Here is a 57,671-nt window from a genome sequence, read left to right on the forward strand (position 1 = left end):
GTCACCAAATGACTTTGAAAAACTATATGAGCAGACACAGACAAACGAACTGCTCTTAGTAAGTTAAGATGAGGATAAATTTCTCATTTTAACTTGCGCTAAATCTTGACATAGGACCATTTCTTTCAAAGCAAATGTCGGAAAGGAATGATCACAATACGCAGGATTCCGTAAAAAATCATTTTCCCTGCCCCCTGCTCTTTCTGTCGATATTCTTCCCCATAGGTGATTGTTCCATCCGGAACCACCTGTCTGCTAGCCAGTTTCAAGCTTTCTGCCTGCTCACGTAGAGATTCGTTTAGTTCCCCACTTTCAATGAACAACATCATTTCCGTATCAAGATAAACACTCCTCATATCTAAATTACAGGAACCAACCATGCTAAGCGTATCCCCAGCCAATATAGTCTTTGTATGTAATGCCTGCGCTCCTAGATATTCATAAACATAACTTCCTGTCTGTCTCACATTTTTCTTCTGATTCAAATAATCCGTACAACCAAAAGGATTCGTGCCGCTCTCAACCGCATTGATAATTATTTCTGTTTTCACACTTCTTGAACATATCTCCGTCAAATCCTGATACATTTTCTGATTACATATAATATAAGGAGTCTGTATCAGAATATTGTCCACTTCATTCATTTCCTTTACCATCCTATCCCAGAGTTGTGGCTGTTTATTCTCCGGCTCCATAGGATTGGTACAAAGTTCAATGCTTTCTGTAGCTATCGTTTCTTTTAACCAATCAGTCTCATAAAAAGCTTCTGGATATTTTTTTCTGACTTCCTGATAATGCCCCCTTAATTTTCCATGAATATCCCCATGTTTCTCATACTTTCTGCAGCATGAAATATTCCATATTTTTTCAAAATATTCCTGCAGCTGGACATAGGACTTTCCTCCACCCGGTACCATTTCATAAACCAGAATATCCCTATCCTCATTATATGAGTCGATATAATTACCAAGAAATAAATCATCTGTGTTTCTTCCGCCAAGGATATATGCAAAATCATCTGCAATCAAATATTTGTCATGCATCCTGTAATTATTTTTCCACGGTTTTATCAGCGTAATAGGATTGTATAGCTTAACCTCCACATTTTCATGCGACGTAAGTTCCCGAAAATTTCTACTTCCTCTCAAATATAATGTTCCATTTATGCCATCAACTAATATCTGAACCTTTACACCTCTATCTGCAGCATTTAATAGTACAGCCATCATATCCTGACCACTGTTATCGTCACGAAAATCAAAAGTTGCAAGCACGATATTTTCTTTTGCCGATTCGATTAAACGGAGCCGCCACACCAACGCATCCACATTATTTTCTATATTTAATATCCTCTCCTGTCCAGCCATATTTAACGCCCTTTCACACTCTCTGTTTTCTTCATCAGCTCGTTTGTGATACAGCGGCGGGATCACCAGACATACTATCAAATAAAAGAACCATATTCTCAAAATACCTTTTATCATCTTTCCGAATTTTTTCATTATTCTACACCATTGTATCCTTCGACATTTTATGCTACGATATAAAAAAACAAAAAGCGAGTTGATATATATGAACCATACAAAATCTGCCATCATAGATGCTTTCTGGCAGTTGTTGGAAGAACGTCCCTACACCAAGATTACTGTAAGGGATATCGTAGAACTCTGCCAAGTCAATCGAAACACCTTTTACTATCATTTTCATGACATTCCTGAGCTTCTGGAAACTACGATAAAATCTGATGTAGATCAAATCATCCAGACTAACGGACATTTTGGTTTACCGACGGATTGCTTGATTCCAATTGTTGAGCGTTGCTTAAAACGTAAAAAAGCCATGCTCCATATATACCGTTCTGTGAAACGAGATATATTCCAAAGCGAATTAGAAAGAATCATACTCTACACAGTAACTCAATATGTACATACTGTTACCAAAGATTTGAATATTCCTTCTGAAGATAAAACTATCCTAATACAGTACTATAAATGTTGCCTTCTTGGATACACATTAGATTGGCTGGACAAAAACATGAACTTTGACCTTTTGAAGTCAGTTACTCGTATTACTGATTTGATTGGAGATTCTTTGAAGCAGGCATTTCTTGAATTGTCCGAATCTTCAAGGACATAATACCCGATTAGATTGAGCACCGCTTTAACTTGACGGTGCTCTTTACATTAGTGGGGCAAATATTCTCAAGATTTCCTGAAATACCCTTATTGGCAACCTTTCTATACACTCTTCTAATGTAATCTGCGTGCACTCATTCAATGTATCAAAATAATCTTTTTTAATTTGTAATACTGCCTTACTGTTATACATCCATACTCCACATTCGAAATGCAGATAGAGGCTTCTAAAATCTAAATTCGTTGTTCCTACAGTCGCTATCTGGTCATCGGAAACAAATATTTTAGAATGCATAAATCCTTTTGAATATTCATATATTTTCACACCACCATATATCAATTCCCTGTAAAATGATCGTGTAGTCAAATGAATCAAGGCCTTGTCATAAATATGAGGAGTGATAATCCGCACATCTACACCGCTTTTAGCCGCTAAGCACAATGCAGATACCATGCTGTCATCGACAATCAAATATGGCGTACAGATATAGACATAATCCTTAGCATTATTTATAATCTGAAGATATACATGTTCTCCCACGTTTTCATTATCCACAGGACTATCCGAATAGGGTTGTACAAATCCATCTGATTCTATTCTTTCATCTACTTCATTTTTGGGGAAAAAGCATTCTATGTCATCTGGTATTCCACAACATAATTCCCACATTTCCAAAAACATTAATGTCAAACTCCATGCAGCTTTCCCTTTGATTTGTATAACTGCATCTTTCCAATACCCATGTTTTTCATAAGTATTGATGTACTCATCAGACAGATTTAAGCCTCCAGTAAAGCAACCTTCCCATCAATTACAGTAATTTTCCTATGATCCCGATTATTCTGAATAGCCGTAAGAACAGGACGAAATGGATTAAACACTTCACATTTAATACCAATATTTTTCAATTGCATCGCATAGTCTTTCGGTAGTGCGAGAAAACATCCAATATCATCATAAATAACTAGCACCTCAACATCTTGAGAAACCTTTTCTTTCAAAATATCCAAAATAGACTGCCACATCAATCCATCTTTAATAATAAAGTATTCTATAAAAATATATTTTTGTGCCTTTTTCAATTCCTCCAGGAAAATAGGAAAAAATTTCTCTCCCGGCGAAAGGTACTCAGTCTGGGTATCATCATAAACAGGAAAACCAGCATACTTTAGATACCGGATCTGTGGTATATGAGCAGGAGCCTCATAATATGCAGATTTTTCTGCACTTCCAGGTAATCCATAAAGGGTTCTGTTCTTTTGTCCGATCTGAAATATTTTCTGTTCAAATTTTCTTGTAGATGCCTGAAAATTATATAAGATATACAACAGACTTCCAAACAACGGAAACAATAAAATCAAAAAATTCCAGATTACTTTATTGGCCCTTTTGTCCTTTTTAGAAATGATATAAAGGACAAGAAACCCACTGATTATATGAACAACGCTTCGTAATACTTGTGCAATAAAGCTTTCATTTTGAAAAATAAAGAACAAAAAGCAAAGTTGTAAAATCAACAAGAATAATACTTGTACTCGTCTCAAGAGCAATGCTCTAAACCATGAACGCTTCATTTGATTCCCCACTTATTCTAAATTCTTATTTTTCTACTTATCCCCATACCGAAAGCCCCTGGTCCTACATGACAGCTGATACTGAAAGTCAGCGGATCGTATTTAACATCTTCCCAAGGAAACATCTCTTGGGCCATTTCCATCCATTCCTGATGTTCTTCTTTTTTTCCGAAGCTCCCTGCGACGCCCACATATATCTCATCACTATTTTTATGAAATTCATCTGCAATTGTTTTCATTTCCATAAGCAGACGCTTTTTACAGCTTTTTGTTCCACGAACTTTTGTATAGGCATCTAAACGTTCCCCGGCAATTACAAGCAGTGGTTTTATACTTAATAATGTGCCCATGGCAGCTCCCGCCGGAGTGACACGTCCACCCATTTTCAAATATTCTAAGGTTTCCACGCCTACATAGATAATGGATTCATAAGCAGTTTGTTCTAAAGCTTCTTTTATTTCTTTTGCAGAACACCCTTTTTCTTTCAACATCAGCGCATCCAACACGGACTGCCTCTGGGTGACAGAAATGCGATGATTATCAACCACCTGTACTTTTTCTTCATAATCCTGTGCCAGTACCTGAGCTGTTTGACAGGAACCACTAAGTCCGCTGGACATTGGAATATATACAAGCTCATCATATTCGGATAAGAGCAGTTTATCCCACATGTCTAAAACTTCTGCTGGTGAAGGCTGAGAACTAAAAACTTCTCTTTTTTCCTCAAGGCATTGATAAAACTCCTCATGAGTTAAATCAATGCCTTCATAGTATGTTTTCCCTTCCAGAATCACCGGCATTGGAATGACATGGACACCTAGAATCTTTCCTTCTTCTTCAAAGATCCCACTGTTGCTGTCTGTTACAATCGCAACGTTCATCTCATAATCCTCCTGTGCCATTTTTATACTATTACAAATATTTCTTTAATTCATTTACTTTATCCAGCCTTTCCCATGGAAGATCCAAATCTTCTCTTCCAAAATGTCCATAAGCAGCTGTCTGTCTGTAAATAGGCCTTCTTAAAGTCAATTCTTTGATAATACCAGCTGGGCGAAAATCAAAGTTCTCTCTTACAATCTCCGTAATTCTCTCATCTGAAAGTTTTCCTGTTCCAAACGTGTCCACCATAATTGAGGTGGGCTGTGCTACACCAATAGCATAGGAAAGCTGCACCTCACATTTTTCAGCCAACCCTGACGCTACAATGTTTTTTGCCGCATAACGAGCCGCATATGATGCAGAGCGATCTACCTTAGTACAGTCCTTTCCCGAAAAAGCTCCACCACCATGCCGCGCATATCCTCCATATGTATCTACAATAATCTTACGGCCTGTCAATCCACTGTCTCCATGCGGTCCACCTATTACAAAACGGCCTGTTGGATTGATATAGAATTTTGTATTCTCGTCCACCATTCCACCTGGTAGGATTTCGTCAAACACATATTTTTTAATATCCAACTGAATCTGTCCCTGTGTTATGTCCGGATCATGCTGTGTAGAAAGCACTACGGCATCCAGCCTGAATGGTTTGTCCTTTTCATCATATTCTACAGTTACCTGGGTTTTTCCATCTGGTCTCAAATATGGAAGTATTCCTTCTTTTCGTACTTTTGTCAGCTGCAATGCCAGCTTATGTGCAAGCTCAATGGGATAGGGCATATACGTCTTAGTCTCATTCGTCGCATATCCAAACATCATCCCCTGATCTCCAGCTCCGATGGCTTCAATCTCTTCATCCGACAAATTATGTTCTTTTGCCTCAAGAGCCTTATCCACACCCATTGCTATATCTGCCGACTGTTCATCAATGGCTGTTAACACACCACAGGTATCTGCATCAAAACCATACTCTGCATTTGTATATCCAATTTCCCTGATTGTATCTCGAACCACCTTCTGGATATCTACATATGCATTGGAAGTAATTTCTCCCATTACCATAACAAGACCTGTAGTCGTTACCGTCTCACACGCCACCCGGCTCATAGGATCCTGCTTCAACAATTCATCCAGCACGGCATCTGAAATAGCATCACACATTTTATCTGGATGCCCTTCTGTGACAGACTCCGATGTAAAAAATCGTTTACTTTTATTCATTTTTCATTTCCTTTCATCTTTTTTCCGATTACCTGAATGAATACTTCGATATTCAAATTCATAGTTGTTTCTTTAATTTGCGATTCCCTTTTTCTCTCTGTTCTCTTTCCAAAGTTCATCTGCAACTGGCTTCCAATACTTCGCATACTGGTCACATTTTGCACAAAGATGTTCTGCTGTTTCCGGAGATTGAAGATCTGTTGAGTGAGCTCCTGATTTTTCAACCATTGCACGAAGCTTGTCAGGATTTTCCAGCATAGGACACGGACGAAGCATATTATCATTAAATGGCTGATTATCATGGTAAGCCATCATCATCGGTGACTGCAGTGCTTCCAGAAGCGTCTTTTCCCGAATATTAGAATCTGAATAATGGATAAATACGCAAGGATCGATATCACCGTTAGCATTAATATGTAAGTAGCGATGACCACCAGCGATACATCCGCCAACATATTCTGCATCATTCTGAAAATCCAGTGCAAATAATGGCTTTGTGGCACGATAACGACGGATTTTCTCATAAACTCCGGTACGCTGCTGCGGTGTAGGCATCAACTCTGGAACAGCATCGTTTCCTACCGGCATATAATGGAAATACCATACAAAATAGGCGCCCATTTCAATCAATGTATCATAGAATTCCTCTGATGTAATTGAATCATAATTGGCACTGGTATAGCAGCAAGAGATTCCATAAATCAGTTTCTTTCTTCTGAGAAGTTCCATGGCTTTACGTACTTTCTGATATACACCAGTTCCACGTCGTCCATCAGTTGCCTCTTCAAATCCTTCCAGAGAAATGGCTGGTACAAAATTACCTACACGGAGCATTTCATCCGCAAATTCTTCGTCAATCAATGTTGAATTTGTAAAGCAAAGGAATACGCAATCCGAATGCTTTTCACAGATCCGAATCAAGTCTTTTTTACGGACCAGCGGCTCCCCACCAGTGTAAATGTACAAATAAACGCCCAATTCTTTTCCCTGGCAGATAATATCATCAATCTCATCATAAGTAAGATTTAATTTGTGTCCATATTCCGCTGCCCAACAACCAGTACAGTGCAGATTACAGGCCGATGTGGGATCCAGAAGGATAGCCCATGGAATATTACAGTTATACTTCTTTCTCAGTTCTTCTTCCTTTTTCCAGCCAACCAGACTGGCATTAATAAACAGATTCACGGCAAGTGTCTTAGTCACATTGGGATCTACCTCTTTAAAAAGACGGCGGATATAGCTATAATAAGGATGTTCCGGATCTGTAATTGCTTCCCGAATAATTTTTCTCTGAGAAATAAATTCACCATCAGCAAATTTGTCCGCCCAGTCCATCATCTTCGGCATATGCTTATCCGGATCCTTGTAAATATAATTGAATGTCTGCTCGATTCCCAGTTTCTTTAAAGTATTTGATGCGTTCATAATAGAATTCCTCCCTATAATTTTATATTTGTTAATAATAAGTTTTACTTAAACATTTTATTCTTCCCAGTCAGTATCTTCCTCGTTCTTTTCCTGTCCTTGGATTTGTTTTGAAATCTTCACCGTCTCCTTGACTGTGAGATGATTCATGAGACCTTCTGCAAAAAAACCGCATCCGATAATGACATGACTGATCTGACTTTCCTGAAACGGCTTTATTATAATTAAGATCCCAAAAGCAGCTACAATGATGGAAAGTGTCAATATCCATTTCCATATTTCAAGTCCAAATACTTTTGCGTCTTTTGCAGTCTGAACTTTTAATACAGCGTCAAGCAAAATCAACAATCCTAGTCCTGGGGAAAGATATGAACGGATACGCAAATTACATCCAAGCACTATCACTCCTAGCACTATCAGGAATATTCCACAGGCCAGATCATATTGGAAAGCCAGATCATACAAATCATCTGAAAGATATCCAATAATCTTAACAATTCCATAGGCAGCTAATATGATGCCCCCTGTGATACATAGCACCAGTGGGGATATAGATGGTATTGTCATACATACGATTCCAGCTATATAGAAAATAATTGAAATCAAAACATACCCATCTCTTGCCATACGAATCTTTTTCAATATTTTCACCTCCATTCTCTTTTTCTTGCCTAAATTCTACATACTATTTCATTCTTCTTCTATGGGCAAACGTCTTCTATATATCCAAAAACTAGGCAATCTTAACATGTTTGTCTGGATTCATTCAAAGTCCAAGATCAATAAAAGCTTCCCATTGCCGACATAAATGTCGACAACGGAAAGCTTTTGCTTATTTGTTTATCATGGAAAAGAATATGATTATTTCAATTTTTTCAAACTCAAATAACATGATATTCTTTCAGCAGTTTTTCCACATCTGTGTTTTTGATAAAGTCTAAAGCCTTTTTAACAGCAATCTTTTCCTTGATTCCCAGCTTCATCTGAGTCAGTGGTTCTCCATCACGCAATTTGACAGTCGCATTCAAAAGATCCCTCACATCATATGTGCTGCACCAAACCTCCGGAACTCCACGGTCTACATTAAGCAAGGTATAAACAGCTTCCATACCGGTACGCATGGAATACTCTGTTGTAAAAATAGTATCCCTTGCGGTCTCGGCAAACTGGCCAATAAATGCAAAGTTTACTGCTCCATCAGGCACAACTTTTGGACGATCCGTATCATTACGAGGCATGAAAAAGGCATCAATATAAGGCATCATAACTGGAACTGTGTTTGCACTGTTCTCAGCCAGTTCTTCGATCTCGTTTTCCGGCACACCAATATGGTACAGCCATTCCATACAGATCTCTTTTCCTGTACAATCTCTCATTGGCTTTTTGACATAGTCACCAGGTCTGTCATTAAAGAGCGCATATACCCAAACGAGACAATGGTCTTTTGGCTGGGAACGGAACTGTGGCTGACGGTTAATCGTCCAACTCAAAAGCCAGCTGGAATCTTTTACAGATACAATACCGCCGGTGACCACTTTACCAGTAAACGGATCTCGTTTACAGATATTTGTGATATATGGAATAATTCTTTGATCAAGTGTCTCCACAGTGGCACTCATCCAGTTGCACAGCTCACTGTCATAACAGAATTTATCCGGATTTCCAAAGTCAGGGCTTTGGGCGGCAATACGTCTCCACATATCCCATCCGCCACCTGGCTTGATTTCCGGATTATATGGAGCCGGCGTATTCTGGGATCCCATTGCAGAGTTTTCCACACATCCACCATTTGTGATGAACACAAGATCATCCTCTGTGAGGTCTACGAAACGTGTTTCACCTTCCGCCTCAATTTCAATACGGGTAGCCTGCTTTCTGTTGGATGTAACATCAAACTCAACATTTACAACCTTTGTATTATAGTGGAATACGACACCGGCATTTTCCAGATATTTTACCATCGGAAGGATCATACTCTCATACTGATTATATTTTGTAAAGCGCAGAGCGGTGAAATCAGGAAGCCCTCCAATATGGTGAATATACCGCTTAATGTAACGCTTCATTTCCAGTGCGCTGTGCCAGTTTTCAAACGCAAACATCGTCCGCCAGTACAGCCAGAAGTTTGAATCAAATACTTCATCGTCAAAATATTCATCAATACGTTTATCATACAATTCTTCATCCGGCGTGAAAAACAGCCTCATGATCTCCATCTGTGCTTTGTCTGAAACTGCAAATTTCTTATCTGTATGTGCATCCTGTCCCCGGTTGACAGTAGCACGGCAAAGGGAGTAATTCGGATCTTCTTTATTGAGCCAATAATACTCATCCAGTACACTGACTCCCTCAGTTTCAATAGATGGGATAGAATGGAACAAATCCCACATAACTTCAAAATGGTTATCCATTTCACGTCCGCCACGCATTACATAACCTACACCCGGATATTCAAACCCATCACAGGCACCACCAGGAATCGGATCTTTTTCAAAAATGTGTATACGTTCACCTTTCATCTGACCATCACGGACAAGGTAACATGCGGCTGAAAGTGCTGCCAGCCCTGTACCAATAATATAAGCTGACTTGTGATCTACTCCTTCTGGTTTCTTCGGATGAGCAAAAGCTTCATAGTTTCCACTTGAATAATACATAATCATACCTCCTGAATTTCAATTCGTTATATATGTTTTTCAATTACATCCTCAATATACATTGTATGATAACTACTCTCAATCAACAGAATAGCCCCATCATCGAATTCTTCGATGACAGGGCTATATTGTTGTTTTTTTCGACAAACTCCATCATTTGTTGATATTATCATATGGCTTATCAATCCGGCATTTTTCAAGCATACGAATGATATCTCCCTCTATTAAATTACTCAGTCTGAAAATCATCTTTTCCGGTGATGGTTTCATGTCCTGCCGTATCCAGTCCAGCATCATACCTACAAAAGCATACTTGTAAAAATCGGCAATAAATTTTTTATCCTCCTCCCTGACACTCATGCCTTGTGCACATTCTTCAACAACGTTAATAATCAATTGATAAACAACCCTGTACAGATATTGAATAATCTGTTCCTGACTCACATGACGGTAAACATTAAGTATAAAAGGCTTGTTTTCTTCTACGGCTTGAAAAATATTCAGAAATCCCTGTTCCCATGTATCATATGTAGTATTTCCATTTGCTGCTATGCGGGAATCCTCCTCACAGGACCATTCAATGAGGTCATAAATATCTTTGAAATGATAATAAAAAGTTGCACGGTTGACACCGCAGTCTTCTGTAATATCACTAATTGTAATTTTGGTAACCGGTTTTTTCAGTAACATCTTTTTAAGAGATGCCTCTAATGCTCTTTTTGTAATATCCGACACTTATCAATCCCTTCCTATTCTGTATATCATTCCATTCGTTTGAAAAATATTATACCAAACTCGCATATTTTCCACAATGAACAAAAAATAAATCAAATTACAAATGACAAATCAGCCAATGCCTGATATCGTCATAAACGTCTTCTTTGTCTGTCTCATTGATCAATTCATGTCTGTCATTTTTATAAAGTTTTATCGAAATATCCTTAATTCCTGCTTTTTTGTAGATTTCATAAACATTTTTAACTGCTTTTCCATAATTACCAACAGGGTCTTCTTCTCCTGCAATCAAAAATACAGAAAGGTTCTTCGGTATTTTTGCAATATTATTTGAATTCTGTATGAATGACAGCACGTCCAATAAAGTACGGTATCCATTTACCGTGAAGGAATATGTACAATACTTATCTGTGTTATATTTATCAACAATAGTTTCATCCTTTGTAAGCCAATCATTTGATGTCCTGACGTTTGGAATATGATTATTAAATTTGCTGAAAAACATATTTTTCAGCATCTTGGATCTATAGCGGTCTCCCTTAAAGAATTTAGTCAGCGATACCATTATTTTACCAGCTTTCAGTACACTTCCAGACTGGTTGCCTGTTCCGGAAATAATCACTCCATCCAACTCATTTCCATATGTCATTATATAGCGCCTTGCCATAAATGACCCCATACTGTGTCCAAACAAGAAGTAAGGAACATTAGGGTAATTTTTCTTTGCAAAACGGGTTACTTCATATAAATCTGCAACGACAGTTTCACTCATGTTGCTTGGACAAAAATACCCCAAATCGTCATCTATTTTTGCCGTTTCTCCATGACCAAGATGGTCATTCCCAATTACAAGAATACCATATTGGTTTAAGTACCTTGCAAATTCATCATAGCGTTTTATGTATTCAATCATTCCATGAGAAATCTGAACAATTCCAATTACTGTAATATTGGGTTCCCAAATAACAACATGCAACTGATTCTTTCCATCTGAGGATGGTATATATAATTCCTTCATTATACTGCCTCCTTGTTTCTTATCTCTAGAAATATACTTTTAAATTTCCTATGCATTATTTCAAGTATCCTCTATTTCAGCATATCAGATATCCTCCCAACGACAATAGGCAAACACCTTTGCTATGTTAAAAAAATGGACATTCATACAAGGTATGTCTAATAGTTTTAAATCATTGTTTCATGAAACTTTGCCATAACAAATAAACTACAATAATTTCCTTAAAATAAGGAGAAACATTCATCATTTGAACATTTCTCCCCCTGCAGTATTTTTCTTCTGCAATATAACTTATAGAACTCTTCTTGCTCTTCAGTACTTATGCAAGCTCAACCCCTTTCGCTTTGCTATCTTTTCCCTGCTGTTTTGCAATAATCTCCTTGTTCATTTTTAATCGCTCATGAATAGATTTCCTTTCCTTTTTCCCCATTGTTTTTTCGTTCTCTAAAAGGGAGCCCTGTTTTAAGGCACCCTTATCGGATACTGCTCTTTCAGGCAACTTCTTTTCTCCATCCGCCGATAATTGAACTGCTCCTTCTACTCGTTCAGGTGCTTTTTCTTCCAAACTGCAAAAACTCTGCAAATACGGCAGTATATGCTCCTGCATATCCGTAAGATCCGCCATATATGCCTGAAAGGATTTATCTCCCTTACCCTTTTGGTAATTCAGCCAGCTCTCATCATGCAGCTTCATTTCATTCTGATTCTTCAACTGGCTCAAAATACCGCCGTTTCCATCTCCGATATTGATTTTCCCTTTTAGTTCCTGCATCTGGTCACGATCCGGATAGTAAATCGTAAAATACATCTGTACAGTTTTCTCCGGCATTCCAGTCTTTGGATCTGCTTGTGAAGCCAGTTCTGTATCCATTTTGGTTGTTATTTCATCCAGTCTTCCCAGTTTCTGATAACCGGAAATGTCCATTTCCTTATCTTCACAGAAATTGATGCGGACAACCGGTACTGTTGTCTCCGGTATCTCAGGCTGATAGGCTTTCAGTTTCTCCAGAAGTTCTTCTGCCCGTGGAGACTCTTCGCATTTCTCATCAATAATATCTTTCAAAAGCGGAATGTACCTATGGGCATATCCGCATCTTAATTCCAATGTAACAGTTTCCACCATATCTTCCTCCGGGCTGAAGTTGTCATGATAATCATAATGGTCAAAGTCTTCCGCTAATTGATCCAGTGCTGCCGCCAGTTCATCTGCAGTCATTTTGTCCGGATAATAATGGACATTCAATTCTTTCGGAGGATAATATCGAAAATCAGGAAACGCTTCTACAATCTTTTCCAGTGCTTCATGTACCATTGGAAGGGCTGCCAGGAATGCAACATCATCCAGGCTGTCTCCCCGGATCGATTTCCTGCTGACCAGAGATACCTCTGCCTCATCATAAAAAGTATCATTCGGGTCACGGTAAATAATGCCCATGCCGTTTCCATAGTAGCTTAACGTTGGGTCATCAATGATTTCCCGGTATTTTGCAAGGATCTCATCCAGATTGGTACTCTTATAAATGTTGCCAAGGCTATGGTATTCATCACATTCTGCAGCATAGTATTCCAGATATGGCTCTTTCTTCGGAGGCATATTGTTCAGGACATTATCGATCATATTGTAGTTTGCCTCCTCCAGCTCTTCTACTTTCGCCAATGGCTTGTACTCCCCTCTGGCTTTCATCTGCTCCGTTTTTTCATCCAGATACCGTTCGGATTTTTCAAGAAAATCTTCTAACGTACCAGTCTTATCCGGTCTGATCGGGTTCATATCTACCCTCATATTTCCGACCTTATACCCTGCTTCATTCAATGCAGAAAACAAATCATCCTCACGTACAGTTCCCTCATAAGCAATTACCACATCCACATCAGAATCTTCTTTATATAGCCCATCCCTTGTACGGCTTCCGTACACACGCACAGCCTGTATCCTGGCATCCAGATCGTTTTCAATAATCTCTGACTGTGCAATCGCCCATACTGTCTCTTCGATTTCTGACCGGCTCATTCCATTTAATCCAGCTTCCGCTTCGGTATGATTCGAAATAACCGGCACACGTTTTCTCTGGCTTCTTGCTTCCTGAAGAATCTCTGCCCCTACTTCTTCCGCTTTTTCCCGCAATTCATCATAATCTACAGGTATCCGTTCTAACTGTTCCAGTCCTTCGTCCTCTAAAATATCCTGAATAGCCTGTCCCATAGAAATATCCGGATCATCCAAAATGCCTCCGTCCATGAGTTTATACTCCTTATCGTAAAAGGAATAATCATATCCTTCCGTTGCCACCTGAATAGCAAAATATTGATCCCCGATCCGGTAAGCCAATTCTTCCTGGTTCAGTTCCGGCTCTAATTGCAGGAAATCCGGCAATTCACGGAAACTGATACTGTCTACAAAATAAACTTTTACATTCCCATTCTCATTGAAGACTACAATATCACTGACCGATAAGGAATGCCCGGTATAATCTGCCGGATGGGCAATATTGAACTTTTCATACAGAGAATCCAGTGTATCGCCATATCGCATTTCATCGGAATAGATTAGCTCATAGTCCTCTTTTTTCACTTGATACCCATGCCTTTCAATAAAATTCATATCCATAAATTCATATTCTCTGCCGGGACTGCCGTCTATGATCTGGTATATTCCATATCTGTTTTCTGTCCCCAGAAGAAGTTTCGCCTCTTTCAATGACTTTATCTGTGGATACTCCTGCATCCGTTTTTCCAACGTCCTGATCCGTTCCACATCCTCTCTCTCCATCTGGTAATGCTCCGGTCCTCTCTCAATCTCCATCCGTTCCCGCACTGCAATCGGTCTTGGATAAGTGGTAACCAGAAATACTGTCTCCCCAGCATCAAACATCCTTAATGCTTCATCTCTATCAAGATCTGTCATTGGAGGCTGATACAATCCAGCTTCCTCAAAATCTATTTCGTCCTCTTGTTCCTGCATACGCTGCCACGCATCTTTTTCAATTCCATAGAGACCTTCATGTTCCAGTATCATCTCCCTGCTGGCATAGTCCCCATGAGTGCCTTCTGACTGCAGGCAGTACACCTTTTCCCCAACACGATGAAGCTCCAGTGCCATCTCCTGACGAAGAGGGAACATATCATCTGCGGTATAGCCATATCCCTTTAGTTCCGCCATACCAACGGAACGATCCGGGAATTCGTCAATTTCCTCTCTTGCATCCCTCAGAATTTCATCCACCTTCTCTTCATCCGAGGAACGGACAGCATCTGCAAGGTCTCTGATCATTTTCCTGATATCATAATCATCCCCGGTCATAGCCGCATATTCCAGAACCTGTTCTTTTTGTTCCTCTGTAAATAAAATGTTTTCCCTCTGTTCTGCCCGTTCCATCTGTCTTTTGGCATAATCCCGGACTTCTTTTTCTGCCAATGTCACATTCCTGTTCATTGCCATATTCATTCTCCTCCTACCGTCCAATTCTTCTGGCAAGGACAATCAGCCTGCCGTTGGTGCTGGAATATTCACAGGTAGATAAAGAAAGCAGCTCATCATCCTCCCTGACGGTAACCCCCGTCGGATAAAGCTGATAAGCTGCCATTTTCTGCAAATAATCCATCTGCTGTTTTCGTGTTTCTTTGTGTAAAAAATCATAATAACCACCGCTTTGTGCCACATTCGTCACATACACGGCAGCCACTTCATACTGGTATTTCTGGTTTTCCAGATATAGCGTGATTTCCTTATGCTCACGGTAAAACTCTTCTTTTTTATACTCATTTAATTGTTTGAACATACTGCCATCTTTCATTTGGTGACCATAAATAATCAAATGTTCCTGCCTGGCATCAACATCATTCCGGCAGTCCAGCATCAGTGTTCCACAGATGGCATAATTTTTTTGAAAATCGTGGTGGAGATAAAACTCATTATCTTTACCCTGCACGACCGGATAACTGATATCTGTATCAGCAATCTTCAGCCAACCGATGCAATCTGCATTTTCATCCAGCAATGCCTGATAATCAAAGTCATCTATTTCTGTCGTTGGATTATCCTCATTTGATTCTAATTCGTCATCCTCAGTATCATTTTCCGGAAACGCTATCTCTTCCACCTGCCGGTAATTCTGTCTGTTGTCATAAGAATCCTGCCAGTAATCCAAGAGGAATTTCCCGCTTATCAACGAAATTACCAGAAACACAATCAACATTACTTTTTCTATTTTCCTCACATAGCACCTCCTTCCAGGCATGAAAAAACCGGCAGGTATTTCACTGCCGGCAAACGCCATAACTTAATATAAAGTTCCTACATATTTTCCGTCTTCCAGATGCATATAGCACTCATTCATCTGTGCAGATTCCATCATCTGCAGAACATATTCCATCCCAGTCGCAAGTTCCTTTTCTTTAAACTCATTCATCGGAATCCAGTAAATTTTTCCTTCTTCAGAGCTATGTAATATTCCTGAATACCGATCTGCCTTATACAAGAATATCACATGATGCGTACCCGATTTATTCCAATGATATACGCCACAGAACAGGGGGTTTTCAATCGTAAGTCCCGTCTCTTCGTATACTTCACGGATAACAGCATCTGTAAAGATTTCTCCTTTTTCGACATGTCCGCCGGGGAACGTCGTTCCGGTATAACTGTCATTTACTTTGTCCAGTGCAAGTACATTTCCTTTTCCATCTTGCACCATACATAGATTCATGAAGCAAACTGTTTCCGTTTTCTTTTCCTCATGCTGGTTAAGGGATCTTCTCACACGTTTGTTAATATCAGCCCTCTTTCTCTTATAATGTTTTACAACTTCGTCATAAGGAATCCATATGTCTGCGTCGGTGATCCGATCATATACTTTTGAGATAACATCCCCGATTTGCTTATCCCCTGGAAATGTATAGTTTTTCTCATAATATGCTTTTGTCTCCAGATACATCCATTCAGCTATTTTTTCCTTTTGTTTCAATTTCAGATGAGAATACTTCTTATCCGTCTGAAGAAGCTTGCCATCAATCATTTTATGGTTCTTCCGGAACAACGGAACCATCTCCCTTCTATTCTTCCGTTTCTAACTCCAACCTCTGCAAAATATCTCTTATAATACCGGCATCTTCAATCAGGTTAATGCCAAAGCACTTCTTTCCGGCATCTTTTAGCGACGCTCCTATATGATAAGCCGTTTTTCTGTCAAGGATTAAAAAGCGGTCATGAAATACGTTCGTGTACTTCACATTCAATGTTGGATACTGCATATTAAAATTATCAACATCTGTTTTTGAAAGTTTTGTCCTTTTTAACGTATATACTGTAACGTTTACATTATCTATTTTCTTTGAAAGCAGGTTCAGCGTTCCTACATCGACATAGCTGTCAATTAGAGTAATTTCTTTTTCTGCTTTTTGAATCAGGCTTACAATCAAGCTGAAAGCATCATATATTTGCCCATCAAAAAATACCTTTTGATTTGACTCCTCATGATCAGCTATGTACTCAAATATCTGCTCAAGCTTTTCATCAGTTTTTTTCTGGTATTCCAACTGTTTTAATTCAACAGTACTGATACGCTCAAAAAGCAGAGCATTATTGGCAATAAAACGCCTCATCTCTACAAAAGCATTCATGATATTAATACTGACCTGAATGGCTACGTCACTTCTGAGTACTGCAGAAAGCATAGCAATTCCCTGCTCTGTAAAGGCATATGGCAGATATCTTCTTCCGCCTTTTTTCTCATTGTCCCCGTTACTTTTCATTGAGGTCGCAATTTGCGACCTCAAACTCTCTGTTTCTTTTTCTGTCAGTTGAAACCGGAATTCTTCTGGAAACCGGGCGATATTTCTTTTTACAGCCTCATTCAACCGCTTGGTCTCCACATGATAAAGCATTGCAAGATCACTATCTATCATAACCTGTTTGTCACGGATGACATAAATTAGTTTTTCAATAGCAGGCTGTACAACTTCTACCATCTGTGCTTCCGCAGTTTCCTGGTCTATCACTTCATTTGTCATTTGATCAGCCATATAAGCTCCTTACTCAACTTGAAATGCAAGTTTGGCACTTCAAGCTGATACATTCATTTTTTTATTTTTCAAAACCTGCCTTTATTTTACATTATTTTCATTTTCTTGCATACCATTATTTAGCCAATACAAATCTCGCTTGATATCCCGATTCTGTCTTCAGCATTTTCCAGTTGAGTACTCTTTTTATATGCACTGATTTTTTCATGAATAGAACGTTTTTCTTTTCCAGGATCGTCCTGCTCTTCTTCCCCTTCCATCACAGTTTCCTTTTCATCCATGTTCAGCAATGCATTCAGTTCCGACAGACGCTCCAGTTTCTGGTTCAGTTCTTCCTCTTTTGGGAATGTTTTTTTCACCTCTTCCATCGCATTTTTCAGCTGTCCCTGTACCGTCTCAAGCTTTTGCTCTGCTTCCGCCAGTTTTTGCGGGATTGCCTCCAATGCGTTATTGATCCTGATGATATTACCGTTTTCATCGGAACCAAGGCTGACACGATATACATTTTCATTTTTCAGTGAAAGGATAAATTCCTTATTCCAGGAATCGAACTTTAAGCGGATGGAAAATCCCTGATACTGTCCGACATTAACCATGGCATCCGCCTGTTTCATGGACTGGCAGACAGCAAGAAGGGCTGCACCCGCTTCTTTTTTCTCATAAAAGACAGTGCCACCGACTTCCATCACAAATTTCTCCGAATCCGTGATCTTATTTGCCTGATACTGTTCCAGATCCGCTTTGTACCCCTCAATGCTTTCCTTAAGTACTGCTATCTGCTGTGGGAAATTCTTTGCAATATCATCTTCCAGCCGATAATGGTTGCTCACAAAATTTGCTTTCAGCAGCTTCAGCTTCGATACTTCCACATCCAGTGCCATTTTTTCCTTGATTGCTGGATTTCCCGTTGCCAGTGCTTTTACTTCCGCATAAGACAACGCCGTATCGTCCACATCCTCACAGCTTCGTACTGGGGATTTGCTGGTCATGATCTGGGAAATGAATTTCTGCTTGCTTTCGATCAGCTGCCACATGTAACTGTCGAAGGTTCCTTCCGTTACATACCGATAGATATGCACTTTCTTATTCATATTTCCCTGACGGATGATACGCCCTTCCCTTTGTTCCAGGTCAGAAGGCTTCCAACCCACATCCAGATGATGCAGGGCAATCAGACGGTCCTGCACGTTGGTTCCGGCACCCATTTTAGCGGTGGAACCCAGTAAAAAACGAACCTGTCCGGATTTCACTTTATTGAATAAATCCGTTTTCTTCACTTCCGTGTTTGCATCATGAATAAAAGCAATCTCTGCTTCCGGCACTCCTTTTGCTATGAGTTTCTTTTTCAAATCGTCATAAACATTAAAGGTTCCATCCCCTTTTGGTGTGCTGAGGTCACAAAAAATAAGCTGGGCAGACCGTTTTGATGCGGTCTCTTTCCAGATAGCAAAACTCTTTTCCACACAGGCACAGATTTTGCTGTTCTCATCATCCGGAAGCAATAGATTCACAAGACGCTGATCCAGTGCCAGCTTTCTCCCATCATTGGTCACTTTCAGCATATTGTCAACAGAAGAATCCACACCGCCATCCCGGATTACTTCCGCACGTTCTCCAAGGCTTTCCACGATCTCTTTCTGATGCTCGGATGGTTTTAGTACCACCGTTTCATATTCTGCTTCCGGCACCGGAAGTTCCAGCTGGTCTGCCGTCTTAATATCGGCAATCTCCTTAAACATACTCATAAGTTCCGGAATATTGTAAAATCTGGCAAATCTGGATTTTGCCCGGTATCCGGTACCTTCCGGAGCCAGTTCGATACTGGTTACAACCTCGCCAAAAGTGGAAGCCCAGGAATCAAAATGCCCCAGCCCCATCCGGTTCAGTTTGCCATACTGCAGGTAACGCTGCATGGTATAAAGCTCATAAGGTAGGAAACGCCACGCCATACTTCCTTTCGTCCGTGGTCTTGGCGTAACCCCCTCCAGAACCGTGCTTACACCTCTCGATGTACACGGCTCGCCATCTTTCATAGTTTAAGTGATTTTGTCTTTGCTTCTTCGTAGCATTTCGGGCAGAGAGCCAATGACTTCCGCCTTTTCAGTAACATCAGTTCATCAAATTCATTATCAGCGTTCAAATCTTTTAAGCGCTTTACATGGTGCATATACACTTTCACGGGGTTTGCTCCGCACATCTCGCATTGTCCGCTTTTTAAACGTCCTGCAAGACTATTCGGTTTTATCTGCCCTCTGTATTTCGGCATAATGTCTACAAATTCAGGTGCGATATTGTTATTACGCCTAAATCCTTCATTGTAAAACTCACACCGCTTTGTTCCACTCTTGGTTTTGTAATCTGCGCCAAAGTCGCCCTTTACGCTACGGTATTTCTTATACATCTTCATAACAGAAGAATTATATTTTGCCGCCAACGTCTTTAAACAGCTTCCACGCATGATAGAATGAAATTTCCCCAGATTGCATACATTGATTGCTAACCTGTAATAATTGTACAATCCTCTGATTTCAGAATTATATTTACTGATGATTGCCACATCGTCTAATGGCATAAGCGCCCCTCTGTGGAGTGGCTTCCAAATCTCTTTGCCGTTTTCGTCTTTTTTGATTTTAAACGCACCGTATTCGTGCAGTTTCGCAATCCATTTTTCTTTCGGCATATATAACTGCACTTTTCCATACCACACCCGTTGCAGACCTTTTTTCGTCCGCTTTGTGTCCTGACTTCTTGATATTCTTATGTCGTATCCAAGATACCGCACCTTTTCAGAGGAATGGGTAACGTGAGTTTTCTCCTCCGACATTGTGAGATTTAGCTTGTCTTTTAGAAATATCTTTACCTGTTCCTTGATATTTTCAGCATCCTGCTTTGAACCTGTTATTGAAATCAGGAAATCGTCAGCGTAACGGTTGTATTGAAGTCTTTTGTAATTCTCATCCATCTCGTCTAAATGTGGTGTGGACAACATCACTTTCCTTGCTTCTTTAAATGCTGCTAGGTTTGCTTCTGTGCGCTCTATTTCCAGATTTTTCTGCGCTTTCCGATAAGCCCAGCGTACCTTATCATGGTCTTTGTGGACTTTACGGCTTCTTGTATCGCCTTTGTCAAAACTCTTTTTCATCCTTGCCATGAACTCATCAAGTTCATTCAGATAGATGTTGGCAAGTATCGGACTGACACCGGAGCCTTGTGGACTGCCGGAGTACGTTTCATGGTATGTCCACTGTTCCATATATCCTGCCCTTAGAAACTTCCACATCAGCGATATGAACGCTTCATCTTTTATGCGCTTTCTCAAAAGCTGTATTGTGATATGGTGGTCGAAGCTGTCAAAACAAGCCTTAATGTCTCCTTCGATTATCCACTTTGCACCAGTGAACAGCGTTACGATTTCTTTTAACGCTGTGTGGCAACTTCTTTTCGGTCTGAAACCATGTGAATTATCAGAGAATGTCGGCTCATAGATTGCTTCAAGTATCATACGGACAACTTCCTGTAACAGTTTATCGTCCGTTGACGGAATCCCCAATGGGCGCTTTTTACTGCTGTTTTTCTTCGCAATATAAACACGCCTTGCAGGGTTCGGCTGGTATGAGTGGTCTCTCAGCTTCTGAATGAGCTTTTCAATGCGCTCCATGCTCATACCGTCAAGAGTGAATCCGTCTGCACCTGCCGTCATGCTCCCCTGAGAGGTCGCAATATTCTGGTATGCAAGCAGATAGAACTCTGGGTTGTACAGGTTACGGTATAATCTCTCGTACCTGTACTCTTTGTTTTTTGCTTTTTCACTTAAACTTTTCAATACATTTTCGGGACTTCTCATAATGCCTCACGCACCTTTCCTTATTATTTGTATTGAAGAAAGACTGTCTCCCTTCGCCATGTGGACGGCTTTCCCGTCCTCGGACTACTACGGAGACTCTGTTGCCATAGTAAATATTCAGAGTCACTTTTCTCATAGCACTCATAGCCGATTTTCGGCATTTTACCTTAGGCAATCCCCGTTTAGAACTGTAATAACATAAGCCTGTTATGATTTCGGATGTGACGTTCGTCGTTTTCCATTATCCTATGGCTGATTTACTCTGGGTATCTTGTGGATACGCATGGCCGACTCATATCCACCAGAGTACATGCGAGTATAACTTCCTTACGCATGGAGCAACATTTTGCCCAATCTCCGACTGTCATTCAGGCAGTTTAGCTTTCATCCTTATTCATAACTTTTCGCCACTACCACGCAAACACTTTGGAAGTTTCCGTGTTTCGTGCCCTCCGACATGCTACACTCCCCATCGGGTTTCCCCTTTTGGATAAGTCGGGTGACGATAGGGTGCGGATTATTCCGCTTTGATACCTTGCCCTATTACTTGCTCAAGGTAAGATTATTACAGCCCCTTACGGGCGCACTGTCATGCTGTTGCTGACCGGTGTACCCGTAGCGAACGTAATACCTTTCCCACCGGTGATTTCATCCAGATACTGGCATTTGTTGAACATATCCGCCGATTTTTGGGCTTCATTCTGGGCAATGCCTGCCACATTCCTCATTTTTGTGTAAAGGAACGCATTTTTGTAATAATGGGCTTCATCCACATACAGACGGTCTACCCCAATTTCCTCAAACGTTACCACATCATCCTTTTTCTCTTTGTTCTCCAGCTTTTCCAGACGTCTCCTGAGACTTTTCTTTGTCTTTTCCAGCTGTTTTACTGTAAAACGGCTTCCATCAACCTCATACTTTGCCGCCTGAATCCCTGCTTCCAGTTCTTCGATCTGCTCTTCGATGACCTTTTTCTGGCGTTCTTCCGATAAGGGAATCCTCTCAAACTGGGAATGTCCGATGATCACAGCATCGTAGTTGCCCATTGCGATTCTGGCACAGAACTTCTTGCGGTTTGCCGGTTCAAAATCTTTCTTCGTTGCCACAAGGATATTGGCTCCTGGATAAAGCTGCAGGAACTCGGCTCCCCACTGCTCCGTCAGGTGGTTTGGAACAACAAAAAGGCTTTTCTGGGCAATGCCAAGACGTTTGCTCTCCATAGCTGCGGCTACCATCTCATAGGTCTTTCCGCTTCCCACTACATGGGCAAGCAGGACATTATCCCCATAAAGCTGATGGGCGACGGCATTTTTCTGGTGCGGGCGAAGCTCTATTTCCGGATTCATTCCCGGAAAGGTCAGATGGCTGCCATCGTATTCCCTGGGACGAATGGAATTGAAGCGGTCATTATAAATCCTGCACAACTTTTCCCTCCGTTCCTGATCCCTGAAGATCCAGTCCTTAAATGCTTCCTTGATTGCATCCTGTTTCTGGGTTGCCAGCATCGTTTCTTTTTTATTCAACACACGGATTTCATTTCCCTCTGCATCAATCTTTGTGTCATAGATCCGTACATCTTTTAAATTCAGGGTTTCTTCCAGAATCTTATAGGCATTGATCCGGCTGGTGCCATACGTTGCTGTAGTCAGCACATTCCGGTCACTGTCCGCATTTTTACCGCTGATATTCCATGCACCGCTGGCTTCCGAATACCGGATATCAATTACCCTTCCAACCAGATAACCCGGGGTATCAAATAGTTCTTCCATAAAATCCCGGTATATTTCCGGGGCGATCCATGTGGCACCGATCCGGACTTCAATCTCTGATGCATCCAGGTCTACCGGCTGCACCTGTTCCAAAGCATGTACATTGCTGGTATATTCCGGCTGGTTTTCCGCAAAGATTCTTGCTGTATTCAGCTTCTCCCGGACATTACCGGATAAATATTCATCCGCAGTCTCCCACTGCCCATTGACCGGATCCCGGAAAATAACACCTGTCAGTTCTTCTGCAACTTTCTCTTCCGGCTTACCTGTCAGCCTTGCCATATAAGGAAGGTCAACCCTTGCTTTTTCATTCAGGGAAATCGTCAGGGCTTCCGCCGCAGTTTCCACACTGGTCACAGCTACTGCTTTCTTAATCGTCCGCTTGGTAAACATATCCGCTTTCCGTTTCAACGTACCATCTTCATTAAGATCCTCCAACGAACAGAGCAGACAATAAGAAGAGTCATCGGAGAATGCCCGTTTGTTTGCATTACTTCCGATGACCCCATATTTTTCCGTATAGGCATCATAGACCTGATTCAGTTTGACCTGAAGCTCCTGTATCGCCTCATCTGTTGCATTTTCCTCCATCTGCAGGGCGATCAAGTCCCGGACTACCTCACGGATCTCAACCATACCTTTCACACGTTCCGCCGTGGCTGCCGGCAGCTTCACCGGATTCATCAGGGAATTTACCCGGTAATAGATCTGGTCATCCACCACAGTAAAACTGTAGTTCCGGACAGCCGGATCCGCAGGTATGCTTTCCACAATCTCATCCAGTTCTGTTTCTGCCGTTACTGCCGGAACCATCGTTCCATGGATTTTCGCTGCGGCATCTTCCAGCTGTTCCGCCAGGTCTGCCCCTTCCAGAGGAAGACAGGCAGTCTCCATGCCATATGGTCCGGATACCTCTGCCATCGTTCCAAGTACCATTTCCGGGTGGGTAATAAAATACTGGTTTATGGTAATCCCATTATCATCCTCACCAAGAGCAACCCATTCCGGCTCTTCCATGGAAATGCTCTCCCTTTTCTGGAAAAACAGGATGTCTGCACTGACTTCGGTTCCCGCATTCGCTTTAAAGGCATTGTTCGGAAGACGAATCGCCCCGAGAAGCTCTGCCCTCTCTGCAAGATACTTCCTTACCTCCGGCGATGCTTTATCCATGGTTCCCTTGGTTGTGATCAGAGCAGCCACGCCACCCGGTCGTAACTGGTCAATGGTCTTTGCAAGGAAATAGTCGTGGATCATAAAATTATACTTGTCATACTGGCGGTCATTCACTTTATAGGAACCAAAAGGGACATTTCCGATTGCCACATCAAAAAAGTCATTGGGATAATCGGTCTTTTCAAATCCTTTGATCTGGATATCAGCGTTCGGATAAAGCAGTTTTGCGATCCTTCCGCTGATGCTGTCCAGTTCTACTCCGTAAAGCTGGGACTGCTGTAACTTATCCGGAAGCATTCCAAAAAAGTTTCCTACACCCATGGACGGTTCCAGGATGTTTCCCTTTTCAAATCCCAGGTTCTGAAGCACCTGGTACATGCTCTCGATGATAACAGGCTGTGTATAATGGGCATTCAACGTGGATTCCCTTGCCGCCGCATATTCTTCCTTGGTAAGCAGATCTTTCAGTTCCTGATACTCGTCACTCCAGGAGGCTTTTCTTTCATCAAAGGCATCCGGCAAGCCTCCCCAGCCTACATAGTTCGATAAGGTTTCCTGCTCCTCTGGTGACGCATGACGGTTCTCGCTTTCACATTTTTTCAGAACCCGGATTGCCATCACATTGGCTCTGAATTTTTCTTTTGCCGTTCCATAGCCCAGCTGGTCATCCGCAATATGAAAATTGACTGCCGGTATCTCCGCAGATAATGCACGTTCCCTTTCCCCATACTCATTCCAGACACGTTCCGATATTTGCCGGAAATAGATGGATTCATTTTCCATGATACTGTAGCTGACTTCCTGGAGTTCTTCCAGGTTCGATGCATTTTCAATATCCTCATGGTACTGAAAATAAAGGGCTTCCCGTTCCAGTACCATCTCCAGCCGCTCCAGTTCCGGTTCGGACATCCGCTCCCAGATATCATCTTTTTCCGTATGGATAGTAAACCCTTCCCCGTCATCGTGGTATTCCACCGTATAATGCAGGATATCCTGCTCCCCACGTATCTCACAGGTAAAGTCATACTCCGTTGTCCTGCTTACAGAGGAATACTGGCGGTTTACTAATACCAGGTTCTGCACATCTTCTGCCCTTAATGGCTGCCCGCTTTCTTCCAACTTATCTTCCACATTTTCTTCCGTATGAACTTCTTCATGAACTTCCTCAATCTCTTCAGGAACCTCCTCCGTTTCCAGTGACTGCTTTACTTCTTCCATATCAGCAAGACGCTGAGCTTCCTGCCGTTCTTCATACTTTTCCAGTTCTTCCGGTGACAGAAAATCATCCATCCGGATCAGCTGCCTTGTCCTGGAAGCTGCCTGTTTCCACTTGATAAGTGTTCTCAGGCTCGGGTTGGAAATCTGCCCTTTGCTCAAACGGATTCCTTTTGCGTCATGCCACTCATCGGAAAGATCGCTTCCCTGGATGCCCGGCGTACATCCTCCGTCTCCGTACTCATGTTTTAAAAAGTCAGCTGCTTCTTTTTCATCGTGATGTTCCATGAAAAATTCATAGATACGGTTCCTTCCGCCTGCTACATTTCCACCTCTTCGTAAAACAGAGTCAATCTCATCCTGCGTAATAAAAGCCATTTCCGGCGGTGTTACGGTTTCTTTCTGCCTACTCCAATCGAGCGTCCTTCCAAGGTCATAGACCCTCTGCTTGTACATCGGATTATTTCGGATCTGGTACCTCATATAGTTTTTCGGATGACGTTCCATATCCTGTTCCAGTTCCACAAGCATCTGGTAATACTCTCTTGTCTGTTCCGGATCATCCAGACCTGCCCGGAACCTTTCGCTCGTTTCTGTATGGTTGTATATCCCCCTAATAGCCCCAGTATCCCTGAAGTGGAGTGCCAGCAGGCTGGAAAGCTCATCACATTCCACTTTGATCGAATTTTGCATAATCACGTTGGAGACATAAGTCCCCGCATCATACATATCCTGAATACGGTTTGCCGCTTCTTCCCAGGTAAGCATACGGTCATAATTGTGTCTTGCGGATTCCCCACGTCGGAATCGCATCCCGTCCCCGTCATACCAGATACTGAATTTTTGGCCGGAAAACTCAAACCCTTTCCCGCCGGTACCATATTCCTGGATCAGAAAACTTCTCAGTTCCTCATGGTCAATTCCCTCCACAAGTTTTGCAGTGATGTGGAATAACGTATTCTTCCGACCGCTTCCGGTACGAAGCACATCATCCACGATTTCATCTGAAACAAAAAAAGCGGCTGGCTGTGTGAGTGCAGCTGCCGCTTTCCTGATCTCTCCAAACTGTTCTTCCTCTGTGGGGAACAGGCTTAATTGTATATAATCTCCTGAACCACCAGTTCCTCTGCCTGTGCCCGGATCCGGTTCATGTGACGGGTCCAAGCCATGCTGTCGGCTGATTTCTCCGGTGCCGGGTCTTTCTCCAGAAGCTGAATGGTCAGGTCTTCCACTTTCTGTCTGGCTTCGCTGTCCACTTCCATCAGATGGCTGTCCAGCCTGTTCTGGAGTGCCAGTATGCTGAACCTGGCTTTCTTGTGGTTCCTCAGATATTCCTTCCGCATCATCCCGTATTTCCCGATGGTCCCCCTGGTCTCCTCCAGTTTGATATCTGGTATCAGATAATCCCCGTTCCTGCTGTAAGTGATCTCTCTCATGCTCTGTTTCCTCCTTGTTTTCTTCTATCTCTGGTTCTGGTGTAATTTCTTTACTTTCGCGAATTAACGTGTTAAATTCATTATAGACCACTTCCGATTCTTTTGCAACCGTTTTCCTGTCATTTTCCAGATCCATAAGGACATAACGTCCAAGCTGCATCAGAATCGGTCGGCAGATCTCATTGACCGCTGTGCCAAGGTGTCCAAGCACACGGAGATCATTAAAATCCGTGATATGCCGCAGGCTGTCCGCAGACAGGTACGCTTCCGTATCCATCCCGCACCGCTTTAAAAGGACATACCATACACTGTCCGTCATAAGGTCCCTAAACTCCACTTCCTGGTTCTGCTCATCCAGTTCTTCCAGAAATGTCCCCTGCACATCCTGTTTCAGTTCATCAAACGCATCCGGAAGCCATTCCCGTACACTTTCCTGTGCTGCCTGATACAGGGTTCCGGCAAGCCCGCCATCTCCTTCGTCCAATCCATACGCTCTCTGCAGATAATCTGCCGCAAAGGAACGGTCATCCTGTGGCAGCACCCACAAAGCCGGGTCTTTCCCCAGATTTCGCACCTTATAAGTATCCGAAATATCAAACACATACCGCAGGCGGTTCTTCGGACCGGATGTATGATCAATCAGGGCAATTCCTTTTGACCCTTTCTTAATCCATCGGTACATCCGCTTATTCCATACCTCCATGGATGCCACTGCCGTTGCTTCCGGTCTCTGGGCAAAGATCAGAAGCTGTTCATCAAAGGTGTATTTATATAACCGGGATGCAGTATCCAGAAAACGCATCCACTCTTCCGGCTTTGCTGCAATGTCCTTTGCGACTTCTTCCGTCAGCTGTTCCATGGCATATAATTTATTTGCCATACCCATTCATCCTCCTCTCATTCTATCGTCGTTTCCCGTTTTTTCTTCACACCGGATGTTTTCTGACCCGATGCGATCTTTTTCCGGTTTTCCTCCAGTGATTCCTTGATTGATTTTTTATGTGGTTTTTCATATCCGTAATTCTCTGCTTCCTTTTCTGCCACTTTCAGATTGATATCATTCAAATCCACAGAGTATTGAATCTGCTCCATAGGAAGGATCTTTTTTTCCCTGAAAGAAAAATAGGACTGGTCATCTCCAAGAATCACATGGTCGATCACAGGAATTCCAGCCAGCATACAAAGCTGCTGCATTCTACCTGTAAGTGCAATATCATCCTTCGACGGTTTCAGGCTACCACTTGGATGGTTGTGGAACAAAAGGATAGAAGCGGCATTCGATAAGAACGCCGCCTTTAATACTTCCCTCGGATGCACCAATGACTGGTTCAGTGTCCCCATACTGATGATGGTCATGTTAATGGGAACATTATCACTCCGAAGATGGACCACTCCTACCACCTCCCGGTCGTAGTCTTTAAAGGTATCTCCCAATACCCGGATCGCATCTTCCGGTGTAGAGATCTCTTCCTCACACAGGATCGGGGCTTCTTTTACAAGCCGAACCGACACCTGGTCAATTCCGTATTTTCTTTTCACGTTCCGATGCACCTCTCTTTATTGGGATTTGAAGAATGAACTCCTGGTCTTTTTGTGACTCCAGGCATTTTCGGAGATATCCGGATAACCTTTTTCTTTCTTCCTCTTTCATTTTGCTGCTCATTCCCCTTCTCCCTCCACAACCTCTTCCATAACATCTGCAATACGTCCAAGTTCCGTTACAAGGGAAGGAAACTCATAACTGTTCCTGGCTTTTCCAATCTGATCCAATAAAAATTCCGGTACATTGTTGATTGCCTCCGCTATCAATGCTTTTACCTTTAAATCCTGAAGAGCCAGAAGTTCTTTGAGTCCAAATTCTTCACCCAAAACTTCCTTATACCTGATTAACTCGCCTTCAAGGCTATCCGGTTCTAACCGTCTTTCAAATTTTTCTCTTTTATCATCACCATATAAGCACCACTCTGACATATACATCCTCCTTCATATAAGGGAACCTCCACAATGGAAGTCCCCTTATAACTCTGCTTATTATTGTTACATTACCATAGCCGTATCTCTCGTTTTACCCTGTGGCTTTCCCAGAACATCCCCGGCTTTCATGTCTTCCTTCGCCTTTTCCAGCTTTCCATGAAGCCCGGTTTTCTCTGCAGGCTTTTCTGACGCAGCCGCTTTTTCTTTTTCCAGACGTGCCTCCCGTTTCTCCGCATTTTCCATCACGGCTGTTCTGCCATCACAGAACTGCACTTTATCCGAAAGAATATCTTCCAGTGCTACTTCTGTTGCATTGACTTCTTTTACCATGGCATTCAGGGCTTTCACATCGAAATCCCCATTATCCGGCAACAGAAGTGTTTCATGGATGGAGGAAGGCAGGATATAAAAATCGCCCTTCATAAACTCCCCGATCTGTTTTCGGATATCCTCATGCAGGATCAGGGATGCAGCATTCATTTTCGTTTCGTTCGTCAGGCAAAACATGGGCATGAAAAATTCCTCTGCCCTCCTGTCTCCGTTCAACAGATTCTGGGGTTTTTCTCCCATAATAGAGGACTCCATCAGATCATTTATTGAGTATAAAGCCGGCCCACGGTTCTTATCTGATGCCATCGCATCCTGCTGGAGAGTCTGGACATCAATCTTCCATGCTTCTAAAAGTGCTTTGGTCACGGAAACCGAAGCAATGCCGTCTTTATTTTCCGACAGATTGACCGTGTAATAAGCAGCGAAATCCCCATGCATAGTCACAGCCTTATCTTCCAGCCATTCTTTGTTTTTATCCGGGTCGCACATCCTGATCTGCAGTTTATCCCTGACATTCCCGTAATCCATCATGCCATTCACATCAACATTCAGATCTGTATCCATCTGTTCAATCCAGAGGTCTGCCACATCCCCTACACAGGCATCCGGATTTTTCCCATTCCGGTATTCCTGGTAAAAGGAATCCAGATATACATTCGGTGTAATATTGCTGTCTTTTGCGGGAATGACCACCGCCGTCAGTGTCAGTCCGTTTTTCTTTACCACTTCCTGCAGATGGATATTGGCATCCGCATATTTTTCCGGTAGATAGTCCTTCACATTGTCTTTTACATATTCAAAAAAATCTTTTCTGTTCATCATACACAATTACCCCCTTCTGATCATGTGCTGGTTCATTCTCTTTTTGTTGACTGCCTGCTCTGCTTTTTTCTGGTATGCCATCATTCTCTTGAATGATCTCTCCTGCATTTCTCTCCCTGCCTGCACTGTGTTCATTGTTTTCTTCATATTCTTTACCTGTCCTTTCCTGATTTTTGCTATGATAAAAGGGAGCCCTGAATTAAGGCTCCCTGCTCATATAAGGTTCCTATTTTCTTTTTCTCTTTCTTCTGGCTGCCAGAAGTCCGGCAATGCCGCTTACAGATACTGCCAGCAGTACCACCGGAAGCCAGAGATTTGTCTCATCCCCGGTCTTCGGGTTACCGGCTGACGGTGTTCCCGGTGTGCCTTCCGTTGTCTGTGGAATTTCCGGCTTGTCATTTGTCAGGTCAAAGGTCACTTCCACAATCGGTGTACTGTCATCTTTGTAGGCAAATACCACCTCATGCTCAGTTTCATCCAGTGTGTATCCATCCATTGTCTTGGTTTCCACCAGATAATATTTCTTCTCACCGGCATATTTACCGTCTTTGTAATCAGCGATCTCATAAAGGCTGCTCTCCGCATGACCTGCAGCATCCGTCTTTAAGGTCTCCAGTACCTTTCCTTTGCTGTCACGGAGTTCAAATTCCACGCCTTTTATCGGCTCTCCGGTTTCCTTATCTGTTTTATTCAGGATCACTTTCCCTTTTGCGGTATCCTCCTTCATAACAACAGTCTGGATCTCGCCGGTATCTTCCACTTCAAAGGAAACATCGGCTGTCAGGATAAATCCTTTCGGCGCCTGTTCCTCTCTGAGTGTGTATCTGCCAATCGGCAGCTTCTCCACATAATGCGGCTCCTCTGTGGAAGTCCAGCTTTCTACTACCTGGTCATTTTCATCCAGGATCGTCAGCTTCGCACCCGGAATCTCCTGGTCTCCGGTGATATCCGTTTTGCTGATCTGTACCTTTGTCACATCGTCCTTCATCTCATGCTTCTGGATCTCTGCAGTATTCTCGATAGTAAATTCGATGCTTTCTGCGGTTACATATCCATCTGCAGGTTTGGTTTCTGTCATGGTGTAGGTCTTGCCGACTACCAGTTCTTTGATTACATGGGCTTCTTCTGCAGATACCCATTCATCCACAACATTTCCGTCCTCATCGGTCACTTTCAGGTGGGCACCCGGGAGTTCATCCCCTGTTGTCAAGTCGGATTTTGTCAGCTCCACGGTTGTTGCCTCATTTTCAAAGGTAAAATCATAGCTTACCTCTGCTTGCTCCGCACCGGCGTATTCAAAGATGAAATCCTTTTCCTCATTGGTGGTCACAAAACCATCCGGGGCATACAGCTCTTTCACATAATAGTTTCCGTCTACCGGCAGGTCTGCCGTAAAGGTGATCTGACCGTTTTCATCGGTAGCCTTAAGCTCAATGAGCGTATCTGCTTCCATCAGGACATCGCCGCCGGCATTTTTGATATCCTCCCTTGTAAACAATCCGAAGATACCGCCTGCCAGTACACGCTCCGCATCTTTTTCCTTTTTCAGTACGGTCACTTTGACTTTCTGTCGGTTATTCTGCCATGCTTCATCATACGTTACCACCGGGGTATCCTGGTCACGGTAACTTAAATCCACAAACTTAGGCTCCCCATCCAGCACATAACCATGGGCAGTTTCTGCCTCTTTCACATAGTATTTTCCAACCGGAAGGTCTCCAAGCTGTGCAATACCATTGGTATCTGTAGTAATGGTTCCCACCAGTTCGTCTGCTTTGAAGTAATCCTCACTGACACCATCAGCCGCTTTGATATCTTCTGCAGCATAAACGTTGAAAGTAACTTCGGTAAGGCTTCCGGTGATATACTCAAACAGATGCTCCACCGTGCCTTTTGCGTTATCCAAAAGCGTTACTTTATCCAGAAATTCACCTTTTTTGTTGATGATCAGAAGCCCGATCGGCACTTCATCCTTCATTTCAACCTTCTGGACATCACCGTTATCCTCAACTGTAAATGTGATATCCGTTGCTTTCAGGTAACCATACGGGGCAAATTCTTCCCGGAGTGTGTAAGTCTCACCTGCCACCAGACGTTTGATCACATGCGGGGCATTCTTAACAGAAGTCCATTCATCCACAACATTCCCATCCTTATCCAGCACTTTCAGGCTTGCGCCATCCAGTTCTGTTCCAGTGGTAATGTCAGATTTTGTGATCTCCACTGTGGTCGGCTGGTTTTTCTTTACGGCATTCAAAACAACTGTTTCCACATCCTGTCCCTGATAGGAAGCATCAAAGTTTAAGACTTCATTGGAGGAAACGTATCCTGCCGGGGCTTTCAGTTCTTTCACATAGTAGCTTCCAAGCGGAAGATCCAATGTACATCCCGCCTGTCCCTTCTCATCCGAAGTCATTTCCTGAAGGAGGGTGTCTGCCTCAACGATTACTTTGCCGTCTGCGGTGATATCTTCTTTGTTGTAGATACCAAATACGGCACCTGCCACAACAGCACCATTTTCCGCATCCTGTTTTTCAACCGTAACCGCTACCTTCTGTCTTTCATCACCCACCGTCACTTCCTGCTCTACCACTGGGGTATCCTGACCTTCATAGACAAAGACAACTTCTGCAGCCTCCGGATTTAACACAAAACCTTCCGGGGCTGTTTTTTCTACCACTCGGTAAGCACCAAGCGGAAGGTTTTCTGCCACTGCCATTCCATCCTCACCGGTTGTGATCGTAGTCACCAGTGTATCTTTTGCATAGACTACAATCCGGTTTCCATCTGCGTCTTTCTGGTAATCCGGGGAGTAAATATCCTCCGCCGCATACACCTCAAAGACGGCATCTTTCAGGAACTGCTCTTCGTAAATGAAATCCTTGTTAAATCCAGCAAGCATCTCACCTTTTTTGTAAACAGTCAGCTTTCCTTTGACCGGATGGTTTTCGTAATCTACTTCAATCACCACATCCCCGCTGACAGAATCCATCTGGTATGCAGTATTGGAATCCACTGCGATCTCCACATAATTCTGGTTTAAGGTATATCCATCCGGGGCTGTCACTTCCTCAATCCGGTAATGTCCGATGCTTAAATTGTTCGGAAGGATCAGGTAACCCTGACTGTCTGTGAAGTATGATTTGTGGGTAACAGTGATCGGGTAAGTCGTAACCTGTTCCACATATTTCTTATGGTCCAGGTCATAAATCTTAAATTCAGTACCTGCCACCAGCACCGGTCTCTTTGTTTCATCGTCTTTCTTCACGATCTTTAACTTTGCTTTAAATTCATCATCCAAAAGGATCCGCCAGATCTGCGGTTCATCCGGATGGTTTTCACTGATGGTAACAGTAAAGTCATCCACCGGCTTATAATTGTGCGGTGTTGTTGTTTCTTTCACAAGGTAAGTACCATACGGAAGCGGGATGCTGCAGGCATATCCTTTGGCATCGGTAAACATCTCTGTTTTTCCATCTGCGGTCAGCACTACCGGCTTGGCAGATGCAAAATCGTAGCTGCCGTCCGGATTGGTCTTTAAGCTGCTCTTTAAATAAGCAGTAAATCCGGCACCTTTTAACAGGTCTGCGTCTGTCTTTCCATTGTTCGCCGCTTTAATTACCTGGAACGGCTGTTTCATGACCTGTTCCGAAGATTCCGTACTGCGCTCCACGGTCTTTACAAGGTCTCCCTCATAACTGCATTCCAGGTCATACTCACCCTCGTCGATCAGATATCCGGTCGGCGGTGTGATCTCTTTCACATAGTATTTTCCAAGGTACAGATCTTCTACAGAAGCATCACCCTTTTTATCAACTGTCATGGTTGCCACCTGGCTTCCTGCTTTATAAAGGATGCCGGTTTTTCCATCCGGATGGATGATGTTTTCCCTTGCATACACTCCGTAAACAGCACCTTCAAAGGCTGCATCCCCCTGTGATTCCCTTCCGGTCTCCTTATCTTTCTTGACCAGATGGATCGTTGCATTAACACGTTCATTCTCAAACGTATGGGTAAATGAGACGGATGCCTGTTTATCGTTGGTGTATTGAAATCTGAAAGAGAATACATCCTCACTGTTTCGGAAGTAGTTTACAGGTGCCTGCAGCTCTTTCACATAATAGCTGTGGTTGATCGGCAGGTCTGTCTGATATACAGCGTTTCCATCATTTCCGGTTGTTGCTTTTTCAATCAGGGTATCTTTTCTTACCACAACATTCCCAGATACGTCAGCGATATCCTCCGCCGCATACAGCCCATAGATTCCTCCGGACAGCGGGTTCTTTGTGGTATCGTCCTGTTTCAGCACAGATACGCTTGCTTTCTGGCGGTCATTGGCAAAGGTCACTTTTCCTACTGCCACTTCCACGTTCTGCCCTGCATAGCTTAAAGTGACGGTTTTGGATTCCCCTTTGCACACATAATCTGCCGGGGCTTTCGTTTCTGTTACAACGTAAGTGCCAAGATGCAGGTTCTTAAGGGTTGCACTGCCATCCTCACCTGTGGTCAGCCCCTCTTTTACCAGGGCACCCTTCTGGAAAATAACTCTTCCATCTGCCGCTTTAATATCCGCTCCGGCATACACGTTATACACAGCGCCTTTCAATCTCTGTTTTGTGTACTGGAACACCACACCGGAATCTGTGACAGAAGCACCGGTCAGCACCTCACCTTCCTTATAAATGGTCAGGTCAGCAAACTGTTCCTTGTCAGTCACGTCCTTCTTTGTGGTTCCGCCGATAATCAGGTTGATCCCATAGGCTTTGGTATCTAGCACATATCCGTTCGGTACGGAAATCTCTTTCAGGTACACGGTATTCTGTGTCTTTTCAATCGTGATACTGGATGCACCATTGGCATCAGTCGCAGGCATCTTTGCGATCAGGTTTTTTCCTGCTTCATCACTGTAAATGCCATAGACCGCACCGGCTACCTTCGCATTGCTTCCGGCATCCTTTTTCACGATCTCAATCTTTGCCATCTTGACCCATTCCACACTGAAATCCACATATTTTTCATCTGTGACACCTTCTCCAAATACCAGTGCCAGGTCCTGAGTGGATGACCCTGTGGTGATCTTATAAGCGGAATAATCCTTGGTAATGCTTCCTTTCATGGTCACTGACCAGGAACCGCTGACATCCTCTGCCTGTGTCAGAGGTGCGGAAAGATAAAACTTTGTACCACCAGATACTTCTACGCTTGCACCTGCCGCACTGGTCTTTCCGGTTGAAACGTTGTGGAATTTCACGCCGGACGGAAGCTTCATCGTGATCGTCTGAAGCACATCTGCCTTAAAAGTGATCTCTTCCGTTCTCTGGGAATTGCCGTCAATATAGGCTTTTACCTTCGCATTGGAAAATGACATTGCCACATCCGGGATCTCCGGCTGGCTCACACAGTAGTTATAGAGTTCCATGGCCAGTGACTTTCCGGTAGAGTTGGTGCCGGAAAAGGCATCACTGCTTCCATTTGCATACGCAGCTGCCAGATGGGTAATGATAAAACGCTTTCCAGTAGAGAAATCCGGATGCTTTTCAGCGAAAAATCCCTCATCCCCGCTGGCTTTTGTACCGTAATAGCAGACTTTTGCTAAAGTCTTTCCGTCACTGAGCTTTGTGATCGTATAAGTTCCATCCCCCGGTCCCGGCTTGGACGGCTGTACGCAATAAGCAGTTGCAGTAACATCACCAAACTTTACAGTATAAGGTGCGGTCAGGTAAGAACCCAGACCATAATCTGCATAATAGTAATATGCCCCTCTGGTAACACTGACGGAAGTCGTGGATCTGGCACTTGCAAACAGTGCCTGTGCCTGAAACTGCACCGTCTCGCCTTCTTCCAGGCTCAGCATATCAATTCCCTGTTCTTCGCCCTGTTCCAGTACATCGGATACGGAAAGCCCAGTCTCCGGGTCAACGGTTTCCTGCTCTTCGCTCTCTTCCAGTGCTGCATCCAGTTCCTCTTCCGGAAGGACCTCGGAGCTTTCTACTGTTTCTGTTTCTGATTCAGCCTCTGTTACTGGTTCTGTAGCAGTTTCCGTTTCCACAGAAGTTTCCGTTTCTGCGGTCTCACTCTCTTCTGCAGATAACGTCTGCGAGTCTGCCTCCCCGTCATCTGCCGCTTCCTCTGTACCGCCGGAACCAGCTTCTTCACCGCCTCCTTCTGAAGCAGCCTGCACTTCTGTTTCCGCCTCTTTTACGATCAGGTTTCTGCTGATCTGGTACTTCGGATGTGCCTCATTGACCGGCTCCACATAGTAGACGGCTTTATAGCTGTCTGCATGATCTAAAGCAAAATTCTTCCCCTCTCCATTCTTAGCTTCCTCAAAAGTGACTTTCACTTTTTTGTCATCTTTGATCTCCAGCCCGGTAAAATCACAGGTGACATCAAATTCACTGCCAACAGTAATTTCATAATCTTTGGCTTTTACCTCCTCATCTTCGTCCAGCAGATCTTTGACCTCCTCATAAAGGGGCGGCTTTTCTTCCGCTTTGGGTTCTGCCGCATAGGCTGTCATGGGCGATAACACTGTGGATAACAGTGTCATCCCTGCCAGAAATCCGGATACGAGTTTCCTTAAATGTCCTGTTCTTCTCATAGATTATGTCCTCTCTTTCATTTTTTATATGAAAACAGACAGCCTTCTGGCTGCCTGGTTCCTAACTACCGCTGGGGAAAATGCAGGTTAAACTGTGCTTTTCCCTCACCATCAGCTACCATTTCTACGGTGGCTTCATAACTTTTCCCGGTTCTTTTCGATACCAGGTCTTTATAATGGACTTTGCCTTTCTTCAGGAATTTTTTTGCCGTTGCTTTGTCCATCTTCTTCCCCTGACTTGCAAGGAAATGGTCATCCTCCCACAAAGAAAAGCGGCATTCCTGCCCGGTACAGTAATAATTCTTCTTACCTTCCCGCACATCACTGCCGCAGACCGGGCATTTCCCGATCACTTCTCCTCTTGCTGTTCCCGGAAAACGGCTGCTTTCCTCCTCTGAAATCGAATGGTAACGGGAAATCAGTTCTCCCAGCATGTCTGTAATCCCATTCAGGAAATGCTCTGCCGTCTCTGTCCCCTGTGCGATATGGTTTAATGCCATCTCCCACTCTGCTGTCATCTTCGGGGACTTAATCTCATCCGGAAGGACTGTGACCAGGACATTCCCCGCATCTGTCGGCACCAGGTTCTTCTTTTCCCGTTTTACAAAGCCGGACTGGATGAGTTTTTCAATGATCCCGGCTCTCGTTGCCGGTGTTCCCATACCTTTCTTTTCCGTATCCTCTGTCAGTTCTTCATTGCCTGCCCTCTCCATCGCCGCCAAAAGAGTGTCTTCAGTATACTGGCGGGGAGGCTGGGTAAAGTTTTCTGAAACAGAAGTGCTGCACGGACCGATATTCCTTCCAAGGTAAAGGTCAAACTCCGCTTCCTGCTCCGGTTCCCTGACACCCAAAAACTGTTTCAGTTTCTTCTCTATCGCCTGGAACCCTTCCTGTTTTGTCTTCCTTGCATTGAAATAAAACGTATGGAAGTTGCAGGTCAGCTGGCACTTATGGGTCTCATAAATATAGGAATCTGCTGTTGCAGTGAGTACTCTGGCACTGATCAGATACAGGATGTTCCTCTCCTTTTCTTTCAGCTTCTGAAGGTCTGCTTTCTCCACTTCCGAAGTGGGGATAATTGCATGATGGTCTGAAACCTTTTTGGAGTTCAGTACTTTGGAGACCTCCGGTTCATACTCCATCCCCTCCGAAAAAGGCATCCTAGATAACAGCACCTGAATGAGCTTTCTGGTACTGTCCCCCATCTCGTCTGTCAGATACTGGCTGTCTGTCCTTGGATACGTCACCAGTTTCTTTTCATACATTTCCTGCACAGCGTCCAGCGTCTGCTGTGCCGTATAACCAAAGATCCGGTTGGCATCCCTCTGGAGCGACGTCAGGTCATACAGTTTCGGAGGTCTGACCGTCTTGGTCTGAATATCTTCTTTCTCCACCTGGCACATGCGTTCCTTACAGTCCAAAGCCACCTTGTCTGCTTCCTCTTTCTTCTGGAAATGACCAGAAACAGCATCAAACTCCCCGAATGTTAAATGGGCTACATAGTATTTTTCTTTTACAAACTCCTTCACCTTCTGGTTCCTGTCCACGATCATGGCAAGGGTCGGGGTCTGCACCCTGCCCACTTTCAGGTTCTGGTTATAAAGGACGGAAAAAAGACGGCTCGCATTGATCCCTACCAGCCAGTCTGCTTTTGCCCTGCATAAGGCCGACTGATAAAGGTCTTCATAACACGAACCGTCTTTCAACGATGCAAACCCTTCTTTAATTGCACGCTCTTCCATTGAGGAGATCCAGAGCCTTTTGACCGGCTTTTTGCATCCTGCCTGCTCATAGACCAGACGGAAGATCAGCTCCCCTTCCCTTCCGGCATCTGTGGCACAGATGACCTCATCCACCTCTTTACTGTTCATCAGTTTCTTTAAAATCTGGAACTGCTTCTTTGTCCCGTCAAGGACTTTCCTTTTCCATTCTTCCGGGATAATCGGAAGGTCTTCATATCTCCATTTTTTGTAATGTTCATCATATTCCGATGCGTCACAAAATGCTACCAGATGCCCAACGCACCACGAAACCAGATACTCCTTTCCCTCCACATATCCGTCCTTTCGTTCTCTGGCTCCGACCACCTTCGCCAGAGCCATCGCAACAGACGGCTTTTCTGCTATTACTAACTTCATCTCACTCTTCCTTTCTGCTCTCCATTTCAATATCGGATTCGACTTCATTCCCCCAGACATCCCATCCGGGCGTCTTCTGCCTGGCAAACAGCTCAATGCGGGGAACATCCCCCATCAGCTGCACGATCCTCTCCCTTGCTTCCTGCGGCTTTTTGCTGTGCTCCTCGATGTGGGATACAATCACCTGATGGACTCCTGCAGACTGCCGTTTCGGTGAACCTCTGGTTGCCAGGATACAGAATTCGGCATTGCTCCTTGTCCAGTACCCCATTCCCCAGAACAGGCTGTCCGCTTTCTTATTCTGCTTGATCCAGACAAAAGCAATGGTCTTATACTGGAATCCCCATGCCTGCAGGACGGAAAGTCCTTCCAGCAGGCACGGGATCGTCACCCACAAAAACAGGGCACAGTCTTTTTCTGCAATCTCCGCCACCGGCAGGGCACGGATCTCATCAATCCCCATTGTGGGATAATGGCTCTCTGCACTCCGCCCCAATCCTTTTTTGGAATACACACGGTACTGCCAAGGCGGGTCTGCGTAAATAACCGGATATTTTTTCATCTGCATCGAAACACCCCATTATGATTCCTCCTCATCTTCCAGGACTTCCTCTGGATCCTCTTCATCCGGAAGTGTCTCTTCTTCCGCATCATCCGTCTCCGCAGGCTCTTCCGCTTCTTCGGTCTCATCGTCCTCGTATTCATCCTCATCATCGTATTCATGCTTCGGCTTATAGACCTTGAAGTAATATCCGGCACCTAATGCACCGGCAGCTACCAGACCGATCAAAAGATAGGAACCCACCGGGGATTTATCCTCCGGCATCTGCACTTCCTCTGTTTCAGGTTCTTCCTCTTCCGGTTCCTGCGTCGGCTCCGGTTCCTCTGTTTCCGGCTCTGCATACACAGTATCCACTTCCGGGAGAGTTACTGTATCAGAAAGGGTAAAGTTCATCAGGTCCTTTTCACTGACTTCCGTCAGAAAATACACATTGTCCTGCGACTTGGAATTATCAATGACCAGATAAAACACCTTGCCGCTTTTGGTAGAAATGGTGTAAAACTCTTTCGCCCCTTCTGTCGCTGTCTGGGTAATGTTTTCTGCATCTTCCCCGGATGCTGCCAGTTCTTCTTCAATCCCCGTCACAGTACGGTCATCCACGGTTCCCCTTGCCTCTGTTGGTTCCGATGCCTGCGCATCCTGCGGGAGCGGGGATGTGGTTGTTTCTTCCGTTGTAGAAGCAGTGCCCGTGGTACTCATATCGCTGTTCGCTGTATTCTGCTGTTGTGCCTGACGTACCGCCCATTCATAATACGGGTTCTGGAGGGTGTACTTATCGGAAGTATTCCCGGCACCATCCGTCACCGTGATCTCAATCTGCTTTGTGGTAAAGTCTTTCTGTGTGAGCTGGATCTTCAGTTTTCCATCCGAAAGGTCCGTATAGGTAGTCCCGTTGACGGTTACCGCAGAAATCCCGGATACGGCATCATTTCCCTGTATGGTCAGCACACCATCCGTGAGGGAAGCAGAAAGCGTTGGCTTTTCCGTATCATAACAGCGGATGGAGCGGTTCTGTTCATACACTGTCCCTTCCGCATCCGTCACCCGCACATAGACTGTCTGGTTTCCATTGATGGTAATGCTTCTGGACTCTGTAACATCCTGCCAGCTCCCATCTTTTCCAGCCTTTGCTTCAATCTTTGCAACTTTGAAGCCTTCCCCCATCTGGCTGGCATCTATAGTAATGGAAACGGATGTATCTCCCTGTTTCCACCCGTCCGGCTTTTCAATGGCGATGGCAGGGTTCGTATTCTCCGCCGCATAAATACTCTGGGCAGAAAAAAACGGGGTTGCCATACAGAAAAATGTGGTAACTGCAAAAATCCCTTTTTTCACGTTACTGCCCCATTTCCTGTGCTTCCCCGGTGCCCTCTGTTCTTTCATTTTCTCTAAATTCATCATCAGCTCTTGTTTCCTCCTTCTGGAATCCTGCCAGTGTCGGCAGTTCCGTTTTCATTCTTTCCCGGAACGCATTCAGTTCCGGTATGGTCATATCCATGCCACGGATGATCCGCACAATCTCCAGGTTCTCCGCTTCTGTCTTTGCCGCTTCCGCAGCCTTAAACCGTTTCAGGTCTGCCTCATACCGTGCCCTGGATGCCTCCATTTTTTCCTTTGCCTTTTCATAATCGGCAACTGCTTTTTCAAGGCTCTTCATACTGCTCCTTTCCGGGCGGCATAATCACCGCCCTTTTTTACCATCTTCCAAATCCATAAAAATGGCTCTGCCAGTAGGATGAATAAATGGATGTGTACTGTACCGGATGCCCGCAGTGGATCATCTGCCCGCCGCCTACATAGATACCGATATGCGTTACCGGCACACCTGCATCATAGGTTCCGGTAAAGAAGATCAAATCTCCCGGCTGGACATCGGACTCTGATACCGGTGTACAGATATCATAAAGCCCCTGGGCGGTCAGCCTTCCGGTATTCCTTACCCCTGAATGGGTCAGGCAATAACTTACAAATCCGGAACAGTCAAACCCGCTCGGAGAATATCCGCCCCATACATATGGGGTTCCCAGATATCTGGCTGCTTCCTGCAGAAGCCTCTGTGCTGCTTCACTGGTGTACTCATTTCCACCAAAGATCGTCCCTTCCCCTGTTTCCAGATAAAAAATCGGGTTCATCCGTTGCCCGTTTTTCAGAAGTTCAACGTGGAGATGGCTTCCTGTGGAATTGCCGGTATTTCCTGCAAAACCTATCACATCCCCTTTGGTAATGGAAGCCCCGGAAGACACGCTTCTGCTTTTCAGATGTGCATACCGCAGTTCATAGCCTTTACTGTCTTTGATCACCACATAATTGCCATAGCTGTCATTATAGGCAGAGGTTGTTACCGTACCGGTCAGCCCTGCCAGTACTTCCGTACCTTCCGGCACTCCGATATCCACTCCATTGTGGAGCTGGTTGGCACCGGTGATTGGATGGATCCGGTATCCGTAATAGCTGCTCACGTTGTAATACCAGTTAAAATCAAATGGTGTCCCGAACATCTGCAGGTTGCCCTTTGTTTCATTGTAGGCTGAAAACAGTTCCCTCTGGAAAATCCCCAGACGGTTCTGGCAGATGCCCATCAGGCTGCTGGAATTTAAGGTCACGTTCAGCACATCCACATCCCTGGTCCTTGTCACTTCCACTTCCCGGCTTCCATTCGCATCCGCAAGGAAGCATTCCCAGGTCTGGTGCCCATGTGCGGATGCCGCCGAGTGGCTGTCATAATACACATCAAACTGGACACCGTAACGGGCAAATGCCCCGGTGTCTTCTACCGTGTATTCCACACCATTCATGACCACTTTTGTCCCCATTGGGACAAACGGGTTGGACGCATCTACCGCAAGGGTATGGTTCGCTGTCGGGTATACCCCGGATGCCGTCGGTCCTCCTGACCAGATGCCGCAGCAAATCGGGCAGTTGCAGTAACCGCTCGTCACAACATTTCCAAGGGATTCCCCTACCCGGACTGTCGTTGTCTCTGTCACCGTCTCATTCACAGCTTCTGTCTCCAACTGATACTGGAGTGCAAACAGCCTGTCCAGTTCCGGCTTAACCTGTTCAAAGGTAAACTCTTCATATTTGGCAGACAGGTAGCTGATCAGAACAAACGGGTCATGCTCGATTGGTCCGATATTGTACCGGTATTCGTCATGCCCCGGCTCTTCCGAATCCATCTGGTTAATCCTCTCCTGGAGATTTGCTTCCAGCTGTGTATAGTAAAGGTCTGCCTGCCGGATTGCCTCATCCGAAGAGATATAACTGGTTCCGGTGTAATTGATCAGGCTCTGCATAAATGCCGAGGAGCAGGACGTCACACTGGTCATGATGAGGAACATCATCCCGATCAGGGCAGCGATGCTGATATAGATCTTCCGGTGTTCCTTGAAAAAGTTGGTGACTTTACCGCCGATCTTCTTGATATAGTCAATCGTGCCGACCGCTGCAGTCCCCATTGCCTGCTCACTCTGTTTTGCCATGGCATATTCCTTTTTGATTCGTTGTTTCTGGATCAGCTTCTTCAAATAAGACCGTTCCTGGTTTACGGAAGACTCTGCCGCAGCCTGTGCTGTTTTCTTTGCCTGATAAGCACTCGACCGGCTTTTTCTCCGGTTCCATCTTCTGGCACTTTGCTGTTCCAGATGGTAAAGCCCCTCTGAACCTTCGGCTAAACTGTTTGCGCCTTCCACCGCCGCATTGCCATCATCATTTTTTCTGACCTGGCGGTGGACAGATACTGCCACAGCGGTGCCTGCCTTTTTGACAAGGGAAGCATCTTTCGGGCTTTCCCCTTCAAATTTCAGCCGGCTTTTCTTTTTCGCCCCTGCACTTTCTGCATTTTCCTGATAGACCTTTTCTTTCATGGAATGCTTCTTTGGTGCGTTTTTCTTTTCTGCCTCCGTGTGGGCAAGCTTCTGGTTCCGTTTCTTCTGGGCATCATGGCGGAAATTTACCCCATCTGCATCCATCCGGTTCAATTTAGCGGAAGAATCGCCATCTTTGACTGCCTCCGCCGTCTCCTCATAAGCAAACTTCAGTCTCTGCTTCTGCCCCGGCTTTTTACTTCCTCCGGTCTGTTTCTTTCTCGCATCTCCCCTTGACTGGGCAAGGTCTGTATGCTTCTCCTGAAGTTTCCCACTGCCGTTTTTCTTCTCTTCCAGTGACAGTTTGGAACTGGCACTGCCCTCTGCCTGTTCCCGGATCATTTTCCGGGATTTTGCTTTATCTACTGTCTGTGCCTTTGCCGGTGCATCCCTGGAATTCTGCACAGAATGCCTGACCGGATCGCTGCTTTCCTCTTTCGCCCCTCTTCGGTTAGAAAGATCCAGCCCTTTTCCGGTATCCTTTTTTGACATCTGCACATCCCGGGTACGGCTGCTGACACGAACAGTGGATTTATCTGCCAGGTTTTCTTCCACCAGACCATCCTTTGTCATCTTCTGGACGGTTTTCTCCCTGGCTTTCATTCTCTGTTCTGCCATCTGTTACCTCCTTCATTTTTTAGCTGCCTGCACGATACAGGTAAGAACCAGACCACATACCATGCCTGCCGTAAATGTCAGAAAATATGCTAATACGTGCATCGTTTGTCCTCCTATGCCTGATCTCCCGTCTCTTCCGGGCGTGTCGTTAATAACTGATACAGCCTGTTCTTCGGGAACCTGTCCACAAACGGGATGATGACATTTCCATAGAACAAAAGCCCCTCACCTTCATTGCTGTTCGTCACATAGGACAGCTGGGTCGGTGAAATGTTCAGCTGCTTTGCCAGGATCTGCCGGTCACCGGATGCCTGGTTGAGCATATAAATGAAATCCGAGTTTTCAAAAATATTCTCAATCTCACGGCTTGCCAGAAGATCCTTGATATTCTGGGTGATACCTGTCGGGATACCTCCCCATTTACGGAACCTCTTCCAGATCTCCACACTGTAGGCTGCCGTCTGCTCTTCCTTCAAAAGTAAATGGAATTCATCAATATAGTACCGGGTCGCTTTATGGGCGGAACGGTTGACCGTCACCCTGTTCCATACCTGGTCCTGGACGATGAGCATCCCGATCTTTTTCAGCTGTTTTCCCAGCTCCTTAATGTCAAAGCAGACGATCCGGTTGTTGATATCCACGTTTGTCCGGTGGTTAAACACATTTAATGAACCGGTAACGTAAATTTCCAGTGAGGTTGCCAGCCGCTGTGCCTCCGGTTCATCCTGCCCCCGGAGCAGGTCATACAGATCCTGAAGAATCGGCATCTTCTCCGGCACCGGGTCGGAAAGATATTCCTGATACACAAGACGCACACACCGGTCAATGATGGTCTTTTCCACCGGTTCCAGACCGTTCTTTCCTCCCACGATCAGCTCACAAAGTGATAAAATAAAATCCGATTTCAGCGATAACGGATTATCCTCCTCGGAATAGTTAAGGTTTAAGTCCATCGGGTTGATATACTGGGTCGACACCGGTGAGATACGGACTACCTGCCCATGCAGTGCCTGCACCAGCGGGTAATACTCTGCTTCCGGGTCGCAGATGATGATGTCATCCTCCGTAATGAGGAAGCAATTGGTAATCTCCCTTTTTGCCGAGAAGGATTTACCGGAACCCGGGGTACCCAAGATCAACCCGTTGGGGTTCTTTAGCCGCTTCCGGTCTACCATGATCATGTTGTTGGACAACGCATTCAGACCATAATAAAGGGCTTCCCCTTCCTGGAACAGTTCCTGTGTCGTAAATGGCACAAAGATCGCTGTTGCCGAGGTGGTAAGCCCACGCTGGATCTCGATTCTGTTTACTCCCAACGGGATACAGGACATCAGCCCCGCTTCCTGCTGGTAATCCAAAGGACGCAGGGAACAGTTATACTTCTGTGCGATGCCCTGCACCTGGAAAATGTTGTTGTCCAGTTTCTGCCTTTTCTTTGCCGTATTCATCACAAGGACAGTGACAAGGAACATCCTCTCATTCCTGGACTGCAGGTCTTCCAGAAGGTTCTTCGCTTCTTCCCCATAGGTCACAAGGTCGGACGGCAGCACATCCATGTCATAACCTGAGCGTACTGCCCGCTTCTGCTCCTCAATCTTCATCTTGTCCAGGTCAGAGATTTTACTCTTGATCATCTTGATGGCAGAGGTCTGGTCAATGGACTGGATATGGATATTCACATTGATGCTCTCATCCACATCCAGAAAATCCGCCAGCATACGATCAGTCAGTTCCGGTGCGAGGATCTGCAGGTAGCTGACGCTTCCCAGTGTCTTTCCCATCATAAATGAAGAATTCTTTGAGAAGTTAAAGGATGTCGGTGCGATAAAATCCTTTGTCTTAAGCCCCGTCTGCGGAAGCATCTTATAATTGAACCGGAACGGCTCGATCCGGTCCTGGTTGAACACATGGTACATGATCTCAAGACGCTCCACCCCGTTCAATGGATGAGCCTGTGCCCCAAGCACTTTGAAGTTGTTGAGGATATCTGCCTCAATCCGTTCAAGCCTCGGTCTTGCCACTTTTAAGCTCTCCGCTTCAATCCCGAACGTGATATATTTCGTTTTCACCAGACCATTGTTTCCTTTGGACAACTGGTTCTTTAACATCGTCCGGTATTCTTCCCGGATCTCGTTGAAATCATCGTTCTGATCCGGGATATCAATGCTCTTTTCAAACTCTGCCACATCCACCTGCTGGTTGATAAAAGACAGCTGCACACTGATGGAAGAGTCAAAGTAATTCAGGAAATCACAGTAATTCTCAAAGATCGTAGTCTTATCCTCATTCAGGGCAAGCTGGTAATTGATATCGTAAAACTGTACGGTTTTGGAAAAAAAGTTCTTCGATACCTGGCAGATACCATCCGCAAACATCCGCTGGTACGGGATGCTCTGCTGGGCAGTATGGGGAATGTTCTTCTGACGTTTCCTTTCTTTCTCCTGTTTCTTCCTAAGCTTTTCCTTTTCCCTTTCCTTTTTGTCGTTTCTTTTTCTTCTTTCCTGACGGTTTTTTCTTGCCGCCGCTTCCAGGCACTGCTGCTGTGCCTGTTTCTTCTTTTTTGCCATCCGGCACGCCCTCCTTCTTTACGAGGGAATCCACCGCCTGATAAAAGTTCTCCGTCTTGTACGGGCGTTTCGCCGGACAGAGGAATTTCTGGCGGATGATATTTCCCATCACTTTTTCAAAAGGGAGACCGTCTTTTTCATACATTGCCATAAAGAAAAATGGCAGCATGACAGTTACCATAAGGATCGCTGACACACTGGAGCCAAGGGGTTTCTTTGCCAGCAGGTATAACGGGACTCCCACTACTGCGGCAAGTGAAAAAAAGATCAGCTGCCGCTTTGTCAGGTTCAATGCTACTTTTGTTTTGACCTTTGTCAGGTCTTTGGGTACTGGTACATACGCCATAGGTAGTACTCCTTTCTTTTTCTGCCCATCAGTGGGCATTGAATATTGATTTACTGAGGCTTCCGGTCTTAAACAGTGAAAATGCCAGTACGACCGTATATGCCGCCACTGAAAACATCGCCCCATGCAGGTTCGTGGATATGGTCATCGCATTGACCAGTACGGAATAAATACCGACACAGACCAGCATGAAGAATCCCTGAAATGCCAGGGCGAACAAGCCTTTCAGATAGTTGTTCCCGATATTGCCCCACTCCTTATTGGTCATGGTAGCAAACGGGATCGGTGCCACGGAAGTATACAGGTAGATCTCAATCATCCTGCCATACATGATCACCGTGATAATCACGGAGAGGATGCTCATGGTAAGGCTGATGAGAAGTGTTTCCATTGCCAGTAAAAACAGTTCCCCGATCTCCATATCTTCCAGAGATTCCGTCAGGGTAGCAATGGCGGCAGAAGCATCCACCGCCGTACTTCCAGAGATCACACCGGCTGCACCATTTACGATGTGCTGCCCCACATCAAATACCGCCATTGTGATATTAAACGTGTTCGTCACAAGGTAAATCGCCACATATGCCTTAAAGATCCAGAGAAAAATGTTGTAGGTTTCAAACTCATGGAAGTTATTCTTCTGTGTGACCATCGTGATCAGCTCATAACAAAGTACAAACGTGATGATCAGACCGGCGATGGGCACGATCACCGTCTGAGACAGGTTCTGGATGAGGTTAAAAACCCCTGCGTTCCATCCCTGCGGGGTCTGCCCGACCTGACTGGCAATCGTTCCCACCTTATCATTGACCTCCACAAACATCCCTTCCAGACCATTCTGGATCATCCCGATGAGGATCTCCTTGATGGCTTCCGTGATTCGTTCGATAATGGTGTTCATCCATTACCCCATTAACCGAACAGTGTTGCCAGCTGGGGAATCAGGGTAGTTCCCAGCAGCATGATTCCTGCTCCTGCCATGAGCTGTTTGATTCCCTGGCTCTTTGCGCCGGATAGCGATAGGTAATCCTTTGAAGTTATCTCCGGATTTTCCCCCGCTCCACACCGTGCATGCGACTTTCACCGCACACGGCGCTCCATCGAATTCAGCCGTCCAGGGTTTTAAACACAACTTACACACTTCGTTACAGCATTAAATTCAAAGAATAATAGGTGGCATTTCTGCCATAGTACGAAGTTTGTTAAGCTTTTCTATTTGTTTATCGTCAAGATTTAAGGATTTCAGGTACTTCTCAATCGTAGGTTCTGAAGAAGCATGGATAAGGATATGAACTGCTTTGCTGACAAGAATAAGATTTGCGTATTCATCCGAACCACCATTTCTTACGGGCACTTTATGGTGGCAGTGAATATCATGAGAATCCATCAGAATTCCCGTCACTGCACATTTACCATACTGTGCCGCATACAAGGAAATACGGTTATCCGCATATTCAATGGTTCTGCCCTTTACAGGATTTCTCATCAGCCATAACATTGTCGCTGTGTCGATTGCAAGATTCTTATGAATCTGTTCCCGACCTTTGACCGTATACTTATTGATGGATTTCCTTTTATGCTGGGCATTTTTCGGCTGGACATATCCCAGTGGAACCACCGGACGTCCATGAAGGAACCTCATCTGTCTGCTTGCTCCATACTTTTCTTTAATAAACCCATTTCTGAGCTGTCCCTTTTTGGATAAGTCACCTTTCAGTCTGTTTCTGAGCTGTTTGTTGATACTGAAGGCAAGTCTGCTGAAATCATGTGATACTTCTGTAGAAATACAATAGTATTCATGAAGTCCGGCAACTACAGCGTTATATTTCTGAAGCTGCATGAACTGAGCATTATCATCTGACGAATGAGCCAGTTTCTTTACTTCTTCCGAGACTTTTCCATGAGCCTTTTTGTATGCTTTATCGCTCATATGAGACCGAACTACATACTTCTTACCCTTTTTACGGACTTTCAGCTTGAACCCGAGAAAATCAGAATACTGTCTTTTGAGATTAACTACTTTGGATTTGTCAGGGCTGATTTCCAGCCCCAGCCTGTCCTTTAGCCATAACTCTGTTGCCTTGTATGCTCTGACAGCATCCTCATGTGATGCGCAGAAAATTTTAAAATCATCTGCGTACCGAACTGCATGCAGCTCTTTTAATCTGCTCCGGCGCAGAGCTCTGTAAGCGTGGCTCTTAATCTCTGTTCCCTGCGCATTGTTCCTCGTTTTGAATTTTGTCCTTGTTGGCATCTGCTCCCACTGGGAAGCAATCCACCAATCCAGCTCATTCAATACGATGTTTGCAAGCAACGGCGATAAAATACCGCCTTGCGGAGTACCCCGTGCGGGATATGTTTTCTCCCCATTTGGCAGAACAACAGGTGCTTTCAGCATCTCTTTTATAATGCATAACAGCTTTTTATCCCGGATTCCCAATGCCCATATCTGACGAATCAGCTTTGTATGGCTGATATTATCAAAGAATCCTTTAATATCGAGGTCAACCACATGGTACAGATGCTGTACCTGTATCAGCCTCATGCATTGCGCAATAGCAGTCTCAGCAGAACGGTTCGGGCGGAACCCGTTGGAGTTCTCACTGAATTTTGCTTCACATATCGGCTCTATGACCTGCAAAATACATTGCTGTACGATCCGATCCACGATAGTTGGAATTCCCAGAGGTCTGGTCTTTCCATTGGGCTTTGGTATCTCCACTCGCCTTACGGGTCGTGGATGATAATTACTGAATTGTTTCCGTATGAGACGGACGTAAGCTTCCTCGCTTAACTTTGCAAGGTCGGCTATCGTCCTTTTATCCACTCCCGAAGTATCACTTCCTGTATTCTTCTTTATCGTTCTGTATGCAAGCTTGATATTTTCTTCACTCTCGATGATTTCCATCAGATGATTGAAGATTTTATCATTCTTACTTTCTGCATACAGCCTGTCAAAAGTGCCTTCCATGTCGTAATACTCTGAGTTGCGGATTTTTCTCTGTTTACTTTTCCTTTCTTGCTGCCCCGAAGTCAACACAGGCATCCTCTCCCTTCGGTTTGGATTTTCTTTGTCATACTCGAAGCTGTGTTTGTTGTGTTTTCATTTTCATTGCTGAATTCGACTTGTGGCTATCCCTCCACCGCTTACTTATTCACGGCTTCACAGGTACTGTGCCACTACTCTCACTGGAATAAAGAATGGTTATTGCCCTCTCGCGAAGGTATTCCCATCCACCACATCACTGGCTTGCAACCGCCTCCGTGTTCCCAGCTTTCCACGTTCCGATATTCCTATCATTGGATATCTTTAGGTTCTTCCTCTGAGCCTGTATCTGGTCATGCATAACCGCACCGCCTGTAACGGTGCATGGACTTTCATAACAACCAATTTTACTCGCCCACAGATACCACCATGAGAGGTGTACTGCCTTTCGACAGCATCAACGTTTAGACTCGTACATTCGGAATTTCGTCAGTATTTTCATACATTCTCACCATGGATATCCGACCCCCGGCATATAGGCAACACCATCCACCTCTGGACAGCTTTCGTGTCTGGTCTGAAGACCAGTCTTACGGTTGCTCTCTGCCGACTTCACCGAGCTCTATAAACTTTTGGAGAGAGCCGTTGCATGCTCCCCGCCATTCGGAGTATTAGGGTGGCGCTTCGGGACGTTACCCCCTCATTTCACCCATCGGAATATCAGTTCTCCAAAGTTTCGGGCTACAATTGCCCTTCGACTTTGTGCGCAAGCTTTTCACTTACGAACGTGTCGCACGGTTATCATTGCCATAACCTTCGAGAAGGTTGATGACTCCCCATACGCCAAGGCCCGCCCCGATTGCTACAACCAGGGTCTTAAGAGTAGTAATTGCACTGGTAAAAAATGCCATATAAATCACCAAAACTAACTTTGCCGGGTGTAACCGGGAATGAAAAACGCCGGTAACAATACCGGCGCACCCTGTTAGTTATTCCTTTCCTCATTATTTTCCTGCTCATTCCCGTCTCCTGAAAGATCCATTTCCATCACTTCCACCTCATCATCTGGTTTCGGTGTATACTTCGGATCCAGTTCCTTTTCCACCTTAAACCGGTTCTTCTCGCTGTAATCTGCAAGGAGCCGGTAATTCGGGTGTTTGGTTATATCGTATTTGTCCGAATAAAACGGACGGACACCACGGATCTGAAGGATACATTTCCCGCCGTCCATGACTGCGATCTCATCCTCCGTCATCAGCTGTTTCCCGGTTTTCTGGTAATTCAGCCCGAATGACTTCTGGTTGCTGCGTGTTTCCGAGGTGTTGTAAAGGTCAATCGTCTCCTTCCCCAGAAGCTCACTCATCTCTTTCAGGGTGGTCTTTTCCTTGCCACCAAGGAACAACATCGTGTCACAATTCCCCAGAATTGTGTCCGCACTATCTTTGTACATTGCCTTCAGCTGGCTCTGTGACTGCAAAATAATAGAAGCAGAGATTTCCCTGCTTCGGATTGTGGCAATCAGCTTATCAAACTGTGGAATCTGCCCGATGTTGGCAAACTCATCGCAGATAACCCGTACATGGACCGGCAGCCTGCCGCCATATTGATCATCTGCCTTATCACAAAGCAAGTTGAAAAGCTGGGACTGCAGCATAGCGATCACAAAGTTAAAGGTGGTATCTGTATCTGACATAATCAGAAACAGTGCCGTTTTCCGGTCTCCCACCTTATCCAGTTCCATCTCATCATAGCTCATGATCTCCCGAAGCTCGGCAATATCAAACGGAGCCAGTCTGGCACCGCAGCTGATTAGGATAGATTTTGCTGTCTTACCAGCCGCCAGCTTGTATTTCTTATACTGGCGTACCGCAAAGTGTTCCGGATTCCTTTTTTCCAGATCCTCAAACAGCATATCCACTGGATTTTTATAATTCTCGTCATCCTCCCTGGTCTCACTTTCATTCAGAAGGTCGATCAGGGTGTTCATATTCTTCTCGTCCTCGTCCCCTTCATACCAGATCAGGGCAATCAGTGCCGTATACAGCAGTTTTTCTGCTTTGACCCAGAAATCCTCGGTTGCCTTTTCCCCTTCCCCTTTGGTGTTGGCGATGATAACCGTCACCAGTTTCAGGATATCCTTTTCGGATTTTAAATAGGCAAACGGATTGTAGTGGAGCGATTTGGAGAAGTTAATGGTATTTAAGACCTTGATCACATAAGGCTCATGCACCACCTTCCCGGATTTATCTTTCACAACATTTCCATGCTTGTCTCTCTTTGGCGGTCCTTTGGCTAACATCTTCCCGCATTCTTCGATCAGTGTTCCCTTCGGATCTGTAATGACCATGGAACAGTTCATCATCATAATAGAGACCTTTACAAAAAACCTTGTTTTACCACTTCCGGAACCGCCGATGACGCAGATATTTTTATTTCTGGCATACTTTGGGTTCTTCGGGCGGCTCTCCATGGTAATGGATTCTGTTGCCGTCAACGGAATGTTCATCCAGAAATCATCTGCCATAAATGGTTTGATGTCTTCTGCTGTTCCCCACCTGGCAGAACCATACTCCACTCCTTTGCGGAGCTTTTTTGCATCTGCCTGTTTCTGCCAGACCAATATCTTCACAACTGCCGCAATCCCTGCCCCCACCAGAATATCCATGTAGTAAAGACTTGGCAGGAACCCGGTCAGGATCCGGTCAGCGTGTTCCATGGCATATAATAGTTTGTTTCCCATATCTGCCCCGGGGCTTGCCCGGTACAAACAGGATGCCCTGTCTGCAAACAAAAAGATGAACAGGTACGGAAGATTGGTCAGAATAAGCTTTTTCATATCCAAAGCGGACAGCGTAACTCTGGCTTTTGCTTTCAGCTTGTTGGTCATACCCCCGGCAGTAAGCTTTCTCACCGGGATACCTCCTGATGCTTATTTCTGGCTTTGCCCTTCGTCTTCCCTGCAACAATACTTCTGTATGCCTCCAGACGTTTGTGGATAGAAGGGCGGTTCGCCTTTTGGATCTCTTTCTGGGAAAATTCACGGAAAGCTGCGGTGATCGCATCCTGGTCACGTCCCTTAAAGAACACCATATAAACCGGCGGATCTTTGGTCTTATCCTTTTTCAAGGCATAATTGATTCCGTATTTTCTGGCATACCGTTCAAAAGACTTGATGTTCTTGGGTGTGATCTCAATACTCGTCATCCCGGCATTTTGCTTTGCCAGCTCTTTCACCGTGATTTTCCCCTGTTTCGGCTGATTTTTCTGTGCTTTCTTCTCAGCACTTTTCTGTTTCTGATGCCGCAGGTATGCAGCAATCACTTTTTTCAGCACATCTGCCGTCATTTTTGTGGTACGCACACAAAAAGTCACCGTTTTCTGTGTTACTTCTTCCTGCATGAATTTCCCTCCTTTCAGCGTATTACGTGCTGTCCCATGTCAAAATCATGATAACCACCACCTTTCCAATTATTTCTCTTCCGGATCTTCAAACAATGCTCGGAAATATTCTTTTCCTTTCGGAGTAATCAGCGTCTGAGAACCCAAGTGTCCATTATTAAAAAAATCCCTGACAATAAACAGGGATTCATTCTTAGGTACCGCATAAGGAAGAAGTGTACCTGACGGACTTCGATATAAAAAGCTGCCTTTTAAAAGAAACTTTAAGAATTTCCGCTCAGGTACTCCAATTTCTTTTGCAGTTGTCCGTATATTTGAGCATTCTCCTTTGACCATAAAGTGATCAAAATAATTTGCCTTCGGTTGAAGGTCATTAATCTGACTCTGCAGTTCTCTATTCCTATTATTCTCATCCAATAACCTTTGCGCAAATTCCAGAAGTATCTCCGGATTATTGCGTACACTTTCCAAAAGATCACTGGACATATATCCGCCTGTCTTTCGTATTGCTGGTAAAATTTCATCAAATACCCAACTTTCAAAACGCTGTGCGGAGGGTAGATGGCTCTTTGTAATCAGTCGATACACATCTCCTTCAGGAATAAATGTCATCGTTTGTACTCCACCTGCCGTAAGGGCGCCCTTTTTCAGGGCTCCCTTGCAATGCATATTTATTGCATTTCTTGGTTTGGAATAACCCAGGGCAAAAGCCACATCTGTACCGCAGAACAAAAGTCTTCCCTGATCTTCAATTACCCGAATTGCACCAAACTCGGTATTATGAAATTCTGTTACTTTACATGTCTCCTGCCCCATCTTCCGATCCCCCAGTCATAAACCTCATAAAATTATCAATGATCTGATCTCTTGTCGCATTTGCTACTTCGACAATCAATGCCATAAGATACTCGGACAGATAATCGCTAAATTCATCATCATCCAGAGCTTCGCCCACCATCCATAAGTGTTCTTCGACGCAGGCAGCCTCTCTTCCAATGACATACGTAATGGATCTTGAAAAATTCGTATCTGAATAAATCAGCCATGCACAAAATATCCGGTTTAAATGAGATTCCATTTCCCATGTGTTGTCCATTTTCTCTTTCATAATTTTTGCTGTCAGTGCCGCAGTTCTTTGTGCATCCCGGAGGACATTCTCCTCCACCAGGTTTCCTTCACTGTCAACAAATCCCATTGCAAATAATTCCATAAAATATTTTCTCATGTTCTAAGTCCCCCTTTCTTTTCTTTAACGAAATGGCATTTCCTGTTCCATTTCTTCCGGTATTTCAAAAGGAATGCTTGCCCTTCTTGCAGGCTCAAATCCATCACTGCCAAAATCTCTCTTTGATTTGGATTCAGCAAATTCCATTGTATCCATAATGATTTCTGTGAAATAAGATACGGTTCCATTTTCCTCATTTTTCACCTGAGAGATGACCAATTCACCGCAAATAGTAACCTTTGTCCCCTTTTCCAGATACTTCTGTACAAATCCTGCATTGCCTCCGTATGCGGTAATCATAACGACAAATGCTTTATTTGTACGGTTTCTTCTTACTACCAACGGAAACCTTGCCACTTCTGTCTCTCCCTTTTGAGTCGTGATTTGCCGGATCTCCGGAGCTTTGGCAAGTCTTCCAATTAATGTAATTGAATTCATAAGCTTTTCCTCCTAACCTTAGCGCATTCTATGCACCAAAAAATGAGGAACGGAGTCGAACCGTTCCCCACTCACGCAGGATTTCTCCTGCAATATAGGAAATATAGTATTCGCATTTTGGCTTGTCTGTACATATACATCTGATCGTCATCATTTCAGATGACCCGGCTGCAAAATAAGCAGTCACAGTCCCCTGTTTCGGCAGAGGTCCTGCACCTTTCTGGTGGTCTCATTATAAGCTTCGCTCTTCCTGTATCCGATACGGAGTCTTCGCCTGCACGAGCCGGTCATAAATAGAACCGGTAAGCCTGTTAATCAAGATGTATCAGCTCCTTTAGTTTTCAAGGTGCAGTCGGAAGAACAATGAACCTCTTTCATGTTTGGATTTTTCTCAAATCGGAGGAATTTCTCTTTGCCTTCCATATACACTGGATTGGGGGTTTTAAATTCGGACATGATTTTCAAAGATTTTTTTGATTTGGCACATTTTCGTGCAAAGAAAAAAGAGAGCCAATGCCCTCTTTTCAAAGAATAGTTTTCTTATTCAAATATGAAAGAACGTAATCCACATTGGAGCAGCTTTGTTCCAGTTATTATCCACATCCCAATGTTGGGAATAAGGATAAATACAGCCGCACATAGTAAATGCATTTTGACTTCCTGCCATGTATATAACTGAAACCCAACGCAACCTAACGCAGTAATTACAGCTACACCTGCAACCAAATAAAATATCCAGGATGCAAGTCCCACTAAAAACATCCCAAGCGTATTGATCACAGAAACCGCCAGCCAAACCGGGAATGCCAAAATTCTTAAGGGTAATTTAATCAAAAAGCGCACCATTTTTTATCCCTTCCTTTCTTGCCATCAGGCACATGTTTTTTGTCTCACTTCATGCCCACTGGGCACAAGGTTATTCTACCTCTTTCTTCGTGCCCACTGGGCACAAAGTCATCAGCCACAGTCTCATGGCAGGATAATTTTATCCTCCATACATATCATGACGTACCTCTGCATCATAAAACTGGTTAATCGTAACGGGAGCATTATATAAAACTGTTAACATATACTGACGGATATTCTTTACTTTGGTGGTATTCTTGCTTAAGCTGAAAAATACATACTGTATATGCTCATACCCCACCTTCAAAAGTCTGTTCTTTACCACCTGAGCAGGCATAGCTTCCCCATTAATTTGCAGATATTTTTTAGTAGTACAAATTGCATCCAGCATCAGTTCCACCAGTTCTTCTACACTTTCTGGCTTATAGCTCTGACAAAGAATGTCGTATTCGATATTTTCACAAATGATTTGACGATATGCATACCTCTCATCCATCTTATCCACATCATTCCTGTCATGATGGATAGAAGGATATGATTCAGTCTTACTTGATTCATTATCGTTATATTCAGTATTATTACAGTTTGCTTTTGAAACTTCTTGAAGTTTATTTTTCAAACTTCCTGAGGTTTGTTTTTCAAACTTCTTGAAGTTTGTTTTTGAAACTTCCTGAAGTTTGTTTTCTAAACTTCTTGAAGTTTGTTTTTCAAACTTCTGCGTATTTACAGCGTTTTCTGGCATATTTTCTTCAAAATTGCAAGGTATCTGTTCCTCATATTCCGGATCATCTGTTTCGATTTCCATTTCTGCAGGCTCGTCTGGATATTCACGGAGGCTGAAATTCTTCACATAAATGACATTTGCTTTACCAAGCCCAAGTCTTTTCTTCTCAATCAGACCAATCCCTGTTTCCTGATCCAGTTCTTTCAGGCAGTTAACCGCTTTATTCCTTCCGCAGTTCAGCATTTCCATAATTTCTTCCACAGAAAAAAAGATATATACTCTGTCTTCCTCATCCAGCCAGCGATTTTTTATTGAAAGCGACATCCGATCTAACATAAGACCATACAGTACCTTTGCCTCACAGGAGAGATTTTTGAAATATTCACTTGTAAACAACAACTTGGGAATCCGATAGAACTGATACATATCGCCTTCCATTCCCTGAAAATAGCTAAATGTTGCTCTAATACTCATGAATCTCCCTCCCTTCTTTTTCCGCTATTTATTCTTATTACTCCATTCCTCCAGCAACTCAATAATTACGGTACGCATCTTTTGCTCATCATAGTCAGGAGTAAAATACTTGTTGATCTCATTTTGCTTTAAAGTAAAGGTTCTTGCCCTTCTTTTTTCTCCCATTATCAAAAGCCGTAGGATATCTTTCGTTAATGTCTTTTCTTCGCTTCTGATTTTTATTTTTTTCGCCTGTTCAAGACTTGGATATTTCCCTGTAGTATTATGAATCTCCTCCAGCCAGATCTGTTCGGATGGCTCCAGATATGAAAGCTCCACTCCAGTCTGGATGCCCATAAGCTCCTTGTCCACTGCATCCAAAATCGGTTTACGCAGATAAGTCAGCCTGACATAACGGTACACCTGCCTTGCACTGTCTTTTCCCGCTTTACCGATGGTTTCAGCTGAAATCCCTCCGCTGACACCCTGATGGTTCATTGCCTGCATTTTCATCTTGTATGCAAACGCCTTTTCACTTGGAAGGATATGTTCTCTTTGCAGATTGCTGTCTACCATTGCCCGAACGGCATCATCATCACTCATTTCCCGAATAATGACCGGAACCTGCGTCAAGCCTGCAAGAACAGCTGCATGTTTTCTTCTGTGACCG

At 44.1% G+C, this 57,671-nt stretch carries 38 protein-coding genes and 4 pseudogenes (1 of these 42 running past the window's edge); 1 reads left to right on the top strand and 41 read right to left on the bottom strand.

Going from position 1 to position 57,671, the window contains the following annotated elements:
* Window positions 1-125 precede the first annotated feature (125 nt).
* Window positions 126-1,502 (bottom strand): phospholipase D family protein, encoded by a 1,377-nt coding sequence (locus B5E53_RS13035; protein ID WP_087315739.1) that lies wholly within the window; start codon window positions 1,500-1,502, stop codon window positions 126-128.
* 70 nt (window positions 1,503-1,572) lie between these two features.
* Here B5E53_RS13035 and B5E53_RS13040 point away from each other — a divergent pair, with 70 nt between their 5' ends.
* Window positions 1,573-2,136, top strand: a complete 564-nt coding sequence (locus tag B5E53_RS13040) for a TetR/AcrR family transcriptional regulator (protein ID WP_162611914.1) — start codon at window positions 1,573-1,575, stop codon at window positions 2,134-2,136.
* 42 nt (window positions 2,137-2,178) lie between these two features.
* Here the strand turns inward: B5E53_RS13040 and B5E53_RS19785 are convergent, their stop codons facing one another.
* The 40 genes and pseudogenes from B5E53_RS19785 to B5E53_RS13235 form a co-directional block, all read right to left on the bottom strand.
* Window positions 2,179-2,817 carry a phospholipase D-like domain-containing protein gene (locus B5E53_RS19785; RefSeq protein WP_242963707.1) on the bottom strand — a complete coding sequence of 213 codons (639 nt, stop codon included), beginning with the start codon at window positions 2,815-2,817 and terminating at the stop codon, window positions 2,179-2,181.
* 98 nt (window positions 2,818-2,915) lie between these two features.
* The gene (locus tag B5E53_RS19790; protein WP_242963714.1) at window positions 2,916-3,710 is read right to left on the bottom strand and encodes a PLDc N-terminal domain-containing protein; all 795 of its coding nucleotides are present in this window, start codon (window positions 3,708-3,710) and stop codon (window positions 2,916-2,918) included.
* Window positions 3,711-3,727: 17 nt separating this feature from the next.
* Complete coding sequence (locus B5E53_RS13050; protein WP_087315743.1) at window positions 3,728-4,591, bottom strand: DegV family protein; 864 nt, start codon at window positions 4,589-4,591, stop codon at window positions 3,728-3,730.
* A gap of 31 nt (window positions 4,592-4,622) precedes the next feature.
* Entirely contained in the window at window positions 4,623-5,816 is a 1,194-nt protein-coding gene (metK, locus tag B5E53_RS13055; protein WP_087315745.1) for a methionine adenosyltransferase, read from the bottom strand.
* A gap of 72 nt (window positions 5,817-5,888) precedes the next feature.
* Complete coding sequence (locus B5E53_RS13060; RefSeq protein ID WP_087315747.1) at window positions 5,889-7,244, bottom strand: radical SAM protein; 1,356 nt, start codon at window positions 7,242-7,244, stop codon at window positions 5,889-5,891.
* Window positions 7,245-7,301: 57 nt separating this feature from the next.
* The gene (locus tag B5E53_RS13065) at window positions 7,302-7,871 is read right to left on the bottom strand and encodes a DUF308 domain-containing protein (protein WP_162611915.1); all 570 of its coding nucleotides are present in this window, start codon (window positions 7,869-7,871) and stop codon (window positions 7,302-7,304) included.
* 254 nt (window positions 7,872-8,125) lie between these two features.
* Window positions 8,126-9,901, bottom strand: coding sequence for an oleate hydratase (locus B5E53_RS13070; protein WP_087315751.1), 1,776 nt, complete (start codon window positions 9,899-9,901; stop codon window positions 8,126-8,128).
* Between the two features lie 153 nt (window positions 9,902-10,054).
* Window positions 10,055-10,636 (bottom strand): TetR/AcrR family transcriptional regulator, encoded by a 582-nt coding sequence (locus tag B5E53_RS13075; RefSeq protein WP_087315753.1) that lies wholly within the window; start codon window positions 10,634-10,636, stop codon window positions 10,055-10,057.
* A 97-nt stretch (window positions 10,637-10,733) separates the two neighbouring features.
* A complete protein-coding gene (locus tag B5E53_RS13080; protein ID WP_087315755.1) occupies window positions 10,734-11,654 on the bottom strand; it encodes an alpha/beta fold hydrolase in 921 nt (306 codons plus the stop codon).
* A gap of 319 nt (window positions 11,655-11,973) precedes the next feature.
* A complete protein-coding gene (locus B5E53_RS13085; RefSeq protein ID WP_087315757.1) occupies window positions 11,974-15,093 on the bottom strand; it encodes a YodL domain-containing protein in 3,120 nt (1,039 codons plus the stop codon).
* 13 nt (window positions 15,094-15,106) lie between these two features.
* Window positions 15,107-15,871: a class B sortase gene (gene srtB / locus B5E53_RS13090; protein WP_087315759.1), complete on the bottom strand. Its 765-nt coding sequence runs from the start codon at window positions 15,869-15,871 to the stop codon at window positions 15,107-15,109.
* 63 nt (window positions 15,872-15,934) lie between these two features.
* A complete protein-coding gene (locus B5E53_RS13095) occupies window positions 15,935-16,669 on the bottom strand; it encodes an NUDIX domain-containing protein (RefSeq protein ID WP_242963716.1) in 735 nt (244 codons plus the stop codon).
* A gap of 37 nt (window positions 16,670-16,706) precedes the next feature.
* Entirely contained in the window at window positions 16,707-17,675 is a 969-nt protein-coding gene (locus B5E53_RS13100; protein ID WP_087315763.1) for an ORF6N domain-containing protein, read from the bottom strand.
* 119 nt (window positions 17,676-17,794) lie between these two features.
* Window positions 17,795-19,600: pseudogene (locus B5E53_RS13105) on the bottom strand (helicase-related protein); the annotation flags it as partial.
* Window positions 19,601-19,704: 104 nt separating this feature from the next.
* The gene (locus B5E53_RS13110) at window positions 19,705-21,519 is read right to left on the bottom strand and encodes a reverse transcriptase/maturase family protein (RefSeq protein ID WP_002576337.1); all 1,815 of its coding nucleotides are present in this window, start codon (window positions 21,517-21,519) and stop codon (window positions 19,705-19,707) included.
* Window positions 21,520-22,106: 587 nt separating this feature from the next.
* Window positions 22,107-27,992: pseudogene (locus B5E53_RS13120) on the bottom strand (DEAD/DEAH box helicase family protein); the annotation flags it as partial.
* 17 nt (window positions 27,993-28,009) lie between these two features.
* Window positions 28,010-28,651: a JAB domain-containing protein gene (locus B5E53_RS13125; protein ID WP_087315765.1), complete on the bottom strand. Its 642-nt coding sequence runs from the start codon at window positions 28,649-28,651 to the stop codon at window positions 28,010-28,012.
* A gap of 120 nt (window positions 28,652-28,771) precedes the next feature.
* Entirely contained in the window at window positions 28,772-29,083 is a 312-nt protein-coding gene (locus B5E53_RS13130) for an HrcA family transcriptional regulator (RefSeq protein WP_242963720.1), read from the bottom strand.
* 66 nt (window positions 29,084-29,149) lie between these two features.
* Entirely contained in the window at window positions 29,150-30,238 is a 1,089-nt protein-coding gene (locus B5E53_RS13135) for a DUF5688 family protein (RefSeq protein ID WP_087315769.1), read from the bottom strand.
* 6 nt (window positions 30,239-30,244) lie between these two features.
* Window positions 30,245-30,385 carry a hypothetical protein gene (locus B5E53_RS19550; protein WP_002585002.1) on the bottom strand — a complete coding sequence of 47 codons (141 nt, stop codon included), beginning with the start codon at window positions 30,383-30,385 and terminating at the stop codon, window positions 30,245-30,247.
* Window positions 30,386-30,464: 79 nt separating this feature from the next.
* Window positions 30,465-36,839 (bottom strand): SpaA isopeptide-forming pilin-related protein, encoded by a 6,375-nt coding sequence (locus B5E53_RS13140; protein ID WP_087315771.1) that lies wholly within the window; start codon window positions 36,837-36,839, stop codon window positions 30,465-30,467.
* Window positions 36,840-36,904: 65 nt separating this feature from the next.
* Complete coding sequence (locus B5E53_RS13145) at window positions 36,905-38,977, bottom strand: DNA topoisomerase 3 (RefSeq protein ID WP_087315773.1); 2,073 nt, start codon at window positions 38,975-38,977, stop codon at window positions 36,905-36,907.
* Between the two features lies 1 nt (window position 38,978).
* Window positions 38,979-39,539 (bottom strand): MT-A70 family methyltransferase, encoded by a 561-nt coding sequence (locus B5E53_RS13150; RefSeq protein WP_087315815.1) that lies wholly within the window; start codon window positions 39,537-39,539, stop codon window positions 38,979-38,981.
* Between the two features lie 18 nt (window positions 39,540-39,557).
* Window positions 39,558-40,940: a DUF4366 domain-containing protein gene (locus B5E53_RS13155; RefSeq protein ID WP_343215651.1), complete on the bottom strand. Its 1,383-nt coding sequence runs from the start codon at window positions 40,938-40,940 to the stop codon at window positions 39,558-39,560.
* The gene (locus tag B5E53_RS13160; protein ID WP_087315775.1) at window positions 40,876-41,196 is read right to left on the bottom strand and encodes a DUF4315 family protein; all 321 of its coding nucleotides are present in this window, start codon (window positions 41,194-41,196) and stop codon (window positions 40,876-40,878) included. The genes B5E53_RS13155 and B5E53_RS13160 overlap by 65 nt, the downstream gene beginning before the upstream one ends.
* Before the next feature lie 37 nt (window positions 41,197-41,233).
* Window positions 41,234-44,020, bottom strand: coding sequence for a peptidoglycan DD-metalloendopeptidase family protein (locus B5E53_RS13165; protein ID WP_242963722.1), 2,787 nt, complete (start codon window positions 44,018-44,020; stop codon window positions 41,234-41,236).
* Window positions 44,021-44,133: 113 nt separating this feature from the next.
* Complete coding sequence (locus B5E53_RS13170) at window positions 44,134-46,587, bottom strand: ATP-binding protein (protein ID WP_204245529.1); 2,454 nt, start codon at window positions 46,585-46,587, stop codon at window positions 44,134-44,136.
* The gene (locus B5E53_RS13175) at window positions 46,472-46,933 is read right to left on the bottom strand and encodes a PrgI family protein (RefSeq protein ID WP_087315777.1); all 462 of its coding nucleotides are present in this window, start codon (window positions 46,931-46,933) and stop codon (window positions 46,472-46,474) included. The genes B5E53_RS13170 and B5E53_RS13175 overlap by 116 nt, the downstream gene beginning before the upstream one ends.
* Before the next feature lie 28 nt (window positions 46,934-46,961).
* A complete protein-coding gene (locus B5E53_RS13180) occupies window positions 46,962-47,831 on the bottom strand; it encodes a CD0415/CD1112 family protein (RefSeq protein WP_087315779.1) in 870 nt (289 codons plus the stop codon).
* Between the two features lie 11 nt (window positions 47,832-47,842).
* Window positions 47,843-47,941: pseudogene (locus B5E53_RS13185) on the bottom strand (Maff2 family protein); the annotation flags it as partial.
* 148 nt (window positions 47,942-48,089) lie between these two features.
* A complete protein-coding gene (gene ltrA / locus B5E53_RS13190; RefSeq protein WP_087315781.1) occupies window positions 48,090-49,976 on the bottom strand; it encodes a group II intron reverse transcriptase/maturase in 1,887 nt (628 codons plus the stop codon).
* A 722-nt stretch (window positions 49,977-50,698) separates the two neighbouring features.
* Window positions 50,699-50,827, bottom strand: a pseudogene (locus B5E53_RS13195) (Maff2 family protein); the annotation flags it as partial.
* Between the two features lie 74 nt (window positions 50,828-50,901).
* Window positions 50,902-52,803 carry a type IV secretory system conjugative DNA transfer family protein gene (locus tag B5E53_RS13200; RefSeq protein ID WP_087315825.1) on the bottom strand — a complete coding sequence of 634 codons (1,902 nt, stop codon included), beginning with the start codon at window positions 52,801-52,803 and terminating at the stop codon, window positions 50,902-50,904.
* A gap of 20 nt (window positions 52,804-52,823) precedes the next feature.
* Window positions 52,824-53,315, bottom strand: coding sequence for a PcfB family protein (locus B5E53_RS13205; protein ID WP_087315785.1), 492 nt, complete (start codon window positions 53,313-53,315; stop codon window positions 52,824-52,826).
* A gap of 69 nt (window positions 53,316-53,384) precedes the next feature.
* Entirely contained in the window at window positions 53,385-54,131 is a 747-nt protein-coding gene (locus B5E53_RS13210; RefSeq protein ID WP_087315787.1) for a phage antirepressor KilAC domain-containing protein, read from the bottom strand.
* Window positions 54,112-54,540, bottom strand: a complete 429-nt coding sequence (locus tag B5E53_RS13215) for a hypothetical protein (protein ID WP_087315789.1) — start codon at window positions 54,538-54,540, stop codon at window positions 54,112-54,114. The genes B5E53_RS13210 and B5E53_RS13215 overlap by 20 nt, the downstream gene beginning before the upstream one ends.
* A 24-nt stretch (window positions 54,541-54,564) precedes the next feature.
* Complete coding sequence (locus tag B5E53_RS13220; RefSeq protein ID WP_087315791.1) at window positions 54,565-54,978, bottom strand: single-stranded DNA-binding protein; 414 nt, start codon at window positions 54,976-54,978, stop codon at window positions 54,565-54,567.
* A 540-nt stretch (window positions 54,979-55,518) separates the two neighbouring features.
* Window positions 55,519-55,824 (bottom strand): hypothetical protein, encoded by a 306-nt coding sequence (locus B5E53_RS13225; RefSeq protein ID WP_087315793.1) that lies wholly within the window; start codon window positions 55,822-55,824, stop codon window positions 55,519-55,521.
* A gap of 139 nt (window positions 55,825-55,963) precedes the next feature.
* A complete protein-coding gene (locus tag B5E53_RS13230; RefSeq protein WP_087315795.1) occupies window positions 55,964-57,022 on the bottom strand; it encodes a DUF6017 domain-containing protein in 1,059 nt (352 codons plus the stop codon).
* A 24-nt stretch (window positions 57,023-57,046) separates the two neighbouring features.
* A protein-coding gene (locus B5E53_RS13235; protein WP_087315797.1) for a ParB/RepB/Spo0J family partition protein crosses the window boundary here: on the bottom strand, window positions 57,047-57,671 show its 3' portion. The gene runs 242 nt beyond the window's last position; only the last 625 of its 867 coding nucleotides appear in the window; the start codon falls outside the window, past its right edge; its stop codon occupies window positions 57,047-57,049.

The sequence above is a fragment of the Eubacterium sp. An11 genome (assembly GCF_002161065.1).
GTDB lineage: Bacteria > Bacillota > Clostridia > Lachnospirales > Lachnospiraceae > Anaerobutyricum > Anaerobutyricum faecale.

Bases quoted from the DNA above. Each gene is read 5' to 3' on its own strand.
- B5E53_RS13035 (WP_087315739.1), bottom strand. From the start codon at position 1,502: ATGAAAAAATTCGGAAAGATGATAAAAGGTATTTTGAGAATATGGTTC.
- B5E53_RS13040 (WP_162611914.1), top strand. From the start codon at position 1,573: ATGAACCATACAAAATCTGCCATCATAGATGCTTTCTGGCAGTTGTTG.
- B5E53_RS19785 (WP_242963707.1), bottom strand. From the start codon at position 2,817: ATGTTTTTGGAAATGTGGGAATTATGTTGTGGAATACCAGATGACATA.
- B5E53_RS19790 (WP_242963714.1), bottom strand. From the start codon at position 3,710: ATGAAGCGTTCATGGTTTAGAGCATTGCTCTTGAGACGAGTACAAGTA.
- B5E53_RS13050 (WP_087315743.1), bottom strand. From the start codon at position 4,591: ATGAACGTTGCGATTGTAACAGACAGCAACAGTGGGATCTTTGAAGAA.
- metK (WP_087315745.1), bottom strand. From the start codon at position 5,816: ATGAATAAAAGTAAACGATTTTTTACATCGGAGTCTGTCACAGAAGGG.
- B5E53_RS13060 (WP_087315747.1), bottom strand. From the start codon at position 7,244: ATGAACGCATCAAATACTTTAAAGAAACTGGGAATCGAGCAGACATTC.
- B5E53_RS13065 (WP_162611915.1), bottom strand. From the start codon at position 7,871: ATGGCAAGAGATGGGTATGTTTTGATTTCAATTATTTTCTATATAGCT.
- B5E53_RS13070 (WP_087315751.1), bottom strand. From the start codon at position 9,901: ATGTATTATTCAAGTGGAAACTATGAAGCTTTTGCTCATCCGAAGAAA.
- B5E53_RS13080 (WP_087315755.1), bottom strand. From the start codon at position 11,654: ATGAAGGAATTATATATACCATCCTCAGATGGAAAGAATCAGTTGCAT.
- B5E53_RS13085 (WP_087315757.1), bottom strand. From the start codon at position 15,093: ATGGCAATGAACAGGAATGTGACATTGGCAGAAAAAGAAGTCCGGGAT.
- B5E53_RS13095 (WP_242963716.1), bottom strand. From the start codon at position 16,669: ATGATTGATGGCAAGCTTCTTCAGACGGATAAGAAGTATTCTCATCTG.
- B5E53_RS13100 (WP_087315763.1), bottom strand. From the start codon at position 17,675: ATGGCTGATCAAATGACAAATGAAGTGATAGACCAGGAAACTGCGGAA.
- B5E53_RS13110 (WP_002576337.1), bottom strand. From the start codon at position 21,519: ATGAGAAGTCCCGAAAATGTATTGAAAAGTTTAAGTGAAAAAGCAAAA.
- B5E53_RS13130 (WP_242963720.1), bottom strand. From the start codon at position 29,083: ATGTCAGAGTGGTGCTTATATGGTGATGATAAAAGAGAAAAATTTGAA.
- B5E53_RS13135 (WP_087315769.1), bottom strand. From the start codon at position 30,238: ATGATGAACAGAAAAGATTTTTTTGAATATGTAAAAGACAATGTGAAG.
- B5E53_RS19550 (WP_002585002.1), bottom strand. From the start codon at position 30,385: ATGAAGAAAACAATGAACACAGTGCAGGCAGGGAGAGAAATGCAGGAG.
- B5E53_RS13140 (WP_087315771.1), bottom strand. From the start codon at position 36,839: ATGAGAAGAACAGGACATTTAAGGAAACTCGTATCCGGATTTCTGGCA.
- B5E53_RS13145 (WP_087315773.1), bottom strand. From the start codon at position 38,977: ATGAAGTTAGTAATAGCAGAAAAGCCGTCTGTTGCGATGGCTCTGGCG.
- B5E53_RS13150 (WP_087315815.1), bottom strand. From the start codon at position 39,539: ATGAAAAAATATCCGGTTATTTACGCAGACCCGCCTTGGCAGTACCGT.
- B5E53_RS13155 (WP_343215651.1), bottom strand. From the start codon at position 40,940: ATGATGAATTTAGAGAAAATGAAAGAACAGAGGGCACCGGGGAAGCAC.
- B5E53_RS13160 (WP_087315775.1), bottom strand. From the start codon at position 41,196: ATGAAGAGCCTTGAAAAAGCAGTTGCCGATTATGAAAAGGCAAAGGAA.
- B5E53_RS13165 (WP_242963722.1), bottom strand. From the start codon at position 44,020: ATGGCAGAACAGAGAATGAAAGCCAGGGAGAAAACCGTCCAGAAGATG.
- B5E53_RS13170 (WP_204245529.1), bottom strand. From the start codon at position 46,587: ATGGCAAAAAAGAAGAAACAGGCACAGCAGCAGTGCCTGGAAGCGGCG.
- B5E53_RS13175 (WP_087315777.1), bottom strand. From the start codon at position 46,933: ATGGCGTATGTACCAGTACCCAAAGACCTGACAAAGGTCAAAACAAAA.
- B5E53_RS13180 (WP_087315779.1), bottom strand. From the start codon at position 47,831: ATGAACACCATTATCGAACGAATCACGGAAGCCATCAAGGAGATCCTC.
- ltrA (WP_087315781.1), bottom strand. From the start codon at position 49,976: ATGCCTGTGTTGACTTCGGGGCAGCAAGAAAGGAAAAGTAAACAGAGA.
- B5E53_RS13200 (WP_087315825.1), bottom strand. From the start codon at position 52,803: ATGACCAACAAGCTGAAAGCAAAAGCCAGAGTTACGCTGTCCGCTTTG.
- B5E53_RS13205 (WP_087315785.1), bottom strand. From the start codon at position 53,315: ATGCAGGAAGAAGTAACACAGAAAACGGTGACTTTTTGTGTGCGTACC.
- B5E53_RS13210 (WP_087315787.1), bottom strand. From the start codon at position 54,131: ATGGGGCAGGAGACATGTAAAGTAACAGAATTTCATAATACCGAGTTT.
- B5E53_RS13215 (WP_087315789.1), bottom strand. From the start codon at position 54,540: ATGAGAAAATATTTTATGGAATTATTTGCAATGGGATTTGTTGACAGT.
- B5E53_RS13220 (WP_087315791.1), bottom strand. From the start codon at position 54,978: ATGAATTCAATTACATTAATTGGAAGACTTGCCAAAGCTCCGGAGATC.
- B5E53_RS13225 (WP_087315793.1), bottom strand. From the start codon at position 55,824: ATGGTGCGCTTTTTGATTAAATTACCCTTAAGAATTTTGGCATTCCCG.
- B5E53_RS13230 (WP_087315795.1), bottom strand. From the start codon at position 57,022: ATGAGTATTAGAGCAACATTTAGCTATTTTCAGGGAATGGAAGGCGAT.